Origin of the sequence: Pantoea sp. Ap-870 (assembly GCF_011752515.1) — a bacterium.
Lineage (GTDB): Bacteria > Pseudomonadota > Gammaproteobacteria > Enterobacterales > Enterobacteriaceae > Pantoea > Pantoea dispersa.
Genome location: NZ_VWXG01000002.1, coordinates 455305 through 510200, shown reverse-complemented (window position 1 = coordinate 510200; position 54896 = coordinate 455305). Strand labels below are relative to the sequence as shown.

The 54896-nt window shown below is 55.2% G+C and carries 60 protein-coding genes (2 of these 60 only partly in view); 24 read left to right on the top strand and 36 right to left on the bottom strand.

Annotation, left to right across the window (positions count from 1 at the left end; genetic code table 11):
- Positions 1-1629 carry the 5' portion of a methyl-accepting chemotaxis protein gene (locus F3J41_RS08535; RefSeq protein WP_166710672.1) on the bottom strand. It extends 207 nt beyond the left edge of the window, so the window shows 1629 of its 1836 coding nt (coding positions 1-1629); the start codon lies at positions 1627-1629; the stop codon falls past the left edge of the window.
- 224 nt (positions 1630-1853) lie between these two features.
- On the opposite strand from F3J41_RS08535, the gene F3J41_RS08530 reads away from it, so the two are divergent.
- Both F3J41_RS08530 and F3J41_RS08525 read left to right on the top strand, forming a co-directional pair.
- Positions 1854-2108, top strand: a complete 255-nt coding sequence (locus tag F3J41_RS08530; RefSeq protein WP_058758675.1) for a type II toxin-antitoxin system Phd/YefM family antitoxin — start codon at positions 1854-1856, stop codon at positions 2106-2108.
- Positions 2098-2388: a type II toxin-antitoxin system RelE/ParE family toxin gene (locus F3J41_RS08525; protein WP_058758676.1), complete on the top strand. Its 291-nt coding sequence runs from the start codon at positions 2098-2100 to the stop codon at positions 2386-2388. Before F3J41_RS08530 ends, F3J41_RS08525 begins: the two co-directional genes overlap by 11 nt.
- Positions 2389-2445: 57 nt before the next feature.
- Here F3J41_RS08525 and F3J41_RS08520 read toward each other — a convergent pair whose 3' ends face one another.
- A complete protein-coding gene (locus tag F3J41_RS08520; protein ID WP_058781355.1) occupies positions 2446-3495 on the bottom strand; it encodes an NAD(P)-dependent alcohol dehydrogenase in 1050 nt (349 codons plus the stop codon).
- A 108-nt stretch (positions 3496-3603) separates the two neighbouring features.
- Between F3J41_RS08520 and F3J41_RS08515 the strand changes: the two genes are divergently transcribed.
- Positions 3604-4032: a helix-turn-helix domain-containing protein gene (locus F3J41_RS08515; RefSeq protein WP_166710670.1), complete on the top strand. Its 429-nt coding sequence runs from the start codon at positions 3604-3606 to the stop codon at positions 4030-4032.
- A gap of 86 nt (positions 4033-4118) precedes the next feature.
- Here F3J41_RS08515 and F3J41_RS08510 read toward each other — a convergent pair whose 3' ends face one another.
- Both F3J41_RS08510 and F3J41_RS08505 read right to left on the bottom strand, forming a co-directional pair.
- A complete protein-coding gene (locus F3J41_RS08510) occupies positions 4119-4940 on the bottom strand; it encodes a Cof-type HAD-IIB family hydrolase (protein WP_021508741.1) in 822 nt (273 codons plus the stop codon).
- Positions 4941-5075: 135 nt separating this feature from the next.
- Positions 5076-5714: a TetR family transcriptional regulator gene (locus tag F3J41_RS08505; RefSeq protein WP_058775568.1), complete on the bottom strand. Its 639-nt coding sequence runs from the start codon at positions 5712-5714 to the stop codon at positions 5076-5078.
- A 93-nt stretch (positions 5715-5807) separates the two neighbouring features.
- On the opposite strand from F3J41_RS08505, the gene F3J41_RS08500 reads away from it, so the two are divergent.
- A complete protein-coding gene (locus tag F3J41_RS08500) occupies positions 5808-6488 on the top strand; it encodes an O-methyltransferase (protein WP_031279936.1) in 681 nt (226 codons plus the stop codon).
- A 57-nt stretch (positions 6489-6545) separates the two neighbouring features.
- A complete protein-coding gene (locus F3J41_RS08495) occupies positions 6546-6779 on the top strand; it encodes a hypothetical protein (protein WP_166710668.1) in 234 nt (77 codons plus the stop codon).
- Between the two features lie 41 nt (positions 6780-6820).
- Here the strand turns inward: F3J41_RS08495 and zigA are convergent, their stop codons facing one another.
- The 3 genes from zigA to F3J41_RS08480 all read right to left on the bottom strand — a co-directional run bounded on the left by zigA (position 6821) and on the right by F3J41_RS08480 (position 10205).
- Positions 6821-8038: a zinc metallochaperone GTPase ZigA gene (gene zigA / locus F3J41_RS08490; RefSeq protein WP_166710667.1), complete on the bottom strand. Its 1218-nt coding sequence runs from the start codon at positions 8036-8038 to the stop codon at positions 6821-6823.
- A gap of 157 nt (positions 8039-8195) precedes the next feature.
- Positions 8196-9302, bottom strand: coding sequence for an ABC transporter substrate-binding protein (locus F3J41_RS08485; protein ID WP_166710665.1), 1107 nt, complete (start codon positions 9300-9302; stop codon positions 8196-8198).
- A gap of 150 nt (positions 9303-9452) precedes the next feature.
- On the bottom strand, positions 9453-10205 hold the full coding sequence (locus F3J41_RS08480; protein WP_010615761.1) for an IclR family transcriptional regulator: 753 nt from the start codon (positions 10203-10205) through the stop codon (positions 9453-9455).
- A gap of 381 nt (positions 10206-10586) precedes the next feature.
- Between F3J41_RS08480 and F3J41_RS08475 the strand changes: the two genes are divergently transcribed.
- From F3J41_RS08475 to F3J41_RS08450, 6 genes are all read left to right on the top strand, one after another.
- Positions 10587-10979 (top strand): RidA family protein, encoded by a 393-nt coding sequence (locus F3J41_RS08475; protein WP_021508748.1) that lies wholly within the window; start codon positions 10587-10589, stop codon positions 10977-10979.
- Positions 10980-11172: 193 nt separating this feature from the next.
- The gene (locus F3J41_RS08470) at positions 11173-12009 is read left to right on the top strand and encodes a transporter substrate-binding domain-containing protein (RefSeq protein WP_021508749.1); all 837 of its coding nucleotides are present in this window, start codon (positions 11173-11175) and stop codon (positions 12007-12009) included.
- Positions 12010-12062: 53 nt separating this feature from the next.
- On the top strand, positions 12063-12800 hold the full coding sequence (locus tag F3J41_RS08465; protein WP_021508750.1) for an amino acid ABC transporter permease: 738 nt from the start codon (positions 12063-12065) through the stop codon (positions 12798-12800).
- Entirely contained in the window at positions 12797-13441 is a 645-nt protein-coding gene (locus F3J41_RS08460) for an amino acid ABC transporter permease (protein WP_021508751.1), read from the top strand. The genes F3J41_RS08465 and F3J41_RS08460 overlap by 4 nt, the downstream gene beginning before the upstream one ends.
- A complete protein-coding gene (locus F3J41_RS08455) occupies positions 13438-14175 on the top strand; it encodes an amino acid ABC transporter ATP-binding protein (protein WP_021508752.1) in 738 nt (245 codons plus the stop codon). Before F3J41_RS08460 ends, F3J41_RS08455 begins: the two co-directional genes overlap by 4 nt.
- An 11-nt stretch (positions 14176-14186) precedes the next feature.
- Positions 14187-15458 (top strand): alanine racemase, encoded by a 1272-nt coding sequence (locus F3J41_RS08450; protein WP_166710663.1) that lies wholly within the window; start codon positions 14187-14189, stop codon positions 15456-15458.
- Positions 15459-15583: 125 nt separating this feature from the next.
- Here F3J41_RS08450 and F3J41_RS08445 read toward each other — a convergent pair whose 3' ends face one another.
- The 3 genes from F3J41_RS08445 to F3J41_RS08435 all read right to left on the bottom strand — a co-directional run bounded on the left by F3J41_RS08445 (position 15584) and on the right by F3J41_RS08435 (position 18818).
- On the bottom strand, positions 15584-16285 hold the full coding sequence (locus tag F3J41_RS08445; RefSeq protein WP_058770465.1) for an aspartate/glutamate racemase family protein: 702 nt from the start codon (positions 16283-16285) through the stop codon (positions 15584-15586).
- Positions 16286-16435: 150 nt separating this feature from the next.
- On the bottom strand, positions 16436-16657 hold the full coding sequence (locus F3J41_RS08440) for a YdgH/BhsA/McbA-like domain containing protein (RefSeq protein ID WP_010615756.1): 222 nt from the start codon (positions 16655-16657) through the stop codon (positions 16436-16438).
- A 106-nt stretch (positions 16658-16763) separates the two neighbouring features.
- On the bottom strand, positions 16764-18818 hold the full coding sequence (locus F3J41_RS08435; protein ID WP_166710661.1) for an FUSC family protein: 2055 nt from the start codon (positions 18816-18818) through the stop codon (positions 16764-16766).
- Positions 18819-19060: 242 nt separating this feature from the next.
- Between F3J41_RS08435 and F3J41_RS08430 the strand changes: the two genes are divergently transcribed.
- Complete coding sequence (locus tag F3J41_RS08430; RefSeq protein WP_058770463.1) at positions 19061-20008, top strand: sulfonate ABC transporter substrate-binding protein; 948 nt, start codon at positions 19061-19063, stop codon at positions 20006-20008.
- Between the two features lie 173 nt (positions 20009-20181).
- On the opposite strand, the gene F3J41_RS08425 is transcribed toward F3J41_RS08430, so the two are convergent.
- From F3J41_RS08425 to F3J41_RS08415, 3 genes are read right to left on the bottom strand one after another with little or no spacing between them, the layout of a single operon-like run.
- Complete coding sequence (locus F3J41_RS08425) at positions 20182-20892, bottom strand: helix-turn-helix transcriptional regulator (RefSeq protein WP_166710659.1); 711 nt, start codon at positions 20890-20892, stop codon at positions 20182-20184.
- On the bottom strand, positions 20889-21281 hold the full coding sequence (locus F3J41_RS08420) for an amino acid-binding protein (protein WP_166710657.1): 393 nt from the start codon (positions 21279-21281) through the stop codon (positions 20889-20891). Before F3J41_RS08420 ends, F3J41_RS08425 begins: the two co-directional genes overlap by 4 nt.
- Positions 21274-21597: an antibiotic biosynthesis monooxygenase gene (locus F3J41_RS08415; protein ID WP_058758689.1), complete on the bottom strand. Its 324-nt coding sequence runs from the start codon at positions 21595-21597 to the stop codon at positions 21274-21276. Before F3J41_RS08415 ends, F3J41_RS08420 begins: the two co-directional genes overlap by 8 nt.
- Before the next feature lie 315 nt (positions 21598-21912).
- Here F3J41_RS08415 and F3J41_RS08410 point away from each other — a divergent pair, with 315 nt between their 5' ends.
- On the top strand, positions 21913-22347 hold the full coding sequence (locus tag F3J41_RS08410; protein ID WP_031279940.1) for a GNAT family N-acetyltransferase: 435 nt from the start codon (positions 21913-21915) through the stop codon (positions 22345-22347).
- Between the two features lie 62 nt (positions 22348-22409).
- On the opposite strand, the gene F3J41_RS08405 is transcribed toward F3J41_RS08410, so the two are convergent.
- The 10 genes from F3J41_RS08405 to F3J41_RS08360 form a co-directional block, all read right to left on the bottom strand.
- On the bottom strand, positions 22410-23159 hold the full coding sequence (locus tag F3J41_RS08405) for a 2-phosphosulfolactate phosphatase (protein ID WP_166710656.1): 750 nt from the start codon (positions 23157-23159) through the stop codon (positions 22410-22412).
- Positions 23160-23172: 13 nt separating this feature from the next.
- Positions 23173-23559: a VOC family protein gene (locus F3J41_RS08400; protein WP_150360149.1), complete on the bottom strand. Its 387-nt coding sequence runs from the start codon at positions 23557-23559 to the stop codon at positions 23173-23175.
- Between the two features lie 165 nt (positions 23560-23724).
- Complete coding sequence (locus tag F3J41_RS08395) at positions 23725-24975, bottom strand: MFS transporter (RefSeq protein WP_166710654.1); 1251 nt, start codon at positions 24973-24975, stop codon at positions 23725-23727.
- A gap of 11 nt (positions 24976-24986) precedes the next feature.
- A complete protein-coding gene (locus tag F3J41_RS08390) occupies positions 24987-25748 on the bottom strand; it encodes an ABC transporter ATP-binding protein (protein WP_166710652.1) in 762 nt (253 codons plus the stop codon).
- Entirely contained in the window at positions 25748-26785 is a 1038-nt protein-coding gene (locus F3J41_RS08385) for an iron ABC transporter permease (RefSeq protein ID WP_166710650.1), read from the bottom strand. Before F3J41_RS08385 ends, F3J41_RS08390 begins: the two co-directional genes overlap by 1 nt.
- Positions 26785-27783 carry an ABC transporter substrate-binding protein gene (locus F3J41_RS08380; RefSeq protein WP_059010044.1) on the bottom strand — a complete coding sequence of 333 codons (999 nt, stop codon included), beginning with the start codon at positions 27781-27783 and terminating at the stop codon, positions 26785-26787. The genes F3J41_RS08385 and F3J41_RS08380 overlap by 1 nt, the downstream gene beginning before the upstream one ends.
- A gap of 289 nt (positions 27784-28072) precedes the next feature.
- Positions 28073-29275, bottom strand: a complete 1203-nt coding sequence (locus F3J41_RS08375; protein WP_166710648.1) for an MFS transporter — start codon at positions 29273-29275, stop codon at positions 28073-28075.
- Positions 29276-29320: 45 nt separating this feature from the next.
- Positions 29321-30082, bottom strand: a complete 762-nt coding sequence (locus F3J41_RS08370; protein WP_021508768.1) for an SDR family oxidoreductase — start codon at positions 30080-30082, stop codon at positions 29321-29323.
- A gap of 56 nt (positions 30083-30138) precedes the next feature.
- Complete coding sequence (locus tag F3J41_RS08365; RefSeq protein WP_150058823.1) at positions 30139-30954, bottom strand: SDR family oxidoreductase; 816 nt, start codon at positions 30952-30954, stop codon at positions 30139-30141.
- Positions 30955-31105: 151 nt separating this feature from the next.
- Positions 31106-32044, bottom strand: coding sequence for a GlxA family transcriptional regulator (locus F3J41_RS08360; protein ID WP_166710646.1), 939 nt, complete (start codon positions 32042-32044; stop codon positions 31106-31108).
- Positions 32045-32295: 251 nt separating this feature from the next.
- Between F3J41_RS08360 and F3J41_RS08355 the strand changes: the two genes are divergently transcribed.
- The gene (locus tag F3J41_RS08355) at positions 32296-32703 is read left to right on the top strand and encodes a Rid family hydrolase (protein WP_104093494.1); all 408 of its coding nucleotides are present in this window, start codon (positions 32296-32298) and stop codon (positions 32701-32703) included.
- A 55-nt stretch (positions 32704-32758) separates the two neighbouring features.
- Here the strand turns inward: F3J41_RS08355 and F3J41_RS08350 are convergent, their stop codons facing one another.
- The 6 genes from F3J41_RS08350 to F3J41_RS08325 form a co-directional block, all read right to left on the bottom strand.
- Positions 32759-34399 (bottom strand): FGGY-family carbohydrate kinase, encoded by a 1641-nt coding sequence (locus tag F3J41_RS08350; protein ID WP_058776185.1) that lies wholly within the window; start codon positions 34397-34399, stop codon positions 32759-32761.
- A gap of 28 nt (positions 34400-34427) precedes the next feature.
- Positions 34428-35381, bottom strand: coding sequence for an ABC transporter permease (locus F3J41_RS08345; RefSeq protein WP_166710644.1), 954 nt, complete (start codon positions 35379-35381; stop codon positions 34428-34430).
- A 1-nt stretch (position 35382) separates the two neighbouring features.
- Positions 35383-36372: an ABC transporter permease gene (locus tag F3J41_RS08340; protein WP_136546598.1), complete on the bottom strand. Its 990-nt coding sequence runs from the start codon at positions 36370-36372 to the stop codon at positions 35383-35385.
- A complete protein-coding gene (locus F3J41_RS08335) occupies positions 36365-37885 on the bottom strand; it encodes a sugar ABC transporter ATP-binding protein (protein WP_166710834.1) in 1521 nt (506 codons plus the stop codon). Before F3J41_RS08335 ends, F3J41_RS08340 begins: the two co-directional genes overlap by 8 nt.
- Before the next feature lie 253 nt (positions 37886-38138).
- Positions 38139-39125: an autoinducer 2 ABC transporter substrate-binding protein gene (locus F3J41_RS08330; protein WP_132463481.1), complete on the bottom strand. Its 987-nt coding sequence runs from the start codon at positions 39123-39125 to the stop codon at positions 38139-38141.
- Positions 39126-39598: 473 nt separating this feature from the next.
- Positions 39599-40933: a PLP-dependent aminotransferase family protein gene (locus F3J41_RS08325; protein ID WP_166710642.1), complete on the bottom strand. Its 1335-nt coding sequence runs from the start codon at positions 40931-40933 to the stop codon at positions 39599-39601.
- A 106-nt stretch (positions 40934-41039) separates the two neighbouring features.
- Between F3J41_RS08325 and F3J41_RS08320 the strand changes: the two genes are divergently transcribed.
- From F3J41_RS08320 to F3J41_RS08310, 3 genes are all read left to right on the top strand, one after another.
- A complete protein-coding gene (locus F3J41_RS08320) occupies positions 41040-41930 on the top strand; it encodes a DMT family transporter (RefSeq protein WP_233209809.1) in 891 nt (296 codons plus the stop codon).
- A 153-nt stretch (positions 41931-42083) separates the two neighbouring features.
- Positions 42084-42494, top strand: a complete 411-nt coding sequence (locus F3J41_RS08315) for an ASCH domain-containing protein (RefSeq protein WP_021508779.1) — start codon at positions 42084-42086, stop codon at positions 42492-42494.
- Between the two features lie 511 nt (positions 42495-43005).
- Positions 43006-43443: a VOC family protein gene (locus F3J41_RS08310; RefSeq protein ID WP_071813625.1), complete on the top strand. Its 438-nt coding sequence runs from the start codon at positions 43006-43008 to the stop codon at positions 43441-43443.
- Positions 43444-43592: 149 nt separating this feature from the next.
- Here the strand turns inward: F3J41_RS08310 and F3J41_RS08305 are convergent, their stop codons facing one another.
- The gene (locus F3J41_RS08305) at positions 43593-44342 is read right to left on the bottom strand and encodes a DeoR/GlpR family DNA-binding transcription regulator (protein ID WP_166710640.1); all 750 of its coding nucleotides are present in this window, start codon (positions 44340-44342) and stop codon (positions 43593-43595) included.
- A gap of 80 nt (positions 44343-44422) precedes the next feature.
- Between F3J41_RS08305 and F3J41_RS08300 the strand changes: the two genes are divergently transcribed.
- From F3J41_RS08300 to F3J41_RS08275, 6 genes are all read left to right on the top strand, one after another.
- On the top strand, positions 44423-45016 hold the full coding sequence (locus F3J41_RS08300; protein ID WP_166710638.1) for an NUDIX domain-containing protein: 594 nt from the start codon (positions 44423-44425) through the stop codon (positions 45014-45016).
- A complete protein-coding gene (locus tag F3J41_RS08295; protein ID WP_021508783.1) occupies positions 45010-45363 on the top strand; it encodes a hypothetical protein in 354 nt (117 codons plus the stop codon). Before F3J41_RS08300 ends, F3J41_RS08295 begins: the two co-directional genes overlap by 7 nt.
- A gap of 24 nt (positions 45364-45387) precedes the next feature.
- Positions 45388-45600: a hypothetical protein gene (locus F3J41_RS08290; protein WP_166710636.1), complete on the top strand. Its 213-nt coding sequence runs from the start codon at positions 45388-45390 to the stop codon at positions 45598-45600.
- Positions 45593-46288, top strand: a complete 696-nt coding sequence (locus F3J41_RS08285; protein ID WP_166710634.1) for a DJ-1/PfpI family protein — start codon at positions 45593-45595, stop codon at positions 46286-46288. The genes F3J41_RS08290 and F3J41_RS08285 overlap by 8 nt, the downstream gene beginning before the upstream one ends.
- Positions 46289-46481: 193 nt before the next feature.
- Positions 46482-46793 (top strand): hypothetical protein, encoded by a 312-nt coding sequence (locus F3J41_RS08280; RefSeq protein ID WP_166710632.1) that lies wholly within the window; start codon positions 46482-46484, stop codon positions 46791-46793.
- 285 nt (positions 46794-47078) lie between these two features.
- Positions 47079-47603 (top strand): anti-virulence regulator CigR family protein, encoded by a 525-nt coding sequence (locus tag F3J41_RS08275; RefSeq protein WP_166710832.1) that lies wholly within the window; start codon positions 47079-47081, stop codon positions 47601-47603.
- Positions 47604-47801: 198 nt separating this feature from the next.
- Here F3J41_RS08275 and F3J41_RS08270 read toward each other — a convergent pair whose 3' ends face one another.
- Both F3J41_RS08270 and F3J41_RS08265 read right to left on the bottom strand, forming a co-directional pair.
- Entirely contained in the window at positions 47802-48935 is a 1134-nt protein-coding gene (locus tag F3J41_RS08270; RefSeq protein ID WP_104093481.1) for a glutathione-independent formaldehyde dehydrogenase, read from the bottom strand.
- A gap of 372 nt (positions 48936-49307) precedes the next feature.
- The gene (locus tag F3J41_RS08265; protein ID WP_166710630.1) at positions 49308-49841 is read right to left on the bottom strand and encodes a hypothetical protein; all 534 of its coding nucleotides are present in this window, start codon (positions 49839-49841) and stop codon (positions 49308-49310) included.
- 375 nt (positions 49842-50216) lie between these two features.
- Between F3J41_RS08265 and F3J41_RS08260 the strand changes: the two genes are divergently transcribed.
- On the top strand, positions 50217-50726 hold the full coding sequence (locus F3J41_RS08260) for an ATP-binding protein (protein WP_166710628.1): 510 nt from the start codon (positions 50217-50219) through the stop codon (positions 50724-50726).
- A gap of 102 nt (positions 50727-50828) precedes the next feature.
- Here the strand turns inward: F3J41_RS08260 and F3J41_RS08255 are convergent, their stop codons facing one another.
- From F3J41_RS08255 to F3J41_RS08240, 4 genes are all read right to left on the bottom strand, one after another.
- On the bottom strand, positions 50829-52043 hold the full coding sequence (locus F3J41_RS08255; protein ID WP_166710626.1) for an acyl-CoA dehydrogenase family protein: 1215 nt from the start codon (positions 52041-52043) through the stop codon (positions 50829-50831).
- A gap of 3 nt (positions 52044-52046) precedes the next feature.
- Positions 52047-53480, bottom strand: coding sequence for an MFS transporter (locus F3J41_RS08250; protein ID WP_152390888.1), 1434 nt, complete (start codon positions 53478-53480; stop codon positions 52047-52049).
- 174 nt (positions 53481-53654) lie between these two features.
- Positions 53655-54530 (bottom strand): MetQ/NlpA family ABC transporter substrate-binding protein, encoded by an 876-nt coding sequence (locus F3J41_RS08245; RefSeq protein WP_152390887.1) that lies wholly within the window; start codon positions 54528-54530, stop codon positions 53655-53657.
- Positions 54527-54896, bottom strand: partial view of a methionine ABC transporter permease gene (locus F3J41_RS08240; protein WP_166710624.1) — the 3' portion only. Its footprint extends 329 nt past the window's final position; only the last 370 of its 699 coding nucleotides appear in the window; its start codon lies off the right edge, out of view — the gene reads right to left on this strand; it ends in the stop codon at positions 54527-54529. Before F3J41_RS08240 ends, F3J41_RS08245 begins: the two co-directional genes overlap by 4 nt.

The window sequence follows — 54896 nt, the reverse complement described above, 5'->3', positions numbered from 1 at the left end:
TTCATTTACGCGTGCGATGCTACTGACAATCTGCTCCATCGTTTCACCCGCGCGCGCTACCTGCTGATGGCCGTTACTGATACGCCCTACCGATTCGCCAATCAGTCGTTCAATATCTTTCGCCGCTCCGGCACTGCGCTGGGCCAGATTACGCACTTCGCTGGCGACCACGGCAAAGCCTCGACCCTGCTCGCCGGCGCGGGCGGCTTCAACCGCCGCGTTGAGCGCCAGGATGTTGGTCTGGAAGGCGATGCTGTTGATCACCGCAGTAATCTCGGCAATTTTCTTAGAACTATCAGAAATCTCGCCCATGGTGCTGACGACGTTGTGCACCGCGATACCGCCCTGACTGGCGTTATGCGTCGCTTCCGCCGCGATCTGGCTGGCGAGACGTGCATTGCTGGCATTATTTTTCACCGTGGCGGTCAGCTGCTCCATGCTGGCGGCGGTTTCCACCACCGCAGCCGATTGCTGGGCGGTACGCGACGACAACTCGAGGTTGCCCTGATGTATGGTGCTGGCAGCCTGCGACACATTGCTGACGCTGTGCAGCACCTCGCCAATCATGCCGCGCAATCGCGCATTCATGCGTCCCATGGCAGAGGTGAGCTGGCCGAGCTCGTCCTGGCGATTAGTGACAAACTGCGAGCTGAGGTCGCCGCTGGCAATGCGTTCCGCCAGCGCGAGGTTGTGGAACACCGGGCGCGTAATCTGCCGGATAATGGTCCAGGCCACCAGCACGCCCAGCACTATCGCCAGGCTGCCAATCAGCAGCGATAGCGCCGCTGACCCGTTAGCCAGTTCGTCGTTACGCGCCTTAACCAGGGCGATGATCTGTTTGATCGCCGCGCTGCTGTTATCGCCCGCCACTTTGACCGTGTTTTCCGCGCCGCGCAGCTGGCCGTAAACCGCTGCCGCCTGCAGGCTCAGATCTTTAAAACGTTCGGTATCCTGCCATAGCGCGTTAAATCCGCCCTGCTGCTCCGCCGGTAGCTGAGTCAGTAGCGTGTTCATGTCCTGCCCGGCGCGCTGAAAATCATGTTCCAGTTTATTGCGCAGTGCCTCGCTGACGTTGAAGCGCAGCGCCCAGGCCTCTTCGCGCACATTACTGATAGCAAACAGCAGCTGATAAATCTGGTTGGTGACTTCGGATGAGCTGACGGGGGTCCGGATTAGCCCGGTATAGCGCGACGTCATGTCCTGCTGGCTCAGCGCATCCAGCTGGCTGCGCAGCTCGTTGAGCTGTTGGGTTGCCTGGGTCATGGCGGTGATGCTGTGCTGGAAACGGGCAAGATGGCTGGCGACATCGTTGAGCAACCCTCTGGCGTCCGCCGTCCACGGCAACTGCTGGGCCTGCTGCGTCAGTTGCTGAGCGTGCGTGACGTAATCCGTCATGGTGTCGCCCGCTTTGTCCTCGCCATACAGATATTTAAGACGATTGATTTTGGCCTGAAAGACTTCAATGTTGATGTCATAAATCAGATTGGTTTTCTGATAGATGTCGTGGATCTGGTTGAATCGTTGCACGCTGAGCGCTGTGGCCAGCGCCACCAGCAGCAGGACGATGCCGAAGCCCGCCGCCAACTTGCGCGTGATGCGCACATTCCGTAATCGGGAGACCAGTCCCATGTCTCGCTCCTGTCATTGTTGTTTTTGTTGAGTTTGCAGAAGGGGTTATCGGACCGTACCGGGAATTGTTTACTGTTGCGGGACGAAAATGTGCTGTGTCATTAAAGCGGTATAGTATTTAGCCAAAATACTCTTTTAAAGCACTTCTTAAAGCGCTAATATCAGCACCATAAAGTGTTAATATACTTCACCTGTTTTCATTATCTAAGTCCGGATATCTCACCATGCCATTTCAGATCCTGTCAAACACCGCTGCCAGCATCACCGATTTAAAGCGTGATCCCATGGGAACAGTGCGTTCAGCGGAAGGGGAAACCATTGCTATCTTAAACCGCAACGAGCCCGCTTTTTACTGCGTTCCACCGGCTGTTTACCAATATCTGATGGAATTAGCAGAAGATGCAGAACTGGGTCGTATCGCTGATGAACGCATTTCTGAATTAGCGGATGCGAAAGAGATTTCGCTGGATGACTTATAAATTAAAGTTCGTTCCTTCCGCTGAAAAGGAGTGGAAGAAACTGGGTCATCCGGTGCGTGAGCAGTTTAAGAAAAAGCTGGTACAACGGCTGGAAAATCCCCGTGTCCCCTCAGCACAACTTCACGGACGAAAAGATCAGTACAAAATAAAACTACGTGCTTCAGGCTATCGCCTGGTGTACCTGGTGCAGGATGAAACCATCACTGTCATGGTATTAGGTGTGGGTAAACGCGAAGGCAGTCAGGTCTATGCGGATACGGAATACAGATTGCCTGAGTAATCTGTTGATAGCAAAGCCGGCGATTTCAGCCTGAAATCGCCGGCCATGGCTGGGCAATTACCAGCGAGTCGCCAGCATATCAATGACGAAACGGTACTTCACCTCGCCCTTCAGCATACGCGCGAAGGCCGTTTCGATCTCTTCACCGGCGATCAGCTCAATATCTGCCGTGATGTTATGCTCGCCGCAGAAATCCAGCATCTCCTGAGTCTCTTCAATGCTACCGATGGATGAACCGCTGATGCTCAGACGGCGAAACACCAGCGGCGTGACGTTCGGCGACTGATGCGGTTGGTCAGGAATGCCGACCAGCACCAGACGGCCATTGGTCTTCAGCGTCGCGAGGTAAGGATCGAGATCGTGCGGTGCCGCCACGCAGTCAATGATGAAATCAAGCGAGGTCTGGCATGCCGCCATCTGCGCGGCATCACGCGATACCACCACGCGCGTCGCACCAAGACGACGTGCGTCAGCGCCTTTTTCCGGTGAGGTAGTAAACAGGGTTACCTCGGCGCCCAATGCGCTGGCCAGTTTTACCGCCATGTGGCCCAAACCACCCAGCCCCACCACCCCGACGTTATCGCCGGCTTTGACGCCGAAATGGCGCAGCGGTGACCACACCGTTACGCCCGCACACAGCAGCGGTGCCACGCCCGCCAGCGCCAGATTTTGCGGGATCGACATGACAAAATGCTGATCGACCACCACATGCTGCGCGTAGCCGCCCCAGGTGCTGTCGCCGGTGTATTTATCGATGCCGTTGTAAGTGGCGGTGAAGCCCGCTTCGCAGTACTGCTCTTCCTGCTGCTGGCAGAAGTGGCAGGCACGGCAGGAATCCACCATCACGCCCACACCGACCACATCACCGGCTTTGAAACGCGTAACCTGAGTTCCGGTCTCCAGCACGCGTCCAACGATCTCGTGGCCCGGCACCAGCGGATAACGACTGACCGCCCACTCATTGCGCGCCATGTGCAAATCAGAATGGCATACGCCGCAGTAAAGAATTTCAATTTTTACGTCCTGCTGCTGCAGCGGACGCAAGGTAATCTGGCCGGCAGCCAGAGGTTGTGCTGCATCCTGTGCCACCAGTGCGTTAATTTTCATGATGCCTTCCTCAAATTCTGATGTGGGCTGAATGAAGGCGGCAGACTATAATCAACGCGGTGCAGAATTGATAGTAGTCACCATTTGGTGACCATAAAGGAGAGTGCGATGCCAGCCTGGGTTGATAGCAAACTGTTTTTCTATGCGGATTCGCCACCGCGCCGTCTGATGGATCTGTTTTCGGTGAAATGGAGCACGATGGTGCTGCACGCGTTGTATCACTGGCCGGGACAGCGCGCCCGTACCGGTGAACTGCAGCGTAGCCTGCAGGGGATTTCGAAAAAAATGCTGTTTCAGACACTGAAAGAGCTGGAGCAGCGCGGCTTAATTGCACGTCAGGTCTACGAAGTGATTCCACCGAAAGTGGATTACCGGCTGACCGCGCTGGGGATGACCTTCGCCCGGCCAATTGAGCAGATGTATCAGTGGGGATTAGAAAACCAGGCGGCACTGGATGAGATGGAAGCTAACCTTCGCGCAGCAGGCGGCACGCCGGCGGAAAACGCCCGCCCTGCAGCGTCATCCGCCAGTGAATAACCACGCGCGGGTCGCATACTGTTCGTCGCGGCGCGATTTATCACACATTAAATAGCGCCGCGGTTCGTGGATCGATCCGGTGACCGTTAACCAAACGGCGTTTCGCGTGCCAGCAGACGGGCGATGACGTTGAGAGCGCCCTCGTCGTTATTACTTTCCGTCCGATAACGCGCGACGGCTGCCACCGGTGCAGCGGCGTTGGCCATGGCAAAGCTGTAACAGGCCTGGCGCAGCATTTCGATATCGTTGGCGCTGTCGCCAATCGCCAGCACTTCACAATCATCAATGCCCCACTTCTCCTGCAGCAGCGCGATGCCGTGCGCCTTATGGCAGCCGGGAATGATTAAATCGACAAAGCCAAATCCGCTGGAAACCGGATGCATGATGTTTTCAATCGCGTTCAGTTCGCTGTGCAGACGCGCCAGCAGCGCCTCGACACCTTCGTGTGCCAGATTCAGCGAAAACTTGAAAATGGTATCGTCGATATCGTACAGGCTGTCGCGCTTCTCCAGTCGGCGATAGTGATTGGCCAGCATGGCGACCACCTCATCCGGCATTGACTTGTGCACATAGGCTCCGTTGCGACCGCACACCACGGTGCTGATCTCCGGTTCTTTGGCGAGAATATCCAGCACCTGATGAACACGTTCCGGCGCCAGTTCACCGCAGAAAATTTCTTCGTTGCTGTCGGATACCCAGGCACCGTTTTCAGCCACGAAGGCGATCTCATCTTTGATAGCGGGAAAATAGTGCTGCAACTGATAATACTGATTGCCGCTGGCGACCACGAAACGGATGCCTTTCTCCTTCAGCAGCGCGTACTGGCGCGCAAAACGCTGCGCGTTGTACTGCTTATTGTCATCGAGAAATGTCCCATCCATATCCACCGCAATCATTTTTACTGCCATCATGCTCTCCCGTCTCTGTGTGCCGTCAATCCATCCGGCTTTACCAAGGTTTTATCAAGCTTACTCGCGGTGTGGATTAATGAGAATGTGAATAATGAGTTTGTTAACCGCTTTCAGAGATTTCCAGCCCATTTTTTACTGCAATTCGGCCCCTTTTTCTCTGATCCAGGCACAGAACATGTCTGCCATATCGCGCGCATAAGCCTGAATTTCTGCTGCGCTGCGCGGCGATTCGGAAAAATGCTTGCCGACGTCACCCAGCGTACTGTTGATTAAATCCGCCGCCCGCGCCACCTCAGCCGCGTCCCGCTGCGGCAGCAGCTGTTGCAGAAATTCGCACATCACATTCTCGCCATTGGCGCGCGCGGCCTGCACTTCCGGCGCATCCCGGTAAAGCGGCGCGGCATCATTCAGTGCGGTGCGCATCGCCGCCTCTTCACACTCCGAGTGCAGGAACGCCCAGGTCAGCTGATGCAAGCGCTGACGCGGCGTAGATGCGCTGTCGCGCAGAATCGAACCCAGCAGATCGCCGGTTCGCTGCCACTCTTCGCTCTGCAGACGGAAAAGGATAGCGGCCTTGTTGGGAAAATACTGGTACAGCGATCCAATACTGACGCCCGCCCGTTCGGCCACGCGGGCAGTGGTAAAGCGCGTGGCACCTTCCTGCTCCAGAACCTGAGTCGCCGCCTGCAAAATGGCTGCTACCAGCTCACTGGATCGCGCCTGCTGCGGCTTTTTTCTTTCAGAAATCTTAGCGTTACGTTGTGCGGCCATCGTCTGCTCCTGAACGCGAATAGTGAAATGCGAGTAATTCATCGTATTCTGTTCCTGACGCAAAATCCATCTTCTGATGCAGGAACCCCGATGATGAACACCCTGACTTCCGCGCCGCTGGCGCCGCTGCTTAACTATCTGTTTGAGCTGGCGGATAACATGGCGCATCCCACCAATGAAGCGTTTCGCGTGATGTCCGATGAGGAGCAAACACGTCTGCTGCAGAGCAAAACCGATTACCGCGAACTTTACGGTCATTTAAAAGATGTGCCGCTGGCGGTCTCGCGGGAAACCGGCAAACTGCTGTACATGCTGGCGCGCAGCAGCCGGGCGCAGCATATCGTTGAGTTTGGTACTTCGTTTGGTCTCTCCACCCTGCACCTGGCGGCGGCGGTGCGCGATAACGGCGGCGGTCGCATCATCACCAGCGAGTTTGAACCGGGCAAAGTGGCGCTGGCGCGCAATCATTTTGCCGATGCTGGCGTCAGTGACCTGATTGAAATTCGCGTGGGCGATGCGCTGGACACGCTCAGTCAGGACCTGCCAGCCAGCGTTGATATGCTGGTGCTGGATGGCGCGAAGGCGATCTATCCGGAGATCTTGCAGCTGGTGCAGCCCTGGTTGCGTCCGGGGGCCCTGATTGTGGCCGATGATGCCGATTTCAGCCCGGAGTATCTGGAAATGGTCCATGGCAGCCGCCTCTATACCTCGCTGCCGTTTGCTGATGGCGTCGAAGTTTCAATGTGGCTGGGATCGCCACATAAAGGCGCTTAACAGCGTCACGTTTATGTTATATCGTTACAATCCCGTGCTCTGATTGAGGTTGCTGCGATGAAGGTTACCGTTCCACTGTTAGTGATTGCTTTTGCTTCGGCGAAAGCGGGGGCATTTCAGGCGAAAATTAATCCGTTAAAGCTGGCGCTGAAACCGGCCAATGCACTTGCCAGCACCGATCAGGCGCAGCCGCTGGCGATTGCCGAAGCGCATGCGCGCCTGGCGACGGCGGTGAGCGGCTGTCAGTGTCCGTTCTGCACCCAGATGCGGCTGATGAATACCGGATTATGATGATAGGTTCGTCGCCGCACAGCCCGCTGCGCGGCGACGCATCAGTCAAACCATGGCTGAAACGGATCCGGCAACTGTGCCCAGCCGTCTGGCCCCAGCGCCATTTCCTCATCGGTCAGTAACGCATGGTGCAGCTGCTGACGCAGCACGGTTTCATCCATATCGATACCGATGATCACCATCTCCTGCCGCGCATCCCCCGTGCCTTCATGCCAGTTTTCGCGGATGTAATGCAGCGTGTCTGCGTCCTGCGGCCAGCGATCTTCAGGCACGCAGGCCCACCACATCCCGGCCAGCCCCTGCCGCGTGACGCCGCCGGCCTGCGACCAGGATCCGGCGTGACGCGGGCGGGTTGCCAGCCAGAAATATCCTTTCGACCGCACCACGCCCTGCATGTGCTGCGTAATCACCTGGTAAAAACGCTGCGGATGGAAGGGACGACGCGCGCGGAAAACAAAGCTGCGGATGCCGTACTCTTCAGTTTCAGGCGTGTGCTCGCCGCGCAACTCTTTCAGCCAGCCGGGGGCCTGTGCCGCAGCATCGAAGTCAAACAGGCCGGTATTCAGCACCTGATCAAGCGCCACCTGACCAAACTGCGCGCGAATAATCCGCGCACGGGGATTGAGCGAGTGCAGAATCGCGGTCAACCGTGCCTGCTCCGCCGCATCAATCAGGTCGGTTTTGTTGAGAATCAGCACATCGCAAAATTCAATCTGATCGATCAGCAAATCGACCACCGTGCGCTCATCCTCCTCGCCAAGCGATTCGCCGCGCGAGCGGACGCTTTCACTGGAATCATAGTCACGCAGGAAATTGTAGCCATCCACCACGGTCACCATGGTATCCAGCGCCGCGACGGCGGACAGGCTTTGCCCCTCTTCATCGGCAAACGTAAAGGTTTCCGCCACCGGCAGCGGCTCAGAGATGCCGGTCGATTCAATCACCAGATGATCAAAACGCCCCTCTTTCGCCAGCCGGTTGACCTCCAGCAGTAAATCTTCGCGCAGCGTGCAGCAGATGCAGCCGTTGCTCATTTCCACCAGCTTCTCGTCGGTACGTGACAACGCCGCCCCGCCCTCGCGCACCAGCGCGGCATCAATATTCACTTCCGACATATCGTTGACGATCACCGCCACGCGGCGGCCTTCGCGGTTGTTGAGAATATGGTTAAGCAAAGTGGTTTTTCCGGCACCGAGAAAGCCAGAGAGTACGGTGACCGGCAGCCGCCTGAAGCCGCCGTTTGTGGATAAAGCTGACATAATCACTCCTGAATAATGACATCACGCGCACCTGAAGGGTGCTGATATTGATATGTTATAACATAACAATATGCAGTGTCATGATCGTCGTGCACTTTTTGTGGGGTTTTGCTTTGGGCAGGATGGGAACAGCGGGCCGGGCGCTCGCTGCGGGCAATTACTGGTTGTCCGGATAGCTCAGTTCGATGGCATCGTCCGGCAGTTGAGTGAAGGTTTTCACGAGAGTATGGAAATCAGCCACCGGTTTGAGATCGACAAACTGCTGCGGATAGAGATCCTTCGCGAGGATTTCCATGCCGATAATGTTGTACGGGTGATTGTAGAAGTGATGATACACCCCGTACACGCGCCCCTGCTTCACCGGCGCGATTTGCGCCAGGCCGGTACGCTGCAATAACGTCTGAAACGTGGCACGTACTTCCTGCGGCTGCACGCCGTAACCAAACGGCAGCACATTGCTGTTTGGCCGCTTTGAACCGGTCATGATGTAAACGTCCGGTTTCATGGCGATGATTTTTTCCAGCGCGACAAAGCCGGCATTGCCTGGCAGCAGTGCCGAACCAATATTTTTGCCGCCGACCGCTTCTACCAGGCCACCCCAGCCATTATGGCTGTGGGTAAAGCAGCAGTTATCGCTGTTACCGGCAATGGGTTCGATAAATACCGTGGGTTTGTTTTTGACCTTCGCAACGGCTTGCGTGATGCGGTCGAAGCGCTGCTGGTAAAAATCGGTGTAGGCTTTGGCTTCGCTTTCGCGGTTCAGCACTTTGCCCAGTAGCGTGACGCTCGGGGCGGTGTTTTGTGCCGGATGCAGTTCATAATCGACGAACAGCACCGGGATGTGCAGGTTGTTCAGCGTGCTCAGCACGCCGGATTGTTCCAGCGCCGGCTTAGCGCGCAGCTGCGCAATCATCAGATCCGGTTTCTGCGCCAGCACGCTTTCCAGATTAACCTGGCCCTGATCGCTGAAGCCCATATCGACAATTTTTGTCGCTTCAGGCCAGCGGCGCTTTAGCATATCCCAGGTTTGCGTATCCTGCTTTTTCGGCAGATTGTTCCAGGCCACAACGCGTTTAAACGGATTGTCGCGATCGAGCAGCGCCAGCGTCAACACATCGCGCCCATCCTGCAGAATGATGTGCTGCGGTTCTTTGCTGATGGTTTGCGTGTGACCATCCATGTCGGTGACGGTGAGCGGATAGTCAGTCGCGCAGGCTGCGGTTGAGACCAGAATCCCCATTGCCAGTAACAGGCGCGTTTTCATGCCAAAACTCCGTGGTAAAAGAAATAGTTATTATTATCAATTACCTTAACACAACCTTAATCACGGCAAAATAAACCCGACGGCACGCGGTTGTAAGCGAATAATACGGCGCCGGGAGTCCGCCGCATTACGCTGTGGCGAAGCAACGGCTCAGGTGAAATCAGACAATTTCTGCCCGGACGCGATCAGTTCCTGCAACAGCATCTGTCGGCGTTCCGCCGGGGTATCACGGCTGACCATAAAGCAGATCGCCGCGACCGCCTGGCCGCTGCGAGAGCGAATCGGTGCAGCCATACAGCAGGTAAAGCTTTCGGACAGACCTTCGGTCATGCAGTAGCCCAGCTGGCCGGCACGGTGAATCTCTTCGAGGAAGGTCTGCTTGTCGAGAATCTGACCGCTGGCCAGCCGATAATCCTCCTCCGGAATCAGGTCGAGAATGGCGCTGTCCGACCAGTTACTCAGCAGCAAACGACCGGTCGCTGTCCAGGTGATCGGCACGCGCACACCGATATCAGAGGTGATCTTGAACGGATGGGCGTTGCTCTCCGACAGCACCACGGTGTATTTGTTACCTTCCAGCATACACAGCTGGACGGTTTCGCCATGACGCGCCACGATCTCAACCATAAGCTGATGTGCACGACGGATCAGATCGTTGTGGGCCATGTAATCCGCACCGTAATAGTGCATTTCACGACCAAAAAACACGGCACCTTCCGCATCAAGCTCAACCAAACCCGCTTCACTCAGCAAACTGACCAGCTCATAAATACTGGAGCGCGGTGCACCGGTCGCTTCGATTAAATCCCGCATCGCCATAGGCTGACGCGCGATATGCAGCTGGCGAAAAATATCAATAACCCGGTCAACACCGCGTGCCCGGGACGTTTTTTCATCCGGCATACGCTCACTCCCCTGTCGTTATGGTGCTACTCATCTGCGTTTAAAAAGAGCTGCATGATACACCCGGCAAACGAAATTACCCATCCCCGCAATAATAAAAATCTTTCCGGCGACTTTATTTATCATGCGCTATTTTCGGGCCCCATTGTGGCGCATAAAAAAGATGGGACTCGCTGTTAAATTCGATAGCGGTCACATTTCTATTCAAAAAACTTAAGCACTGGATTTTATTTTGCGATCGCACCAGCACGGCAAGAAATTAATTGCCGATTGCCATATTGCAAAAAAACAACAGCTGTGCAAATCTCGTCCTATCCGGTATTGCAGATAGCAGTCTGGTATATCAGACAGAAACGGTAGTGTGCAAAGGAGCAGAAAGACATGACGATCAAACGTTATGGCATTGAGGGCGGTACCGGTACCGGCGGGCAAAAATTGCCGTTCGCCCGCGCCGTGGAGGCCGATGGCTGGCTGTATATCTCAGGCCAGACGCCGATGCGCGACGGCGAAGTAGTAGAGGGCGGCATCATCGAACAGACACAGTTAGCGTTCGACAACTGCCTCACTATCATGCGCGAAGCGGGTTACCGCGTGGAGGATGTGGTCCATGTGACGGCGGTGTTGACCGACGCGCGTTATTTCAGTTCTTTCAATAAAGTATTCAGTGAGATATTCAGTGGTCATCCACCGGCGCGTATTTGTAGCGTGCAGGATTTAGTGGTCGACTGCAAAGTCGAAGTGGACATGAAATGTTTCCGCGCCGACCGTAAATAAGTAATACCGTTCAACCAGGCTGCGATGTTCATTTTCTTCGCCAACACCAGGCCAGCCTGATATTAATTAATGCATTTGCTTTTTCAATAAAATAACCCGAAATACGCGGTGCGGCCGCTGCGCTGGCGATCGTCTATTAAACGGGTGATGCGGAATAACGCCGTCTCGTCAAACATTTAAAGAGAGCATAAAGATGAATGCAACATCGCTGAAATTAAGTGCCAAAACCGTGGCCGGTGCGCTGGTCTTGCTGGCGATAGCAGGCTGTACGCCGACCGAAGAGAAAAAAGAGGCTGGCGCCGCGCCACAGTCGGCGCTGCAAACCGTGCTGCAGCGCGGCACATTGCGCGTCGGTGACTGCCTGAGCTTCGCACCGTTCGGTTTTTATGACAAAGACGGCAACCCGGATGGTTACGACGTTGACCTGGCGAAAGCGCTGGCCAAAGAGATGGGCGTGAAGCTGGAAATGGTCAACACCACCAGCGCCAACCGCATCCCTAATCTGCAAACCAACAAAGTCGATGTGGTGTTTTGTAACTTCACCCGCAATCTGGAACGCGCCAAAGAGATTGGCTTCACCCATCCGTACGTAGTGGCCAGTGAGGCAATGCTGGTGCGCAAAAACAGCGGCATTCAGTCTGCGCATGACATGGCCGGCAAAACCATTGCCACGGTGAAAGGCTCGACCAATGGCGACGAAGTGCGCAACCTCGGCATCGACGTGAAAATTCAGGAGTACGACTCATCCCAGGCGGCGATTCTGGCCGTCAAACAGGGTCAGGCCGATGCGATGATCGAGGATAACAACTTCCTCGCTTACCAGGCGAAGCTCGATCCGTCACTGGCCGTGACCAACGAAGCGCTGGTACCACTGGAGTACAACGCCTTTGGGGTGAAACAGGGCGACCAGGTATGGACCAATTACCTCAACGAATTCCTGTTTGAAATCAACGCATCTGGTGAGAACGCCCAGCTGTATGAGAAATGGTTCGGCAGCAAACCGCGTTATCCGCTGAATCCGCAATACTGATTGTCCGCCCACGGCGCAGTCGCACAGGCTGCGCCGCCTGAAGGAGTCATACCATGAGTTATCAATGGCTAACCCTGTGGCGTTACGCCGACACCTTTCTGGAGGCCGCGTGGCTCACGCTGCAGGTTACCCTGCTGGCGTTCGCGCTGGCGGTGGCGCTCGGTCTGCTGGCCGCACTGGCGAAATCTTCACCGCTGGCGCCGCTGCGCTGGATCAGCCACTGTTATGTTGAATTCATCCGCAATACGCCGGTGCTGCTGCAAATTTTTATCATCTTTTTTGGCCTGCCGTCGCTCGGTATCACCATGAGCGCTTTTACCGCCGGGGTGCTGGCACTGGGGATTAACGTTGGTGCCTATTTGTCGGAAACCTTCCGCGCCGGTATTCAGTCCGTGGCGAAGGGGCAGCTGGAAGCGGCATATATCCTCGGCATTCCGCGTCACCAGATTTTTCTCAGCGTGGTGCTGCCGCAGGCGGCTCGCGCCGTCTGGCCGGCGATCATCAATAACCTGATTCAGCTGCTGCTCGGTACGTCGCTACTCTCGGCAATCGCCCTTCCGGAGCTGACCGGTACCGCCACGGTAATTAACGCGCGCACCCTGCTTTATATCCAGACTTTCAGCGTCGTTGCCCTGGTGTATCTGGTGCTAAGCAACCTGTTTTCATGGCTTGGCACCGTGGCCGGACGCCGGCTGTTCCACCCGCCGCTGGTGACGCCGGTAAAAAAGTCCGGCTGGCGGTGGGCAAAAAAATGGCTGATTAATCCAGTGAAACGGGAGAATGCGTTATGAGCGAACTTATCATTAGCTCGCTGCCAATCCTGCTGAAAGGGCTGGTCATCACCTTACTGCTGTCCATCGCCGCTATCGCCGGCAGCACCCTGCTCGGTTTACTGGCCGCGGTGCTTCGCACCAGCCGTCTGCCGATCGCCAGAGAGATTGCCGTGCTGTACACCGAGCTGTTTCGCGGCACGCCGGTGCTGATCACCCTGATGTTCATTTACTTCGGTGTGGCCTATTTTGGTTATGAAATCAATCTGTTCGCCGCCGGCATTCTGGGCCTGAGCATTTATCAGGGCGCTTACATTGCTGAAGTGTTCCGGGCCGGCATTGAAGCCGTGCCGAAAGGGCAGTGGGAAGTGTCGTGGATCCTCGGATTATCAAAACGCCAGACGTTTCTCAGCGTAGTGCTGCCACAAACGCGCGGCATCGTACTGCCGCCGCTGGTGGGCCAGTATCTTTCGCTAATCAAAGATACGTCGATCGTCAGCATGATCGGCATGTCGGAGCTGATGCACCAGGGGCAGGCGATTGTTGATCGCATTGGCCAGCCGGTGGTGGTTTACGGCCTGGTCGCCCTGCTCTACTTCGCTGTCTGCTTTCCGCTTTCCCGTTGGGTTCAACATCATCAAACCAGGAGCCAGTTATCATGAGCAAATCCGCCATTACGCTGAGCCGTATTACCAAATCCTTTGGCGCAACCCAGGTACTGAAAGAGATCAGCCTGGACGTGTCGCCGGGCGAAGTGCTGGTGCTGATTGGCGCCTCCGGCTCGGGAAAAAGTACCGTGCTGCGCATTATGAGTGGTCTGGAAACCGCCGACGGTGGCGAAATCTGGGTCAATGAAGTACCGCTGCACGACCGTAAGCGCAGCAGTGAAATTTGCGGCCACGTCGGTATGGTGTTTCAGCAGTTCAACCTGTTCCCGCATAAAACCGCACTCGGCAACGTGACGCTGGCGCTGATCAAAGCGCAGAAGCTGTCCGAAGCGGAAGCGAACAAACGCGGCATGGCGGCGCTGACGCGCGTTGGCCTGGCGGAGCGCGCGCATCACTATCCGGCTCAGCTGTCCGGCGGGCAGCAACAGCGTGTGGCGATTGCCCGCGCGCTGGCGGTCGAGCCGAAGATCATGTTCTTCGATGAAGCCACCTCCGCGCTCGATCCCGAACTGGTTGGTGAAGTGATGGAAGTGATGCGCAGTCTGGCACGGGAAGGCATGACCATGGTGGTGGTGACGCATGAGATGGGCTTTGCGCGTAAAACCGCCGATCGCGTGGTGTTTATGGACCAGGGGGTGATCGCCGAACAGGGTTCGCCGGAGCAGATTTTTGTTAATCCGCAGAATCCGCGTACCCAGCAGTTTTTGTCGCGCGTGCTTGAACACTAACAGGAGGCAGAATGTCGATTCACTTCCCTTTGCAGGCCGATGGCGCGCTGGATGCGCTGCAGCCTGCGCCGAGGTTTAAATCGGTGGCCGGAACGGGCAATCAGCCGCTGGCTAACGGTACGCCGGTGTTTAACAGCCCTGAAGTTTTTTCACCGCTGATGCTGATGAAACAATCGGCGCTGGAGAATAACCTGCGGCAACTGGCAGCGTTCTGCCGGGAGCACGGTGTGATGCTGGCCGCGCACGGCAAAACCTCGATGTCGCCGGCGATTCTGCGCCGTGCCGTCAGTGAAGGCGGCGCCTGGGGCCTGAGCGCAGCGACGCCGGCCCAGGTACGCGCACTGCGCCAGTTTGGCATCCGCAACGTGTTTCTCGCCAATGAACTGGTGGATCCCGCCGGGATCCGCTGGATTGGCCAGTGGCAACAGCAGCATCCCGACCACGGCTTTCTCTGTTATGTGGATTCGCTGCAGGGCGTAAAACTGCTTGAGCAGCATCTCGGCGGCGCGCAGATCGCCGTACTGCTGGAGATGTCGGTCAGCGGCGGCCGTACCGGCTGTCGCTCGCCGCAGGCTGCGCTGGAAATCGCCCAGGCAATCCATGATAGCCGCTCACTGCAGCTGGTGGGTGTGGCCGGTTATGAAGGTGCGCTGGGTGCCGGACGCGATGCCGCAGGCGTGCAGCGGGTGAAAGATTACTGCGAGATGATGATCGCGACCGCCGCGCTGCTGGCTGAACACCAGCTGTTTGCCAGCGGAGAAATTATTCTCAGCGCCGGCGGTGGCGCGTGGTTCGATGTGGTCGCGGCCTGCTTCAGCGCGGCACAGTTGCCGCTGCCGGTCACGCCGCTGATTCGATCCGGTGCGTACATGGCACACGACAGCGGCTTATATGCACGCATTGCCCCCTTTGCGCAGCCGGGAGCAACGCACCATTTCAGCGCCGCACTGGAGATCTGGGGCCGCGTGTTATCGCGTCCGGAGCCGGGGCTGGCCTTTGTCGATTTCGGCCGGCGCGATGTGCCGTTCGATCAGGATCTGCCCAATCCGCTGTGGATTCGTCAGGCGGACGGCAGCGCACCGCGCGCGGCTACGCATTTGCGCATCACCGACGTCAACGATCAGCACGCTTATTTGCAGTTACCGGCGGACGATCCGCTGCAACCGGGCGACTGGATTGGCTGCGGCATTTCCCATCCCTGTACCGCATTTGACAAGTGGCGTTATTTACCGTTGGTGGATGATGACTATTACGTCACCGATTCACTGGAAACCGCGTTCTGACGCTTTTTCAGCCACAAAAAAGGCTGCCAGTGCTGGCAGCCAGTTCTGGCACATCCCTGTGCGACCATGCGGGTCGGCGTTGTGCCTTCAATGAACACATAATAACACAGATTATAATTAGCAGGCTAGTTATTTATTGCCAGCGCCAGCTTCACCGCGTCCTGCGCATGGATTAATGTGGTATCGAACAGCGGCACCGCCGCATCCTCCGCTTTAACCAGCAGCGTGATTTCGGTACAGCCAAGGATAATGGCTTCAGCCCCTTGTGCCACCAGCTGAGCGATGATGTCACGGTACTGCGCGCGTGATTCTTCACGGATCACGCCGAGGCACAGCTCCTGATAAATAATGTCGTGCACCGTTTTACGTCCGGTAGCGTCCGGTACCAGCACCTCGATGTCATATTGCTGCTCAAGGCGCCCTTTATAGAATTCCTGCTCCATGGTGAACGCGGTCGCCAGCAGACCGACGCGTTTCACGCCGGCCTGACGAATGCGTTGTGCCGTGGCGTCAGCGATATGCAGCAGCGGAATGCGGGTGGCCGTGGTGATCTGATCGGCGACTTTGTGCATGGTGTTGGTGCACAGCACAATGAAATCCGCCCCGCCCTTCTCCAGGCTACGGGCGGCTTCGGCCAGGATTTCACCGGCCTGCTGCCATTCACCGGCGACCTGCAATTTCTCAATTTGCTGAAAATCGACGCTGTACATTAGGCTGCGCGCCGAGTGCAGTCCGCCCAGCTGTTGCTTTACCTGTTCATTGATGATGCGGTAATAGAGCGCGGTGGATTCCCAGCTCATGCCGCCAATCAGGCCAATCATTTTCATCAGTTACCGTTCCCCACGGAAATTAGCTCGTCTGGCACTGTACGGTATTCAATGAAGGCTTGAAAGCATCGCGGCGCTGAACCGCATCGCAGGCACAAAAAAGCCCGGGATAACCCGGGCTAAGCACGTTAACGGAGAAAAGGATTGTTATTATTTGTACAGCTCAGCAGTCATGTCCACGCCGTTGTCTGCGCGGGCGCTGGTGATTTTGTAGCTGTCCGCACCACTCGCTTTAGCCTGAGCGGCAACCTGGGCTTCAGCGCTATCCAGCGTGCTGCCGTGAACGGAGATGCTTTCAGCGGCGAAGCTACCGAAAGAGATCATAGAAAGAGCAGCAACAGCAGCGATGGTCAGAGTTTTTACGTTTTTCATGGTCATATTCCTTCAATGTTTGGGTCAGAGCTGAATGCTCTGCATGGGAGTTATAGTAACCATTGTTATTATTACCGACCTAACAAAAAGTGCGATCTTAATCACACTATGTGCGGTTTTGCTCTGCCAGCGGCTGCGGCCAGCGCGCGCCAGGAAAGAGCGACAGACGGATATTGAACAGATGAAACAGCGGCGCAAACAGCGCATTTTCCTGCTGCGCCGCCGCCTCCAGCCGCAGCAGTAACACATCAAGCTCATGCAGCAGCGCAGGCGATGGCGTGCTGTCCAGCGTTTTCAGCCGCTGCTTAAGAAACTGGCTCAGCTCGTGAAACATGGCTGCGCTTTCTATCTGGTTCGCCAGCAGCAGGTGCCGATGACGGGTGTAATAGTCATAGCAGTTAGCCCCGAGCCAGGCCTCCGCAATCAGGTTACCGCCCGCCACCAGCTCCGGTGCCGGATCGACGCGTTTACGCGGCAGAATCACGTTTACTCTGTCCAGCGTGCGTGCGACAAATTGCTGCCGCGCCGTCAGCGTGGCGGTGTTCATGCGCAGCGCGGTGATAAACTGCAGCAGATCGCGAATGCCTTTACGCAGCGCACGCGTGGCCGTCCATGCCGGGCGTTTGTTGCGAATCAGCAGCGTCAGCACCAGCGCAACGGCAATGCCCACCAGCGTGGAGATCATGGCATTCACTATAAGCTGCAAGTCGGGTTTGAAATGGTGGCTCATGCCGATCAAACCGGGGATCTGCGTGGCAACGATGAGACCGATCAGGTTGGTGGACGGATTGGCAATCACCAGCCCTAAAGCAAATAATCCCGGCGCGAGGCAAATCACCAGCGCTTCAAACGTCACCGCCTGTGGGATCAGCAGCGTGACGTAAATCAGGCTGATCGCCATGGAGATTAGCACGCCCTTCAGAAACAGCTTCATTGGCGCGATGGGGCTATCCAGCCCGGCGAAGAACGAACACAGCACCGCCGCCATCATCGGCGCGGTTGAACCATCACGCCAGCCGCTGCCAATCCAGAACAGGCAGCTGGCAAAGGTGGCGATAAAGGCAGTAAAGCACGACAGGAACAGCAGACCTTTATCGACATGTTTGTGCGCGCGTGAGGCCTTGCCCGGTTTCACCGCTGGCGTCCAGTCACTGACGCGCTCGCTGACGCTGTGGTAAGCATCAGCAATACGGACAAAGTTGAGTAACCGTTCCAGCAGACCGATGAGCAAAATGCTCTCTTCACTGTTAAGCCGCCCTGCGCGCCAGGCCTGCTGCAGCTGTTCCTGAGCGTCGGTGAGGCGATCGCGCACCGGCTGCTGCACATCACCGTTCAGCCATTGTAAAAATTGCTGAAAGGCCGTCGCGACATAATCGGGAAAGCGGATCTGCTGCTGTGCCAGCAGATTCAGACGCGATTCAATGGCGGTGAGCGTCGGGATAAGGTACGACAGATGCTGATACTGCACGCTGACCAGCCGCACCAGCCGCCGCGCGGCATCCCCTTCATAAACGCAGTGGGTGATCAGCGTTTCGACGTTAAGCGGATAGTTGGCCATCTGCACCAGAATATCCTCGCGCTCCAGCGATTTTGCCGCAGGCATCGCCGTCATCAGCTCGCTACACAATTTACGCGCGTTCTGATACCACAGCCCGACGCTCTGTTCGAGCAGATGGCGCATCGAAACCGGGAAGATCAGCCGATGCACCAGGCTGCTGCAGACAATCGCCACGGTGATTTCCTCAATGCGGGAAATTACCGTATAGGTAATGGCGCCGGGCGAGGTCACATCGGGAAAGCCCATAATGGCGGCGCTGTAGCCGGCCAGCATAAAGACGTAACTTTTTGGCGTGCGGTCGTGCAGCGAGAGATACAGGCAGACGGCAACCCAGAGTGAAATACACAGGCTGAACAGCATCGGCGACTGGACCGTAGCCGGATAGATCAACAGAGTAAACAGCCCGCCCAGCACGGTGCCAAAAAAGCGAAACACCGATTTGGACACCGTCGAAGCGGAATAAAGCTGCGAGGCAACATACACGGTGGTCAGTGACCAGGCGGGTTTGTCCAGGTTGAGTTCCAGCGCAAGATAAAAAGCCAGAAAGGTGGCCAGACAGGTTTTGGCAGAGAACAGTACGGCGCTTCGGGAAAACCACTTCATAGAACGGGAGCAACCTATAGCAGGCAACGTTATCGCTTATCCTGACAGAAGCCTGCGGCGTTGACATTTTGATTTGTTATACAAATTATTACCGTGCTAATTATCCGGTTCTCTATGCAACTTGCCCATTACAGTGAATGCTGATGCAGGCCGGAATTAGAGTTATAAGCGATATTAAAAAGTTATTTATTGGTTATATAACAACTTTGCCAGGATGGAGGAAAAACCACGAGAGACGTCCCATGAAAGCACAACGTTTTGCCCTGAGCGCACTGGCACTCAGCTTCGGCCTGCTCGCAACGCACGCCTTCGCCGCCAACCCGGAAACCGTCACCATCGGCTATCAGAAAGCCAACATTTTTGCGCTGCTGAAATATCGCGGCACGCTGGATGAGACCTTCAAAAAAGAGGGTATTGCGGTGCGCTGGGTGGAATTCCCCGCCGGTCCGCAAATGCTGGAGGGGCTCAACGTGGGCAGTATCGATCTGGCCGCCACCGGCGATGCGCCACCCGCCTTCGCGCAGGCGGCAAAAGCCGATCTGATTTATCTCGGACATTCACCCGCCAACCCTAAAACCGAAGCCATTGTGGTGCCGAAAGACTCACCCATCAAAAGCGTGGCCGATCTCAAAGGCAAACGCGTTGGCCTGAACAAGGGTTCAGACGTCAATTATCTGCTGGTGAAAGCGCTGGAAGATGCCGGGCTGAACTATAAAGATGTCACGCCGGTTTACCTGCCGCCGGCCGATGCGCGCGCCGCCTTCCAGAAGGGCGCAATCGATGCCTGGGTGATCTGGGATCCCTACCTGGCTGAGGTCGAAGCCAACGCCGGCGCGCGTGAAGTGCGCAACGCCGAAGGTCTGGTGCCGCACTACACCTTCTATCTTGCCAGCCGCCCGTTTGCTGAAAACCACCCGCAAACGGCTAAGCAGGTGGTTGACGAGTTGAGCAAGCTGAGCGACTGGGCCAATCAGCATCAGGATGAAGCCGCCGCGATTCTGGCGAAATCTACCGGTCTGGATAAATCCATCTGGCAGACCACGCTGCAACGCCTGCCTTATGGCGCGTCACGCATGTCACCGCAGGTGTTTGCGGAACAGCAGGCGCTGGCGGACACCTTCACCCGCGTCGGCCTGCTGCCGGTGAAAGTCGATGTGCGCAGCGCGACCTGGTCGCTGGATAAGAAATAAACCCTTTAAGCTCTGGCGATTAAGCGCCTGACCTGAAGCGGAGTAAACCTGTTTTCCACGGCCGGACGGTAAGTTACTGCATCCTGCGGGAAAACGTATCGCCCTCCGCTTAACCTTTCACAAGGAGGGCATGCCGGGTCATCTGATCACATCGACCGGTACCTGATGTTTATTCAGCTGATTTTCAGCTTAAACAGCCGATTCATTGCCACCCGGCCTGAATCGGTTACGTTGACTTCACGGTATCCCTGTATACGCTTTACCCATTCTTTTTGCAGGAAAAGCGTAAACAGGGCTGAGCCCGCGTCACCGCCGAGGTGGAAACGCCTTTCACTCCAGTCCAGACAGGGGCAACAGGGCTTGCGCCGTGTGCGGGAGTTAAGTAAAACGCCCATGTTCTCAAAATGGATTTTGCCGGCTGATGTCAGTCCCGAACCCTCTGCTTCCAGCCAGTTTTCCCTAAGCATAAAGTCATAAATTTCGATAGCAAGCTCGCCGGCCAGATGGTCATAGCAGGTGCGTGCATAAAGCAGATGAAGCGGCGTACTGGAAACGGGGGCCTTAATGGTCCCCATGGAAACCCCCATCAGGTTTTCCAGCAATCCGGCGATAGGATGGCCAGCCAGACTGTAATAGCGATGACGACCCTGCATCATGCAAATGACCAGACCGTTGCTGAGGAGTCGGTTCAGATGCCCGCTGGTTGTCGAGGCTGCTATGCCAGCCACTACGCTAAGTTCGGTCGCTGTCCATGCGCGCCCGTCCATCAGCGCGCACAGAATAGCCACCCTTGACGGGTCTGCCAGCGCAGATGCCACCATTGCCATTGATGTTTCAAGGACATTATCCGGCTCACTTTCGCGCGTTTGGTTAACAAGGTTCATTCAGAAGCTACTGCCCATTTTCGGGTTACTTCGGCTGCCCGGACATCATCATCCGTAATGAGAATGAGCCGGTTATGGTGGTCGCTGTACTGTACCAGAATATTGATGCCGTTCCGGGCAAGCGTGTCAGCGATTTCGCCCAGCTCTCCGGGACGTTCCTGCGCTAATTTTCTGACCAGAGGACGACATAGGTTGCCGACTTCAAAACCGGCTTCAGTTAATACCGTGCGCGCTTTATTACCGTCTTCAACCAGAAAGTGTGCATGTCCGCCTTCCGGTGTTGTAAATACGCCACCCCCTTCAAGACCCACACCGTTTTTCCCCAACACACTCCCCAGTAAACCCAGCGAGCCCGGGCTATTTTTGAGAATAACGTGAATGTCATGCATGCGGATTGGTTCCCTTATCAGAAGAGTAATCACGGAATACGCTGGCTACCCGTATTCTGTAAAATAAAAAAATCGATTGCCTGCCTTCTTGCTGCGCGGCCTGATGCATCACATTGCGTTTCCATCCGGCGACAGCATCCTCATCTTCCCACCAGGACAAAGAGAGGATCTTGCCGGGCGTGGTCAGGCTCTGGAAGCGTTCTATGGAAATAAATCCGGGCGTGTCGGATAAAAGAGGCGTCAGCTCAGAAGCAAGTTGAAGATATCGCTCCTGAGCTGCTGGCAGGGCTTCTGCCTCAAAAAGTACTGCAATCATGGTCCGCTCCTTCGTTAATTTTCAGACAGCTTAATGAAGACAAAGCCATGTTGCTTCGGCCGGTACCGAAGTGTCTGTGTCAGCGAAGCCATCGGCATGAAAAAGCGATAAACAGCAAACGCAGAAGTTAAAAGGCGGGAATATGGAACCACTGGCTATGACCGCTTCTGATACAAAGCGAATTCATATACACTTCGATGTCTGGTATAAGCGAAAAACAGACATTACAAGCAGTTTTGGACTGAAACCCTAATGGCTTCACAATAATGACATCAATACAAAAATTTATGCTTATCCTGGAATGGAGTTATACCCCTGAACATAAATATAAGAACCGCCCAGGCAGCTGATATCGATGGCATGTTTCATGTCAGAATCTCAGTTATCGAGAATCATTTAAGTCGTGAGGAAATGCAGCGAATCGGGATTACCGAAAACGTAGTAGCTGATTTGATTGAAAAGAGTTGCTGTGCATGGGTTGCGACTGATAACGAAAAAATTATTGGTTTTTCTATGATTTTACCTGATGAAGGCTGCCTTTTTGCTGCCTTTGTTCTCCCGGAGTACGAAGGCAGGGGTATAGGCCGCAGGCTTGTTGAAATCGCGGAAAAGGAATTATTCAGGCATCATGAGATTGCCTGGCTTGAAACTGACAAACAAAGTCGTGCAGCAAAATTTTACATACAGCTCGGCTGGGGCAATAAAATTGACATCAATGACACAGATATCAGATTAGAGAAACATCGCTGAGTGAAATCTACAGCAATATTCATTGATGTCGGCTCCTGGCACAAAGCGCGCCGTCTGGTCGGTCAGAAACTATTTTGCCCGGTCAATGCTGACATATAGGCATCACCCCAAAGCCGACATCCCAGGCTGGACTTGTCTACTTCAAGGCAGAGATCGACATCCGCGGCGAATCCACGTTGCATCAGCTCTATTGCAGACGAACACTCCCGTAGAAGCACCAGGTTTTGCTTCTGGTAATGCTGCCAGACAGCCACCGCAGCCTCTGCTTCTGGTGAGCAATTTTGACGCCCCATTGCAGCGATAATTCCGCCAGCAGCCACATAATCCTCAATACTGGGGCGAAAGCTCCCATCGGGCCAGCGTTCTCCGCAGGGAATTACCAGCACACGGCCGAAGGAACGGCAGGCATTCGCGGTCGCAGATATGTTTCTGAAACAGCCGCTCAACACTGCTACTCCTGCATCCCTTGCTTTGAATGAAACGGCTGAACCGTTAGGCGATGGGAGGACCAGTTTTTCACCCTCGCTTATGTTTCTTAGCGAAGCCGGCGATAGGCTGTAACCTTCACCGCTGAATCGTCTGTCCGGACTCGCTGTGCTGGCTCCCATTTTCAAACCATATTCAATAGCAGAAGCATCTTTCCAGGGGTACGGATAGACACAGGCACCATTATTGACAGCCATACTGACGCAAGTTGAGAACGACATAACGTCAACAATGACAACGCAGTCGACCTCCCCGGCAAGATGCTCTACCGCAGGCAGGCCCCACTCAAGACGAACCGCAAATTTTTCCTGACTGAACCATTGCACGAGGCTTTCTCCGTTATTCCCACGCCCTGTTTTGCATCACCACCCGGTACCCGTCGGGATCAACGAAGGTTTGCCCATTCACATCCCAGTAAGGATTAAAAGAATTCGTCCGTTTAAAACCCGCTTCGATCATGGTTTCGCATGCCAGCTTCCATGCATTTTCATCCGGATAATAGAGGACGAGGAGATCGTCTTCGGTTGGCGAGGGTTGAACGGGATGTCCCGGGCAGCAGGTAAATTCGAGGTGCCAGTCGAGGTCTTTTCGGCCCAGCATCACGCCATTGAAACCGTCGTGATCGTGGAATTCAGCAATTTTTTGCAGACCCAGTCCCTGACTAAACATCAGCACCGATCGTTCAAGCTGGGAGACGGGTCTGGCAATGCGCATGTGCGTAAACATCTGGCTTGACTCCTGAAAACGTTTTTCTGGGTGTTGTTAACCCGGTAGAGTTTACACATGATCGGGCTGGTCATTTGTCGATGAGAGCCTGCGCAACCTGCCCTGCCCGCGTTGCGCACGTCAGGCTACAGCACCGCGGCGGTATAACCCGAATGGCAGCAACGGTTATTCAGGTTTCCCGATCGGCGCGCTGCGCAGCGGGCGACAAATCACGGTCATGGCAACGGCGCTGCACAGGGGAAACAGCGCCAGCAGCAGCCAGGGATAAATAGCCTGCGTTGAAGGGACAAGCGCGTTGTCCAGCAGTGGACCAAACATTAAATTTCCGGCCAGCACCGCGAAGCCGCCGGCGGTGGCAAGGGCGCCGTAATGTGCACCCAGCGTCGCGGGGTCGGCAAACCGGGGAATCAAATCCTTGGCCGACGGCACCAGCAGCATCTGGCCGAATGTCAAAAACGTCACCAGACACACCGCAGGGATCAATCGCAGCCAGCCGTCAGGCGGCGTGGTTGACGCGAACAGGGCCACGCTGGCAAACGCGGCGGAGAGCAGCAAAAAACCCACCGGTAAAACTTTTACCGTCCCCACACGTCGTGCAAAGCGCGCCAGCGGCAGCTGAAAAGCGATGATCAACACCGAGGCCAGCATAAAGAGCGGGCCGAGATCTTTCTCGCTGCCGCCTGCTCGCCGAATCTCCACTGGCAACGCCAGATACAGCTGGTTGTAGCTCAAAAGCCACGAGCTGTAAGCCACGATGAAAGCGACAAAACGCGGCTGGCGGAAGGTCATCCACCAGGGGACAATTTTCAGCGCCTGTTTGCTGTTACCTGTAGCAGGGAGAAAAAAGTACAACACAATCAGCGCGATGACAAAGACCGCGGCCCCTGCCAGCGCCACCTGGCGGAAACCGAATCCGGTCAGCAGTGCACCAGCCACCGGACCCAGTACGGCACCGAGTTCGCCGCACACCGCAAACAGCGCAAACCACTCCGCGCGGCCGCGCTTGCCCTGCGCCTCGCTTTGCGTTCCCGCTTTGGCCAGTAGCGCTTCAATTGACGGGGAAAACAGCGCACCGCCGATGCCTGTCAGACAGGCACCCAGAATAATCGGCCACAGCGATTGCCCCAGCGCCAGCAACAGATAACCCGCAATCCGGACCAGACAGCCACACAGGATAATTATCTTTGCGCCGTAACGGTCAGAGAGCGCACCGCCCAGCAGAAACATCCCCTGCTGGGAGAACGTGCGTAATCCCAGAATCAGCCCGATAACGCCGCCGGAGAGCAACATATCATCGCGTAAGAATATCGCCAGAAAGGGAACGACCGCGTAAAAGCCAATGTTGAAAACAAACTGGCTGCCCAGCAAAACGCCCGGGCGCAGGGTAGAGACAGGACGCAGCGAGAACGGAAGCATGCTACCTGACCCTAAAGAATGAAATGAATGTGCTTCTTGCCATGAAAGCGGGAGATCTCAATTTTGGTTTTCACCCGGAATACCTGCCAAAGCAGCGCCTCGGTCAGGATATCCTGCGGCGTGCCGGTTGCGATGATTTGACCGTTCTGCATCACGATCAGCGAATCACAGAACATCGATGCGTGGTTGAGATCGTGAATGGCGACAATGCTGGTAACCGGTAACTCGCTGATCAGCTGCATCAGTTGCATCTGATGATGGATATCCAGATGGTTGGTCGGTTCGTCCAGCAGAATTTCGCTCGGCGTTTGCGCCAGTGCGCGGGCAATGTGCACACGCTGACGTTCGCCACCGGAGAGACTCAGCCATCCCTGCTCACTTTTCTCCAGCATGTCCACGCGCTGCAGAGCGGCCGTCACGGTTTCGTCATCGTGCGCGCTCCAGTTGGAAAACGGCGAATGATGCGGAATGCGCCCCAGTTTCACCACATCGCGCACACGCATATTGGCGTCGGTCATGCCGTGCTGCTCGACGAATGCCACCCGACGACCAAGCTGTTTGCGGGCGATGCGGGCGATATTTTGCCCGTCCAGCGTCACACAGCCGGCATCCGGGCGCCGCAGACCGGCGAGGATGCGCAGGAGGGAAGATTTGCCGCAGCCATTTGGACCAATCAGCCCTACCGTTTCACCACGGGAAATGTGCAGCGATACGTTATCGACGATGACCTTTTTTCCGACCTTCCAGCTAATGTTGTCAGCGGAGATACTCATTATTTATTCCCCGAACGCCAGATAATCACCGCAAAGAACGGTACGCCAACCAGCGCGGTCACCACGCCTACCGGCAGGTTTTGCGGGGCAATCAGCAGGCGTGAAGCAATATCTGCCAGCACCATCAGAATGGCACCGGCCAGTGCGCTGGCAATCAGTAACGTGCGATGCAGCGGACCAAAGAAGAAACGCATGACATGCGGCACCACCAGGCCAATAAAACCAATCGAACCGGCCATGCTGACGATGGTGGCGGTGATAAGCGCGGTGGTGATAAAGAGTGCAAGGCGCACCTGAGGCACTGCAATACCCAGCGAGGCAGCCGCATCGTCACCAAAGGTGAACGCATCCAGCGCCCGGGAATAGTAGAGGCAAATGGCCAGTCCGATGGTCACCACCACCAGCACCAGCTGGAGTTCCGGCCAGCGCACGCCACTGAAGCTGCCCAGCAACCAGAACATCACATCGCGCGCCTGCTGCGCACTGGCAGAGGTGCTGATAGTGTAAGCGGTGATGGCATTAAACAGCTGGGAAGCCGCAACGCCGGCCAGGATGGTGCGTTCATTACCGCCGCGTGCCCCTTTCGTCAGAAAAGCGACAAAGGCAAAGGCGGTGAAGGCGCCGGCAAAGGCACCCGCCGACAGCGAGACGGCCCCGCTGCCGATGCCCAACACCACGACAGAAACCGCCCCGGTGGAGGCACCGGCAGAGACACCGAGCACATAAGGCTCAGCCAGCGCATTCTTCAGCAGGCTTTGCAAAACGGCACCGCAAATCGCCAATCCGGCGCCACAGCATGCCGCCACCAGCGCCCGGCTCAGGCGAAAGTCCCAAATCACACTTTCATAGATGCGGCTCAGGGGAACGTGCGTGAGCCCCATTTTATTGCTAATGGCATAAAAGACGCTTTTCAGCGGGATCGACAGCTCCCCGACGCTGACACCGGTCGCAATCACCAGCAATAATAACGCCACGGCAGCCACCAGCGAGGCGGTCAGGAACAGCCCCTGTCGCGCCTGAACAACAGCGATGGTCATCAGTTCAGTTCCAGTTTTCTCAGCTGCTCACCCACCTGTTCGGCTCCGTAGATAGTGCGGATGGTCGGGTTCATAGCCTGGCCATCCATCACCACGATGTGGCCTTTTTTCACCGCATCCAGCTGGCTGACGGCGGGATCGCTTTTCAGGAATTTGATTTTCTCTTCGGCTTTATCCAGCGCCCAGCGATTGCGATCGAGACTGGAGACCACGATCACATCCGGATTGGCAGCAATGATGCTCTCCCAGCTGACCGTCGGCCATTCGGTCTCTGAAGTGATGGCGTTATGCCCGCCCAGCACGCTGGCGATGAATCCGGATGGACTGTTTTTACCGCCCACATAGGCATCCGCAGACGGTGACGAGCTTGAGAACCAAAACACAAACGAGAGATCTTTCTTGCTGCTACCAAACTCCTGACGCAGTGCCGCTTCACGTTTTTTGAAATCGGCAATCACCGCCTGGCCACGATCTTCCACGTTGAAAATTTTGGCGAAGTCCTGAATCTCCTGATACAGGTACGTCATATCCCACAGCTGCTGGCGACTGCCATACATATCCCCTGCGGCTTTTTTGGTGGCGCACATCCCTGGCGACACATAACTGTTCACGCCAAGGGTGATCAAATCTTCGCGTTTTGCCACCTTGCTCTCGGGTCCCAGCAGCAGCGGCGTCTGGGCAGGAACGAAGTCCGGATTTTGCGCCAGCACGGATTCGAGGGTGGGGATTTCTACCGTCAGCGTTTTGATTTTTGCATTCTGTTGAGCCAGCTGTGGCAACACTTTAGTTGGCCAGAACGCGCTGGCGATGACCTTATCCTGCAGGCCGAGCAGCAGCAAAATTTCTGCGGTATTTTGCCCCAGCGCCACCACGCGCTCAGGCGGTTTGGTGAAGGTCTCTTTATAGCCGCAGTTTTCAATCGTGAGAGGATAGGTGGTGGCCAGCGCAGAACTAACCGATGCAAACACCAAACATAACGTGCAGATGACCTTTTTCATTAACCCCTATCCCCATTGATATTGTTTTGAGAAGCCCGCGCCGCTTTAATGCAAATGAAACTCATTAACGAAGCGGGCTTTTATACAATGGGCATTTTAAGGTGTCAACGGGAGATTGTTTCCCAGAGTTATCATCGTCATGGACCTGCCAGGATCGCATACCGGACGTTCGGTAAAAGCCTGTCCGCAGCCAGCCGGTCCCCTTCCCCGCTGACGTCACACGTTTAATGCGCAGAGCGTGCCAGGCCAGCATTCGCTTCGCGGCACCGGGTAAGCGGCGTCCACCGATTCAGGCCTGACGCTGACCGCACTCAGCGATGTTTACCGGTTGCCTGCGCTTTTCTGACAGCTGCAGACTGAGCATCGCCAGCAGAATAAAGACCACCGACATGCCGATCAGCCCGTAAAAGCCGGCCAGTGGATATATCCATGATGCGACCGCCGAGCCAAAGCCGATACCGCCAAACATGAAGGCACTGGTCAGCGCCAGCGCAATGCCGCGATGGCGGACTGATGCCAGCTCGACGATCCGGCGCTGCTGGCTGGGCCAGAGCAGATCGGTGGCAAACGCCCAGACCACCAGTGCCGCCAGCAGCACGCCCAGCGCTTTCGGCAGCACGGCGATAAGCGCCGTATCGACGATGAGCAACGTCATGCCGCTCAGCAGCAGCTTCTCAGCGGTAAAGCGTGTCGCCGCGCGGGTGACCCAGAGATTGCCCAGCACGCCGGCAACGCCCAGCACGGCCAGCGCTGCGGAGACCGCATGCGTGCCGCCAGTGTAGGTGTCGCGAATGAGCGGCGCGATAAAAGCGTAAAAGCTGTAAACGCCGGAAGTAATAAAAAACACCACCAGGAAAGCCGTCAGGTATTTGCCATCGGCCAGCACGCCGGCCATCTCACGCAGGCGGATGCGCGTCCCGGCACTGTCATCCGGCACCGTCAGCAAAATATTCAGCCCGCTCAGCAGACTTAGCAATCCGACCAGCACAAACAGGGCTTTCGCACCCCACAGGCTGGCTACCCAGGCGGCGAGCGGAATACCGGCAAGGCTTGCCATCGATACCCCGAGCAGCACCATGCCGATGGCCCGGCCGCGCTGCTGTTCATGGACCAGTTCGGAGCCCAGCGCAACCAGCACCGGACCGATGAACCCGGCGCCTGCCCCCATCAGGATACGTGAGGCGAGCAGTGCGTTGTAGCCCGGCGACAGCACAAACGCGAAGGCGCCCAGGCTAAACAGTGCAATGCCGGTGAGCACCAGCCGGCGAAGGTGCAGGTGACCAAACAGCACCTGCACCAGCGGAGCCGCCAGCGCGAAGGTGAGTCCGAAAACACTCAGTAAGCGCGCGCTCTGCGCATCAGTCAGCTGCCAGGCTGCAGAGATGGCCGGCAGACTGCCAGCGACAGACAGCGCGCCGGTAGCCTGTACGAAGTAGGCAATGCTCAGCGCACGCAGCGCGCGGCGCTGGGAAGAGGTGATGACAGCGTTCATTATGTCTCTCCGGCATAAACTTCAGGGGCGGTGCCCCTGAAATGTTTACTGAACAGGAATCGGGTTATCCGCTACAGACTGGTTGAACTGATTCACCAGCGTATGCTCGTTCGCGCCCGGGTTATCGCGCACCGGCAGCACGCGGTCGACAATCGCTTCGATGGTGTCGGTACCCAGCTTTTCAAATGTCTCGCTGATGAAGGCGTCCAGCGGCATGGCGCGCGGGTCGCCACTTTTGTAAATCAGATCGGTATCCACCCACGGCGGTGAAATTTCGATGACCTGCACGCCGGTATCACGTAGCAGGAAACGCTGCGACAGGGTATAGGAGTGAATCGCGGCCTTGGTGGCCGAGTAAAGCGCGTTGGTCGCCAGCGGCAGGAAGGCCAGCACCGAGCTGTTATTAATCAGCACCGCGTCCGGCTGCTGCTTCAGGTGTTCGATAAAGGCCGCACTGACGCGCACCGGTCCCAGAATGTTGGTGTTCAGTAGCGTCACCGCCTGCGCGTCATCCAGTTCGCCCGCCGCATTATCAAACGGCATGATGCCAGCATTATTGATGACCACGTTCAGGGCCGGATAGCGTTCCAGCACGCTCTGTGCGGCGGCCTGAATGCTGTCGGCGCGCGTGACGTCCAGCACCACATAGTCCATGCCCGGACTGGCGGCGGTGACTTCCTGCAGCAGCGCCTCGCGGCGTCCGGAGATGATCACCTGGTTGCCCAGCTGATGAAATTTTTCTGCCATTGCGCGGCCGATGCCAGAAGTGCCGCCCGTGATGAAGATGGTGTTATCGGTCAGTTTCATGATCTGATTCCTTAATGGGACAGTTATTAGGATTGCGATTCTGAATAAGGGGGCGTTCAGTGCACAGAGACGGGCCGATAGCGTTCAGCCGGCGCGTCGCTGCCGAGGTGCGGCATCATGGCCTGACGCGCCTGCTCATAGCGGGTCCAGAGCGCTTCGTCCTGCAGGGACGGAATGGTAACGAGCTCGCCGCGGGCGAAGCCGGTGAGCGCCGCATCAACCATCTCCTGCGCGCTCATGACGATGTTCGGGTCAAGCTGGTCAACCGGCAGACCGCCGTTATCCCAGAACGGCGTCGCGGTAGCGCCAGGCAGTACGGCCTGCACCTGAATCCCCTTACCGGCCAGTTCATGGTGCAGCGACTGACTGAACGCCAGCACGTAAGCCTTGCTGCCGCCGTAAACACCGTTCAGCAGCTCAGGCGCAATGCTGACGATCGAGGCGATGTTGATGATGGCGCCGCGTCCGCGCGCCACCATGCCTGGCACCAGCGCATAGGTCAGGCGGGTCAGCGCGATAACGTTGAGATTTATCATGGCGTTCATCTGCGCCACGTCGCTGTCCAGCAATGGGGTATGGGTGCCGATGCCGGCGTTATTCACCAGCAGCGTAATGCTCGCGTCCTGACGCAGCTTCTCTTCCAGCGCGTTCAGCTGTGCGGCATCGGCCAGGTCCGCGGTGATGACTTCCACGCTGCGGCCGCTGTCGGTGGTGATGTGTTCAGCCAGCTGGTTCAGCCGGTTGTGATTGCGGGCCACGATGATCAGGTCATAGCCCATGCGTGCCAGGCGGCCGGCGTACAGTGCGCCCATACCGGTAGAGGCACCGGTGACAACGGCAGTGCCGCGGTTGGTGTGTGTCTGCTGCGTCATGATATTCACCTTGTCAGTTATCGGGTTGGTGAATTCATAGTACGCAGTCGCGCACCGGCGCGGCTGACGAGAAAGGTCGTGATTTCGGACAACATGATGACCGGGATGCCGGCCATCATGATCAGAAGGCGTTCAGGCGTGACAGCGCGCGTCAGGCTTTACCGGTGCGCAGCGACTGCGGCGGGATGCCGTAACCGCGAATGAACACTTCCCGCATATGGCGGCGATCGCGGAAGCCGGATTCACGAGCTATCACCTCCATTGGCAGCCTGCTCTGCTCGATCAGCAAGCGGGCGTTTTCCAGTCGTAATCCCTCAATGGCTTTGGCTGGCGACTTGCCCGTCTCAGAACGGAACAGGCGGCTGAGCTGCCGCGCGCTGAGGTGAACCGCATCCGCAAGGTCTTCGATGGTCAGCGCTTTGCTGAGATTGTTGCGCGCATATTCCAGCGCCGACTGCAGCCGGTCGCTGCGCGGAGAGAGCATCAGCATCTCAGAGTGCTGCGTCTGTCCGCCGGAGCGGCGGTGATGCATGACCAGCAGGTGCGCCACGCTGCGCGCCACTTCGGCACCGAGATCTTTCTCCACCATTCCCAGCGCCATATCCAGCCCCGCGGTAAGTCCTGCCGAGGTCCAGATGTGATCGTCAATAATAAAGATGCGGTCTTCTTCTATCCGCGTCGTCGGGTGCAGCAGTTGCAGACTCTGGGCATGTACCCAGTGCGTAGTGGCACGGCGCTCCGATAACAGACCGGCCTGCCCCAGCACGAATGCGCCGGTACAGATCCCGGCCACCCGTCGGGCCCGGGGTGCGTGCAACTGCAGAAAATCAACGATGCCCGCTGTGGCCGGCAGCTCCAGCGGCGTCATTACGCCTGCGACCAGCCAGGTATCCATTTCCATCTCTGCATGAATCGGCTGGCTGTCCACGCCGAAGCCGGAAGAGGACTGCACCGTGCCACCGCGCTCTGAATAAACCGTGCAGTGGTAAAACGGTTCGCCGTTTACCTGATTGGCAAACTCAAAAATACTCAGCGTGGATAATCCCAGAACCTGGAAATAATCGGAAATCAGTAAACCTACCCGGTGCATCGTCGTCTCCTTCAGTCGTCCGGCACCGTCTGCCACACTGTGTCCGGCCTGATGTTAAGCAGGGTGAGCCATGACAATAACCCGATTTCGCTCAGCGGTATCACCTGCGGAAAAATAAAAAAGGCGATGACACCGACCTGCTGCGGATCTTCTGCGCCGTTTTATGTTAAGAGTACCCGATCGGGCAGTTCGCCAGGCATAGGGTTTTAAACAGGCGGCCATTGCCCAGGTCATCAACCAGAGAAAAAACCATGAAAAAATCGATCGTTCCTGAAGAATTTCAGCACTATTACCATGACTGGCACTTCTCTCCCGTTATCGAAGCCGATGGCACCCTGTATCTTTCCGGTGTGACGGCAGCGCGGAAAGACAAACCGATAAGTACCCATCCTGAAGAACAATTCCATGATGCGTTTTATAAGCTGGGTGTGTATTTAAACGCTGCCGGACTGGGCTATGAACATATACTGGAGATGACCACCTTTCATATCGATCTTAAAAAACATATCGGGATATTTTCTAAGGTCAAAGATGTGTATATCAAAGCCCCCTACCCGGCATGGTCTGCCATCGGCGTATCAGATTTCATTCCTGAAAACGCCCTGGTGGAAATGCGGATTGTGGCGAAAAGGGTGCTTCAGGCGGATGGGCAAAAATAACCGCAACCGCCGCTTACGTCACAGGGCTGTGATTACAGCCCTGCTTCTTCCGGATTTATTCAGTTTTTCCCTGCATCAGCTGCCGGTATTTCATGCTGTCGTGGTACATCTCATGGAATACGCGGTATTTACGGTCGTAATACTCTTTGATTTTGTTGGTCTGCGGCGTGATGGTCTTACCGATGCGGCTCATGGCGGCCATTGCTTCGGGCAAAGAGTCGTACGCACCCGCCGCCACGGTGCCCATCATCGCGCTGCCGAGCAACATGGCTTCACTCTCTTCCGGCAACAGCATCGCGCAGCCCGTCGCGTTGGAGTGCTCCTGTACAAAGATGGGATTTTTGGTGCCGCCCCCGCTGGCCATAATGGTATCAATGCAGTAACCACTCTGGTTCATGGTCTCAATAATATGGCGAGTGCCAAGCGCCAGCGCCTGAATGGTGGCGAGATAATGCAGCGCCATGTCTTCCGGCGTGCGTGACAGTTTCAGGCCAGTCAGCGTGCCGGTCAGGGTCGGATTGGCACGCGGTGAGCGGTTGCCATGGAAATACGGCAGCATATGAATGTCTTTGGTCAGGAAGGCAATATTCTCGGGTTCACCCGCCATCTTGCGCAGTATGCCGTTGAGCACTTCATAAATGGTTTTGCCGCTGTCTTTGCCCTGCTTGAGCAGGTCCTGATAACACGGATGCGACTGAATCACGTGGTCAATCAGCGCGCCGGTGGTAGATTGCCCGCCTTCGTTCAGCCAGTAATCCGGCAAAATCGCCGAATAGTACGGCCCCCAGATGCCGCCGATATAACGTGCGCTGCGCGACATCGCCATATGGGCCGTGGACGTGCCGCCAATCAGCGCAATGCGGTTGTCAAAATCCGCTGATTCGCCGGATGCGCCGCTGGCACCAAGAATACCGAGGCTGCCGGCGTGCGCATCAATAATCGAAACGCTGACCGCCGTGCCCGCCATTAACCCCATCTCTGCGGCGGCGCGCTGCGTCAGGCCATGCCCCAGCGGCTCACCCATGGTTTTCACTTCGCTGCCGATCTTTGCCGCGTTGTTTTCCAGTAAATCCTCCAGGCCAATCTGGCGGAAATAGCTCGGATCCCAGCGGTCTTCATGGCCGATATAGGTCCATTTGCAGACGGTTGAGCACAGCGATCGCGTAGTATCCTGGGTGGCACGCCAGGTGAGAAAATCCGGCAGGTCGAAAAGATGCCCGACGTTGCTCCAGGTGGTCGGCATGTGCTGTTTCAGCCACAGCAGTTTGGGGGTCTGCATTTCCGGCGAGATAATCCCGCCGACAAACTCCAGCACGCGATGGCCGGTGGCATTGATGCGTTCTGCCTGCGTGATAGCGCGGTGATCCATCCAGACAATAATGTTCTGCTCGCTGCGCCCGGTCGGGCTGACGGTCAGCGGTTTGCCTTCTTTATCCAGCACCACCAGCGAACAGGTGGCGTCAAAACCGATGCCTTTCACCTGAATCGGGTTGATATCCGCCTGACTGACCACGTCTTTAATCGCGTTACACACGGACTGCCAGATCTCATCAGAGGATTGCTCAACAAAATCAGCTTTCGGGCGGTAGAGCGTGATCTCCCGGCTGGCCTGGCCGAGCATACGGCCAGTCATATCGAAGACGCCCGCGCGGGCGCTGCCGGTTCCTACGTCGACGCCAATAAAATAACTCGCCATGTTCTTTCCTTTCTTGAAAAGCTTTCGCTTATGATTTTCTGTTTTGCAGAGCGATAAACAGGATCAGGACACAACCCCACAGCGCCATGGTCAGGTAACTACTGACGCCCATCAGGTTCAGGCCGCTTTCCAGCATTTGCAGCACGATGAGCGCCAGCACCAGCCCAATCACCCGGCCAAAACCGCCGTCAGGGTTAATGCCGCCAAGCACCGAGGCCAGAATGGTCACCAGCAAATAGGAGTCGCCGTAGCCAGCCTGTGCCGAGTTAAATTTGGACATCATTAGCAGTGCCGCGCCCCACCCCAGCAGAGCTGAAAGGACGTACACCGCGATGGTGACTTTATGCGTGTTGACCCCGCTGAACCGCGTCGCCTGCTCGCTGGAACCCATCAGATACAGGCTGCGGCCGAGCGTAGTGTGTTCCAGAAACACCCACAGCAGCATTGCCACCAGCAGGAATAGCACCAGGGCGACCGGAATACCCAGCAGGCTGCCGTTGCTGAGGTACTGAATCACCGGCGGGAAGCCGGAAATTACCGCGCCGTTGGTCAGCAGAATATTCAGTCCGGCGATCAGCGTCATGGTGCCGAGGGTCGCCAGAATCGGTGAAACCCCGATAAAGGCGATCAGCGCGCCATTGAGCACCCCAATCACCAGCGCCACCGCCAGACCCGCAAGCAGCGCCAGCGCGACATATTCCGGCTGGTTCGGATGCGCCACCAGAATCGCCGCCATCACCAGCGAACACGCGTTGGCACCGGCAATGATCGAAAGGTTGATCCCGCCGGTCAGCATGGTAATGCCCATCCCCAGCGCCAGCATGCCCAGAATCGGTAACTGCGAGGAGATCGACTGGAAATTGCCGACGCTGTAAAAGCTGCCACCCAGCGTAAAGGAGAACAGCACGGCAACGGCCACAATGATCAGCAACTGCAAACGGATGATGCGGTCGCCGGGGAAGAATCGGTTTAAGGTGGTCATGTCACATCCCCTTCGCCAGTTTGCGTTTTTCGTTCCACGCGGTGCTGCTAATGCTGACCAGAATGATCGCGCCGCTGAACACCTGATGCCAGTAAGATGAAATGCTCAGCAGGGTCATGCCATTTTGCAGGAAGGCCAGCAGCATCACGCCCAGAATGGTGCCGGTTAGCGAGCCGCGCCCGCCGCTCATGCTGGTGCCGCCTAATACCACAGCCGCCAGCACCGTCAGTTCATAACCGAGCAGGGAATTAGGTGCCACCGACTGGGTAATTTGCGCCTGTACCACGGCAGCAATACCCGCCAGCAATCCCATAAAACCGTAAACGTAAAAATGCAGTCGCAGGATGTTCAGACCAAGACGCGATGCGGCGTCACGGTTGCTGCCCATGGCGTAAATCTGGCGGCCCACGCGGGTGCGATTCATCAGGACGCCGGTAACGATGATCACCCCCAGCAGGCAAAGCAGCGGCAGGGTCAGGCCATAGTCGTAACCGTCGGCGGCGGTGAACGAGAACCAGCTGATCCCGTTCATAAACCAGTCGGGGAAACCGTACAACCAGGTGCCGTTAGTCAGATACACCAGCAAACCGTAAAACAGGTTGAGTGTCGCGATGGTGATAATGATGGCCGGCACGCGTAGCCAGTACACCAGAAAACCATTGACCAGGCCGAGCAGCAACCCGATCCCCATCGACATGGCAAACGCCAGCGGAAAGCTGCCGCCGTGATGAATGATATAGCTCGCCATCACGTACTGACCGATGGAGGTGACAGCGGGAAAGGAGATGTCGATGCCGCCGGCAATCAGCACCACAAACAGTCCACAGGCCAGAATGCCCAGAATGGCATAGCTGGTGGCGACGTCTGTCAGGTTACCCAGCGTCATAAATTCACTGCTGCTGGCGCTCAGACCCACCACCAGCAGCAGCACCAGTAATCCCAGCCAGAATTCGTGCTGGGTAAACAGTTTCGATAGCGATTTGTTACCCATTAATCACCTCCGCAATCTGCGCTTCGCTGCTCTGGTGCGGCGCGAACTCCGCTACCAGTTCGCCTTTGCGCATCACCAGCACGCGATGGCTGTTGTAATACGCTTCCGGGATTTCATCGCAAATCATCAGCACCGCCATGCCGGATTCCGCCAGGTCGCGGGCAATGCGGTAAATGCCTTCTTTATTGGCAATATCCACCCCTACCGTTGGTGAATCGAGGATCAGGATATGGGGCCGCGTCGCCACCCATTTGGCGATGGCGATACGTTGCGCATTGCCGCCGGAGAGCGTTTTAACCGGTAAACTGCTGTCCGGGACTTTTATATTCAGGTCACGGATCAGGTCCTTAACTACCGCCGCGGCTTTGCGGTGATCCATCAATCCGGCGCCGGTATGCAGCTTGTCGAAAATCGATACCAGCGTGTTGTCATAAATGGATTGATCCATGATGAGCCCCTGTGTCAGTCGGTCTTCCGACACATAAGCGATGCCGTGACGAATGGCGTCGCGGTTAGAGTGGAATTTCACCACCTTGCCGTTAATGCGGATCTCTCCGCTGTCCGGCTGGCTCATGCCAAACAGGCTCAGACAGAGTTCCGTGCGGCCCGCACCGAGCAGGCCGATAATCGACGTGATTTCTCCCTGGCGCAGCGACAGCGAAATATTGTGATACTGCCCTTTGCGGCTCAGCTGGCTGATTTCCAGCAGTGGCGTCACATCGGCGGGCGCCCGGTGCGGCAGATGGCTGTAGGTGAAACGCTGCCCGGTCATCAGGAACGCCAGCTCATGGCTGTCGAGTTCACTGGCCGGATAGGTGCCGACCAGTTTGCCGTCGCGCATGACGCTGATACGATCGGCGACTTCCATCACTTCATCGAGACGGTGACTAACGAACACCACGCAGATACCGGCGGCTTTGAGTTCATTCACCACCCGCAGCAAACCATTCACCTCGCTGCGGGTCAGTGACGCCGTCGGTTCATCCATGATCACCAGACTGGCGTCAGCAGCGATGGCACGGCATATTGCCACTAACTGGCGGTCGGCGATCGACAGCTTTTCAACTTTACGATCCGGATCCAGAGCAACGCCGACCCGTTGCATCGCCGCCAGCGCTTTTTTGCGCATTGACTCGCGATGTACCCAGAAATCACCGCCCGGTAAATAGCGGTGAATAACGATATTTTCGGCGACTGACAGATTGGGAAATAACGACAAATCCTGATAAATAACCTGAATGCCGTAATAAGAAGACAGCTGCGGCGTCAGGGTATGAAAGAGTTTTCCGTCCAGCGTGATGGCCGCGCCTTTTTCCGGTTGATAAACCCCGGAAATGACTTTAATTATGGTGCTTTTGCCGCAGCCATTTTGCCCGGCCAGACAATGCACCTCACCTTTATTCAGCGTCAGGCTGACATTATCCAGAGCTAATACGCCGGGGAACTTTTTACTGATTTTTTCGAGGCTGATAAAGGCCTCAGCATTGGCGGGGGACGTGCTGAGCGTATTCATCATAGATCCTTAAGCCTGCCCATCCTATTTCCAGCCGGGTGTTGGCGATGCTCGCTTATCCGAATCATTTATATCTCATCGAATTTCACTGACTTTCGCCGCGCCTGACGCGAATTATTCAGGGTATATGTTTTCAATTTCTGAGTAGAAGTTCAGATACAGCACAACATACAACGCCGTATCTGTTTCTATTTGCCTGGTGTGGCGCTGGAGATAATCTATCTCCGTTAAATTAAGGTGTTAAACATTCTGATCAGAAGCCAAGTGATTTCGCATTCTCTGGCGTTACTTCAAGAATTTTATTAAAGCGAATCACTTTCTTATCCATATCGACGTCGGCTTTGCCCAGACCTTCAATGCTCAGGTCTTGAGTGACTTCTTTACCCTGCAGCAGCTGATCGGCGACCGAAACCAGGGCGTAACCGGCATCTTTTGGATCCCACAGCAGGACTTTTTTGATGTCACCGCGCATCAGATATGGCGCAGCCTGAGCCGGCATTGCGATACCGACAACCGCGATCTTATTTTTCGCGCGCTTCTGCTGAACCGCTTGGCCGGCACCGATCGGACCGAGCGAGCCGAAACCGATGATCCCTTTCAGATCAGGATAGGTTTTCATTAAATCCAGCGTGGTGGAGTATGATTTATCAATATTTTCTGCCACCGGCAGGCGTGACGTGACTTCATGCATGTCCGGGTATTTTTCTTTCTGATATTTGATTGCCGCATTGGCCCACGCATTATGTAATGGCACGGTCAAAGAGCCGACATAAATGGCATAACCGCCTTTGCCACCCATATCTTTTGCAAGCTCGTCCATATTGGCTTCCGCATATTTCTGGCTGTCGATGGTTTCGACATCCCACTGACCAATTTGCTGGTCCGGCGATTCATGGGTTAATACCACGATGCCCTGGTCGCGCGCTTTTTTCAGTACCGGCTCCAGTACTTTGGCATCGTTTGGCACCACAATGATGGCGTCAACTTTTTTTGCAATCAGATCTTCAATCACCTTGACCTGCTGCGCCGGATCGGGCGTCGAGGCGCCAACCTGATAGGCGTTGACATCCAGTTTCTGTGCGGCTTCTTTTACGCCGACTTCCATGCGTGTGAACCACGGAATACCGGTAACTTTGGCCACCACGGCGATATCGTAAGGTTTGGCAGCGAATGAGGGTGTTGTGAATAACATGCACGCTGAAACCACACATGCACTGACTAATGCGAGGTTAAATTTCATTTTGGTACCTTTCTGATGAGGTTCTGATATAGGGAACAGGCGGTTGCTATTTAATTCACGCTCAGAGATTAACTTACCCGTACATAGGTTTTCGCGCAGATGTGATGGAAATGTGAGCAAAGCCCATAAATGTTAAATTATATAATTTTAAATGTTAAATAAATGTTAATAGATAGAGGATTCTGGCACGATTTAGAGCTTTATGATAGCTTTCACTGCTATTTTGCAACATTAAAACATCTAATTATTAACAATAAAGTTACATATAAAACACCACGCTAAGAGTTTTACGACTGAAAAGTCACCGCGGTGTCTTTTAAATTGCACGGATTGTGAACAGCGTCACGGGAGCAGGCGCAGAGGTTTTGCACTGCCTGTGCAGATGCCCGGGCACGATGAAACCACATCCGCACCAGAGGCAGGTCGGACATGCACGCAGCTATAATTCCTTATGAGCGAGGAGCGGACAGCGCTCAAAGATCAATCTCATACTCAATAGCCTCTTTAATTTTCGCCAGGGCCTCGCTCAGCTGATTCATCGTGACTGAGCCAAGAGCCAGACGAATAGCATGCGGCACACAGTTTGAGGTGCTGAAGGGTTCTGCTGTGGAAACAGAGATATGTTGCTGCATCAATCGGTGAACAAGCCTGTCAGCCCTTACTTCCTGAGGCAGTGATAGCCAGATAAAGTAAGAGTTGTCATGGCTTACCCATTCACAGTTCACAAGTATTTTGCGCGCCAGCGCCTGCCGGTGACGCGCGTCCCGTCTTTTCAGCGCCTCAAAGCGTTTAAGTGTGCCATCTTTAATCCAGTCGCAGACAATCGAAACCATGAGGGAGGGAGTATTCCAGGTCGTTGCCCTGATGGCTCGCTCCAGGGCAATTCGCATTTCAGCGGGACACACCACGGCACCGACGCGCAGGCCAGTGGCGACACTTTTAGCAAAACCGGTAACATAAACGGTTCTTTCGGGCGCATAAGTGGCAAGCGGCGGCGGTGGACGACGGACAAGAAATGCATAGGCCGCGTCTTCGATGATAAGAAGATCGAACGTTCTGGCAATCCGGGCCAGCTCCCTGCGCTGGGCATCATTCATAACCCAGCCAAGCGGGTTATGCAGTGTTGGCATGGTATACAACGCGCGCAGGCGCCGGCGTTGGCAGATTTGCCTGAATGCCGTCAGGTCCGGTCCACTGGCATCAGCGGGTATCGCCACCAGCTCCAGATGATAGAGGCTGGCCAGGGCTTTGAAGCCAGGATAGGTCAGAGCATCTACAGCCACCACATCCCCGGGTTTCAGCAGCCCCATAACAGCAACGCTAAGACCGTGCTGCGCGCCATTTACAATCAAAACCTCATCAGCAGACGTGGTCATGCCGGAGGCATTGAGCCATAACGCGATTGTCTCCCTGTCGCTTTGCCTGCCAGCGTGCGGCTGGTAACGCAACAGTGAAGCCAGATCGCCAGATGTGGCCAGCTGTCGCATTGCCTGGCGTAACCGTTCCGCCTGGTCCGGTAGCGTAGGATAGTTGAAGTTCAGATCGAGCACGTCAGACGCCACTGCGTACTGATCCAAACCCAGCCCGGCGGGCAGCGAAATTTCCCTGACAAATGTTCCTCTTCCGGTTTCTCCGCTCACCAGCCCCATGGCTTCCAGCTCAGCGTAAACGCGGGTAGCCGTTGCCAGTGACACGTGCTTTTCAGCCGACAGCGCTCTGTGGGTAGGCAGGCGGGCGCCCGGCAGGAGCGCGCCTGTTCGTATCGCGGAAGCGAATTCATCCACGATGACTTTGTATCGAGCTTTCATGAATTGTATCTATGACAATTATTTGATTGTCCTGAATGCTGGTACTTAGCATGGGGGCTGTCAACGTTATCTGTTAAATCATTTATCGAACTTAATGAGGTCTGTTGTGACAGTTACCAGGGTAAAAAATACACATTCTGGCCTGAAATCAGGTTGGCTGAACGGGCTGACCGGCGTGATCATCTTCAGTGGCTCTTTGCCCGCAACACGCATAGCAGTGCGGGAAATGGATCCCTTTTTTCTGACTTTTTCACGCGCTTCAATTGCCGGTGTACTGGCCATTATGCTGATTCTCTTTTTAAGTCAGGCTCGTCCTCAGCGGCATCAGCTGATTTCTCTGGTTGTCGTTGCTGCAGGTGTAGTGGTTGGTTTTCCTCTTCTGACAGCCATGGCGCTGCAGCACGTTACCTCGGCCCACTCGATTGTCTTCCTCGGTCTGCTACCCATGGCGACGGCTATTTTCGGCGTTGTCAGAGGAGGCGAAAGGCCCAGGCTGGCTTTCTGGATTTTTTCAGTCGCCGGCAGCCTGCTGGTGATGGGATTTGCCCTACTCCAGAAAGGTTCTGTATCAGTAACCGGCGATCTTCTGATGCTGGCTTCCGTGATTGTGTGTGGCCTCGGCTATGCCGAAGGTGCAAAGCTTTCGCGTGAATTGGGAGGATGGCAGGTTATCTGCTGGGCACTGATTATGTCCCTGCCGCTGATGCTTGTTGCCACCCTGGAGACCTTGCCGGAGAACATGGGCGAAATAAGCCTGCAGGCGTGGCTTTCACTGGGATATGTATCGCTGTTCAGTATGCTGATTGGTTTCATTTTCTGGTACAGGGGACTGGCTGCAGGCGGCATCGCCGCTGTGGGACAATTACAGTTGCTGCAGCCATTCTTTGGTCTCGGACTCTCAGCAACATTACTGTCTGAAACGGTAAGGCCGATGATGATTCTCATAACACTGGGCGTGATCCTGTGTGTCGTTGGCTCGCGCAGGTTTGCAGATTAGTCCTTAGCCTCCTGTCGTCTGGATTTACGTAAGTGTCCGCGTTGGGCAAAAAGTGAACCACGATATGCGACGATCAGCCTGATTCTCAATACCGGAACAGTTCATGCTATAAACGATTTAACTTTTCATTCACCGACGATTGAGGGAATTTTCATGTTTGCGGTTGAGGAAATAAAAGTGAAGTATCCTGGCGCAGATGCCTGGCAAATGGGTGACAGCGCGGAACTGGCCAGCAAGCTGGCAGAACTGGTAAAAAAAGGCATCAAAACAGCTTCCTGCGGATCGTTTACCGCTTACCAGCAGGAGGAGTCTGCTCCGAAGATTGGGAGCTATAACATTATTCTTGATGGTCAGAATACCCCGGTCTGTGTGATCAGATTGATTTCACTGCGGCTGGTGCGTTTTTGTGATGTTACAGAAGCGTTTGCCCGCAAAGAAGGTGAAGGCGATTTAAGTCTTGAATTCTGGCAGAAAGAACACCAGCGCTTTTTTAGCCGTGAAGGTCATTTTTCAGAAGATATGGAGTTGATTGCTGAAGAATTTGAAGTGGTAGAAGTGCTGTAAGATCAGGCAAAAGGTCAGCATTTTATCGGCGGCCATCAATAATAATGTCCGCTTTTAGCCTACAGAGGACTTAGCACAAGTCCATTTCTGCTATGAGCGCGAAGCGGTCATCAGCTATTTATCGACAAAAAATGCAGGCTTATAGCATAATGCTTATCAATTGAGAGTAAACAGCAGGCACTTTTTTGTAGCGGCGCAATTTATTGCGCGAAGCATTGATGGGCACGGTGCTGCTATTAGTAGGCGCGATTAATCGCGCCGCTACGAAATGTGCGGTAAGTGAATTTGGGACTTAACTGAACGGCATTAAGGCTTATAGCATGGTTGCTTATTTATTAACGGGAGCTGGTTTCTGTACATCTGTTGCTGTGTATGAATCGTAAATACATAGTTTAAACCGAATTGCATAGTGCTTGTTCCTGTACAAATCCCATCGCATTTATTGTGTAGCAATAAAGCTTTCTTTTCATATAGTTGGATGGTCAACTTTCGAAACTCAGCAGGTAATCGAATGATCTTAAGTGTTAATCACGTTGGTTTTTCAGTTAAAAACATTGAAGACTCCGTATTCTTCTGGACTCATATCCTTGGAGGTGAATTATTACGCGAAGGAAAAATGTCTGGACCCATAATCGATGAAGTCACAGGTGCAAGGGGAGCTGATGTACGGATGGCTTTGCTTGAACTGGCTGGTATCAAAATTGAATTACTACAATATAATAATATTGAGCAGCCAGCAGAACCTTCAGCACCTTATATCCCAGGCTACGCTCACCTTGCTTTTACAGTTGAAGATCTTGATACACTGTTGAGCAAAGTATCAGACTATGGCTGGAAGACGCCGGGTAAACCTCAGACAGTGTTGTCAGGACCGATGAAGGGAACCAGAGTAATATATTTACAAAGCCCTGATGGTCAGACGCTTGAATTAATGGAGCTTAGTCATTGAAGCCCATAAACTACGATCTGTTATCCACTAATTAAAACAGTGACGTTTTCGACGTCCGCTTCTGACACACAGCCGACATTGATCGCTTTACCCGGCAGGCCATAGAAGATCATGAACCGATCTGTTTTGCAAAAACACGCTGATTAGCACTACAACAGCGAGACATGCTTCTGCTTTAAAACCATGCGCAGCTCTTTATCAGGCTCGCCATCGACAATCAGCGTACTGGCCAGCTCCAGATCCCCAATCGCGAAGGCAGAGGCGGAATTGAGTTTCTCTTTTGACACCATGACAACGGTCTCGGCGGCTCTCCCCGCCAGCGCGCGTTTTATGCCGGCCTCTTCATAGTTGCCGGTCGTAAGACCGGCGGTTTTATGCACGCCGGTAACGCCCATGAAAAACAGATCAGCATTAATACGCGCAGCCGCCTCATGGACAGCCGATCCCACCGCGACCACCGAGTGGCGATAGAGCAGCCCGCCCAGGGTTATCACTTCTACCCGCGGAAAATCCACCAGCGCAACTGCAATACCGGGGCTGTGGGTGATCGCCGTGAAAGCCAGGTCTGCTGGCAGTAACTGCACCAGTTCTGCTGTGGTGGTTCCGCCGTCAATAATCACCACCTGACCGGGTTGAATCAGCTTCACCGCCTTTTGCGCCACACACTGCTTGGAACTCATTTGCACGTTTTTGCGTTTTTCGAAGGATGCCAGCGCGGCTGAAACCGGCAGCGCGCCGCCGTGCACGCGCTGTAACAGTCCTTCAGCGGCCAGCTCCCGCAAATCGCGGCGTATTGAGTCCTCGGATATGCCGAAACGCTGACTGAGTTCACCTGACATCACCTGATTTTCAGCCGCCAGAATCTTCAGAATCTGTTGTTTACGCTGGCTCGATAGCATAATTACCCGCTCACGTTTTTTCTTGAATTTGCACGATTATGCATGATAGCGTCTGTTTTGTCATCTTCAGGAGGCAAGCTATGCAGCAGAAAATACGCAATATCCGTGAGCAGCTGTTGTCCGACAACTGGTACACCCTGAAAAAATACACCTTTGAATTGCAGCGCCGTGACGGCTCGTGGCAGAAGCAGCAACGTGAAGCGTATGACCGCGGTAATGGTGCCGTCGTGCTTCTCTATAATCGCCAAAAGCGCAGCGTGGTGCTGACCCGCCAGTTTCGTTTGCCGGTTTTCATTAATGGTCACCACGGTTTTTTGATTGAAGCGGCTGCCGGGCTGCTCGATAACGCTTCGCCGGAAACCCGCATTGTCGCGGAGGCAGAAGAAGAAACCGGTTACCGGGTGCAGCATATTGAAAAAGTCATGGAAGCCTTTATGAGTCCGGGTTCGGTTACCGAGAAACTCTATTTCTTTATCGCCGAATATGCTGATGACGATCGCCAGAGCAAAGGCGGTGGCCTTGCCGATGAGGGCGAGGATATTGAAGTACTGGAATGGCCTTTGACTCAGGCCCTGAGCGCAATTCGCAGCGGGGAGATTATGGATGCGAAAACCATAATGTTACTGCAATACGTTGCCATGAATGTCCATTTTGAGGAGCCAATACCATGCTGATCCTGATTGCCGGCCCTGTGCGCAGCGGCACCGAAGGAGACCCGGTCTTAATTCACGCCAATATACAAAAATTAGATGAAGCCGCTCTGCAGGTTTATCACAGAGGGCATACGCCGGTGATTGGAGAATGGCTGGCATTACCTCTTGCCGCCGCCGCAGGTTCAAAGGCAATCGGTGATGAAATCCGTGAGGCTTATCTTTATCCGGTTGCACATCGGCTTATTCAACATTGCGACGCGATCTTACGTATGCCGGGCGCGTCGCACGGCGCCGATAACGATATACGGATTGGCAGAGAACGCGGGTCAAAAATTTATACTGACATAGATGAGATTCCGATCGGGTGATTATGCTTTCACTGGATGGCGACGATGCCAGCGCGGCCATTCAGGCTTATGGACATTTGGCTTGTCGCCGTCATCCAAACACGAGTATTTTTCGCGAATAAAACAAACTCATTGATGCTGGGGAAATATGCCACTATTGCTGATGGCGGTTTCTCTGCATCGTCTGTTGCAGTGATTCATAACTTACCGCAGCGATGTCGGCTGCTGGCACACAATGAAGGCATTATTTATGAATGATTCTGCATCTACATCCATCGGTCTGCTGCTGTTCCCTGCGCTTACGCAGCTTGACCTGACCGGTCCGTTTGAAGTCTTTGCGCGGGCACCAGACACGAAGGTGCATCTCATCTGGAAAAATCTGGAGCTTGTGGTGTCAGACCGGGGGATGGCGATTCAGCCAACCACCACGTTCGACGCGTGTCCCGCGCTGGATATCATCTGTATTCCCGGCGGGCCGGGGCAGATAAACCTGATGGAGGATGAAGAAGTCCTTTCGTTTATCCGGGCTCAAAGTAAGCAGGCGAAGCTGGTAACGTCGGTATGCACCGGATCGCTCGTGCTGGGCGCGGCCGGGCTTCTGCAGGGATATAAAGCGACGACGCATTGGGCCTCGCTGGATCAGCTGGCGCTATTGGGCGCAGAGCCGGTAAATGAGCGCGTTGTACGCGACCGCAATCGCATAACGGGCGCTGGTGTGACTTCAGGTATCGATTTTGCCCTCAGCGTCGTATCAGAGATGTTCGGACCGGATATCGCGCAAAACATTCAGCTGCATATGGAATATGACCCTGCCCCGCCCTTTGACTGTGGCTCGCCCCGCTCCGCATCTGAAGAACAGCTGAAAAAAGCTCAACAACAGGTTGCGCCATTTATTGAAAAGCGGCGGCAGGCGACGCTGAAAGCCGCAGCCAGACTGCAGAAATAACGGGTCGGCACGGAGCGGACTTCTCCACCGACGAATGCCTCGATGAGCGAATAACGGACCTACAGGTAAGAGTGAATAGGTTTCGGTCGTCATTAATTTAGTTTGCATTAACGAACGCGCCCTTCAGAAATTACACCGTTACGTGGCTTGCGATGATAGGGTGACATTCTTGCCACATTAAGAGGAAAGGCGAATGATTGTAAGGACCTGGCACGGTTGTGTTCCGCTCAAACACGCTGAAGATTTTGCGAAACACCTTGAGAATACAGGTGTGGAACATTCAGAAGGCATTGCAGGGAATATAGGCGCTTATGTGCGCAGAGAAACACAGGGCGACTGGGAGCATTTCTTTCTGGCAACTTACTGGAAGGATCTGCAGTCAGTAAAGACTTTCGCGGGAGAAAACTATCACGTGGCAGTGACGTATCCGGATGACGAACAATTTGAGTTACTTTCCGATCCATACGTTTTTCAGCACACCGTGGAAACCGTTTTACCGCTTTAGCCCCCTTTTCAGGGCGACTTAACGGTTGTCCTGATTCGTCTCTAAGTTGATTCGAAGCGTCAATGTCCGCTTTGCGCGACGAGCGGACGTTTCTCTCAATAGTCACGAGCCGGCAGGTACCCCCCTGGATTCAGAGGCTAAGCAGTGAAATGCCCGCGTTCAGAGTGAGTCCCAGACATGTCCGGCTTATTACATTACTGATATTTCAGAAATGAGGTGATGGTTAAGATTGCCGCCTCGTTCTATATTTCAATAAGTCAATACAAACTATTAAGGACATTTGTCATGCTCACGCAACGCACGCTCAAAACAACCTTTGCTCTGATGATTGGTTTCGCCGTTTTTGTTGCACCGGCTTATGCAAACCCTGGCAATGGCAATGGCAATGGCAATGGCAATGGCAATGGCAATGGCAATGGCAATGGCAATGGCAATGGCAATCACGGTAATAATGGCGCGCACGGAAATAAAGAGCAGGGTTACGCATCGTCGAAAAACGAACATGGACATCGCAAGAACGCCCGGCACCCCGATCATGTTCAATCTGATATCAGCTTCTCTCAGGCACGAGCGCTCGCCGTCAACTATGGTTTGGTAGGCTATCAATCTCTGCCGCCGGGAATCGCTAAGAAAGTGGCGCGTGGTAAAGCATTGCCACCGGGTATTGCTAAGAAAAATTTGCCAGCATCCATGATAAATGCGCTGCCTCATTACCCCGGCTACGAGTGGCGCGCGGTTGGAGATGATTTAGTGCTTATTGCGTTGAGCACAGCAGTTGTGACCGCCGTGATTAACGGTGTGTTCAACTAACCCAGTATGCAGATATCTGGCGTCTTGCAGCTCAGTTCATGGCGCTTAACAGCGGGACTGCTTAAGCGCTTTATCGGGTTTGCGCTGATGTTTCATAAGCGTGGTGATGCCAGATATAGTCAGCCACAGACAGGCAGTTTTCGTTCTCCCTCTTCCCACCGCCTGAATGTGTCTTAGCTCTTCTGAGTTACCTGGCTTTCAGGGTTTCAGAATGACTTTTGTCCAGCCATTATCACGATCATCAAAATGCTTATAGCCTTCGGCAGCGTCTGCCAGAGCGAGTCGATGGGAGATGATCTGCGCCGGATTGGCTCTGCCCTGATGGATAAGCCTTGCGAGCTGGCGGTTGTATGCTTTGACATTACACTGACCGGTCTTGATTGACTGACCTTTGAACCAGAAATTCCCAAAATCGAAAGGCACTTTACCCTCTTTGGCCAGGTCGGTCGCGCCTCCGGGATCCTGCGGAACAAAAACGCCGACCGCACCGATGCCGCCCGTGGCCTTAGTTGACGCGACAAGGCTGTTGAGCGTGGCAGAGTTATCCTCGTGGCCATGTTTATTGCAACATTGATACCCCACACACTCGCAACCGCAATCCGTGCCGCGCCCGTCGGTTAACTCGAGAATTTTATTTACTGCCTCATCGCCCACCCCATTGATCGCTACTGCGCCCAGTTGTTCGGCCAGCGCCAGCCTGTCCGGATGGGTATCAACCACAAACACCTGCGATGCGCCTTTAATCATGGCCGAGTGAGCCGCCATCAAGCCGACCGGGCCTGCACCGTAAATCGCCACACTTTCTCCGGGGCGCAATCCTGCCAGTTCAGTGGCATGCCAGCCGGTAGGGAAGATGTCGGAAAGTAAAACGTAGTCCTCCTCTTTTTCAACCGCATCCGGCGGCAGCACCAGACAGTTAAAGTCAGCATAGGGAACACGCAGTAACTCCGCCTGTCCGCCATCCCATTCGCCCATTTCAGCAAAGCCATAGGCGGCCCCGGCCGTACCCGGATTTGCCGTCAGGCAGTAGCCGGTTAACCCTTTCTCGCAATTTTCACAGAATCCGCAGCCGACATTAAAGGGCAGGCAGACATAATCGCCAACTTTGACCCGCTCAACCGCGCTGCCGATTTCAATGACCTGCCCCAGATTTTCATGGCCAAAGATGCGACCCTGTTCGAAGCTGGTTCGTCCTTCATACATATGCAGATCCGAACCGCAGATATTGGTGGTGGTAATACGGACAAGCACATCGGTAGGGCGAACGATTTTGGGATCCGGAACCTCTTTGACTGAAACGTCAAAAGGTCCGTTATAGACAACTGCTTTCATGATGTTCTCCTCACGTGCATGATCAGTTATGAAGGCTGCGGCTGCGTGACGCTTTGCGGTCGCCTCCCTCTCAGTGATGCTGCTTTTTCAATCAAAAGGCTTGATTGAATGTGTAAGTGTAGAACAGCGCATGAAGTCACCCGGGAGTATTAATATTATGTAACTCTATGAATTGTAAGCACCGTTTCGCTAAACGTCTTTTGTCTCCGCCTTCTTCCAGACCCCTGGCGCACCACACCGCTACGCTGACTTAGCCTTGTGCTGAATCCCGTAACAGCTATTGTCCTCAACCTCTGCCTGGTTTGAGTACCACATAAAAAAGCCCACTCCAGGGTGGGCTTAAACGTACACACGGTGACCAGCGTCATGCAATTAATCAAATATACCGGAGGGGCAGAAATTGCCTTCCCATCCAACTATCTTAGCGCCTGGATCCAGATCTCTCACCGATACGCTATCCCCGCCAAATTCTGAGCCAGTGACGACGATATCGTAATCATGATTTGGCTGAGGAATGAATCTGGTGGAGACAGATCGTTCTGTATTTTGGTAGTAGCCCGGCTGAGTCCAGTAATGAATTATACTTATCAGTTGCCCCGGCTTGATAGTAAATTCATTTATGAAAGCCCCCTTATTGTTACTTGATTCTGGCATTCCGATTTTTTTATTTCCTGACACAGGAATACCGAGAATAGCCAGACCAGCCGTAACCCGGCGCTCTAAAACTTTTTTATAACAGCCACTCGGCTGTTTTTCGTAAAATTGCAGGGCTGTATTGCCCTCAGATGCAGCACGAACCCTGGCTGCATCTGAACCTTTATAGTCTTCCAGAGAAGGCCTAAACCCAGCCGAACATCCACTTAACAACGTTACTATTATTCCCGTAATGACCAGTTTTCCATACATGCGCATCTCCTTACGTTTCTGTCGCTCCTGTTTTTATCGGCCTGTGGGTGTGAAATCTTTAACAGATATTAAGCCAGCCATCCGGGGATAATCTGTTCCTGAGATACCTGCCTGACCCCTGAACAATGTCCGATCCTGGCACAAAGCGGCCCTCCCCTCTGCGAACTCCGCTATCAACAACACGCTGCCATCATAGCTAAAGCAAAGCATCAGGTGATTATGGAGACTTAACCTGTTAGTTTAAAACGATGAAAACTTGCTCAGCTCTGTCTTCCGCAATCATTATTATCACCTTGCACGTTCAGGTGGGATAACGTTTGCCATTTTCCCGCCGGTAAGGCGGGCCTTACCGGTAATCAACCAGTGAGGTCAGCCATGAACACCACCGATGTCGCATCACCTGAAAATGCCACGCTTCACCTGTTATGTGGAAAAATTGCGTCGGGTAAATCTACGTTATCCGCAAAATTAGGCGCTGCACCGCGCACTCTCATTATCAGTGAGGATCGCTGGCTTGCAGCGCTCTATGCCGATGAAATGCACACGGTCGCGGATTACGTGCAGTATTCCTCTAAGCTCAGAAATGCCATGAAACCGCATCTGGTGTCATTACTTAACGCGGGGATGTCGGTAGTCCTGGATTTTCCGGCTAATACACCCGCCAGTCGTGAATGGATGATGAGTATCATTAAAGCATCAGGTGCTGCTAACCACCTGCATTTCCTTAACGTCCCTGATGAGGTGTGTAAGAGCCGATTACGTGCCCGTAACGCAGCTGGCACCCACGATTTTGCCGCTTCAGATAAACAGTTTGAAATCATAAGCCGTTATTTCTCAGCGCCAGCGGCTGATGAAGGTTTCAATATTATTGAATACCGCTCTTAAGCCGCCGGGTTGCGGCTTATGACGTGCTAATTCCATGACGCAGCCGGATTATGCGCCATTAAACGGCGCCCGATAACGGCGCCGTTTGTTCATCAAGGCTGGTTACCCCTCTCCCTTGCCGATTTGCCAGATGCCGGTTGGCGGCGTGCCGTTGACTTTCCAGTCACCGATGTCGCGCGCTTTGTAGATTACCGGGTTATGCGACGAGACGGTGCGCGCATTGCGCCAGTGACGATCCAGCGCTTTGCTGACGCGCGTATCCGACGCGCCAAGCGCATTAAACAATTCGGTGGCAGCACGCGGCACCAGCTCGCTGGCGATCACCTGCGCCTGTCCGGCCTCGGCTTCCGCCAGGTTGTTGATGGCGGCGATGGCCGCTTCATCGGCACTGACGTGCGCTTCATACGCTGATTGCAGTGAATGGGTAGCGCGAATCACTGTGGCTTCGACGGCAAATGCCAGACTGGTGATCTCGCCCACCACCTGCAGCACCTGCGCATCCTGCCGCGAGGCAGCTCCGTTGCCGTGACTGTAAACGCGGTTTCGTGCGGCAACGGCTGCCGCGCCGTCCCGCGCCACCGCGCGCGCAATGCCCGCCAGCGTCGCCAGCAACACATGCTGGTAATACGCGGTCTGATAACGGAAGCGCGTGGCAAAATCATACACGTGCTGCGTCTCCACATGCGCGTGCTCGAAGCGCGTCGTGCCGCTGCCAGTCAGGCGCTGGCCAAATCCGTCCCAGTCATCTTCACGCGTGACGCCCGGCTGATGCGTATTCACCAGCGCGATCACGTCACCCTGATTGTCATCGCGACGCGCGTAAACATCTATCCAGTCGGCGAACAGCGCACCGGTGCTGTAAAACTTCTCGCCATTCAGCGTCCAGCCATTGGCGGCAGGCGTGACGCGGGTGATCACGTCGCCCAGCCTGACGTTGCCAATCTCCGTCCAGCCGCTGCCCACCAACTCGCCATCAACAAAGCGGCGAAACCACGCATCGCGCTCCACATTGTCCGGCTGGTTGAGCCGGTCCTCGACAAACGCAAAGTGCGCGCGTAGCGCCTGCGGCAGGTTGGAATCCGCTTCCGCCAGCTCAATCAACAGCTGAAACAGCTGCGGCAGCGAGGCGCCCCAGCCACCTTTTTGCTGTGGAATACGCACCGTGCCAAAGCCGGCCTCCTTCAGCCACTGCAGTGGTTCATAAGGCAAGGTACGCGTACGCTCGCGTTCCGCCGCGCCCGCCGCGATGCGGGCAAACAGCGGTCGGAAGTGCGCCGCCAGCGTGTCATAGTCAGTACCGGTAGAGGGAATGCTCATGTTTTACTCCTGAGGGGAAAGGTCGTCGATGTCGTGGCGGGTCGGTTCGTGACGCACCGCCAGCAGGAAAAAGATCGGAATGATGGCGGCCAGCGATACCACCCAGAACATGTTGGTGCCGAGCGCCGCCTGCAGAATCGGCAGAATGAACAGCGCCAGCGCACTGCCGATGCCCGACAGCGCACGGCTAAAGCCGACGCCAGTCGCGCGAATCGAGGTGGGATACGAGAGCGCCGGATAGACCATCAGCTGTGCGCCCGGCCCGAATCCTTCGGCAAACAGCCATAGTCCGAGCATCAGCACCGCAAACACGATGCCCACTAGCGCCTGCGGGTGGCCAATCAACGCCAGCGCCACCAGAGCCAAAAACTGCAGCGCAAAGCCAGCGATCGCCACGTGGCGTGACGGATATTTCCACGCCAGACGCATCCCCAGCAGCCCGCCGGTGAAGGCAAACAGCGCGTTCAGCCCCAGCGAAGCTGAGATGGTCTCGAACACGCCGGCACCAAGAAATTGCGCCAGTATCGACGGCAGGAAGAAGGCGATGGCGGTGTACTCAAACGAAATACAGATATTCATTACGCCGGCAACGATGGTGCGTTCACGCCACGGCTTCTGGAACAGTACGCGAAAACTCACCTTCGGCGCCGCCGCCGCGGGTGGCGTTTCTGGTTCTGCTTCGTGTGCATGAATACCGTACGAATCACGCAGGATACGCACCGCCGAGGTCAGATCGCCCTGATTCGCGGCCCACAACGGTGATTCATTCATGAATTTACTGCGCACCGCGATGATCAACAGCGCAGGTACCGCGCCAAACAGCAGCGAGGCGCGCCACAGCCAGTCGAGATGATCTTTAGGCAGCAGAAAATAGAGGCCAAAAATCAGCAGGAAACACACAGTGGAAGCCGCATACCACATCGGGCACCAGGCCGCGAGCCGTGCGGCTTTGTTGCCTTTGCCGGCAAATTTAGAGAATTCTGCCAGATAAGACATCGCCACCGGCAGATCGATGCCCACGCCAATGCCCATCAGGAAACGCGCGCCAATCAGCACCCAAACGTTGGGTGCTAAGCCCGCCGCTATCGCCGATACGACAAAAAACAGCATGTCGGCCATGAACACCGAATAGCGGCCGTACTTATCCGTCAGCCAGCCACCAATCAGGTTGCCGACGATGGTGCCGACCATGATGGATGAAGTGACCAGCCCGGTGGTGAACGGCGATAGCTGGAACTCGCGCACCACGTCATCGATGCCGTACGACAGTGTGGTCAGGTCGTAGGCGTCGAGGAACACGCCACCCAACGCGAGAAACACAATCATGCGCGCATAGTTGTTTTTGCTACTGCGGGTGTTGATCAGCCTTGCCACATCACTGACCGAACGTACCGGTTGCGAAGCCGGCAAGGTGTTTTCTAAAGGAAGAGTACTCATAACGCCTCACGTCTGTTTTTGTTGTGCAGGTGAGGTGGTTATAAGCGCTTTATGCAGGGAACCAAAGCAACAATATTTGCTATTAATTACAATATAATCAATAAGATAACAAAGACACCAACACTAAACCCCGGACGCGCAATGCGGGTCCGGGTAGCGTATTCAGCGGTAAAGTTATTCAGCAGAAACCGGCACCAGCACGCCTTTGACCAGCGGGTCATCGGTGGTTTTAAGCCACTGCTGCAGGCGCGGATCGGCGAAAGCCTGTCTGAGTTTGACGATGTTCTCCTGCTCCAGGTAAGGCGTACCGATCACCAGCTGCGAGGCAAAGGTGCGCGGCGCGGGCGGGAAAAGAATGCCTTTGTCACGCGGGACTTTACCGGCGTCAAACTGCGACACATAACCAATCGCCGCATCGACCGAATTTAGCGCCCGCGGCATGGTCAGCAGATCCAGCTCTTTAAACACGAAACCGTGCGGATTACCGACAATGTTTTTCAGTTTGGCGGTGCGCGGTTCTACTGTCGGATCGAGGGTGATCAATCCCTGACGCGCCAGCAGCCAGAGCGCCTGGCCCTGATTCGCCCCATCGTCGGGCACCACAATGGTTGCGCCCTGCGGTAAATCCGCCACCGAGTGGTAGCGATCGGAGTAAATACCAAAGGCCCACTGGAACAGAGGCAGGCTGGAAGTGAGCTGGAAGCCGTTAGCATCGACCACCTGCTTCAGCCACCACTGATGCTGATAGACCGTCGCAGCATACTGCCCTTCTGCTACCGCACGGTCCGCCTGCACCGGATCCTGCACACCGACCGCCTCCAGCTTCAGGCCGTAGTCCGGCGCGATATGCTCACCCACATAGTCAATCAGCTTCTGTTCCCCGGCCATTGCCGGCTCATAATGCACTTTCAGCGTGGTGCCAAACACCACCGCCTGCGGCTGCTGGCTGCGCCACAACCAGCCAGCGACGGCCAGCAAAATGACCACTATAATCAGCAGCAGCCACGGCCAGCGGCGTGTTTTACGTAACTCAAATTCTTGTGTTGTCATAACGATGTCCCCTGAGGATGGCGCAAGGCCGCAACCAGCCGGTCGCCGAAAAATTGAATGGTCTGAATCAGTGCAATCAACACCATGATGGTGGCGATCATGATGTGGTTATCGAACCGCTGATAGCCATACACCACCGCCAGGTAGCCAATGCCGCCAGCGCCAATGGTGCCGGCGATGGCCGAGTACTCAATCATGGAGATCAGGTTGAGCGTGATAGCTGCAACAATCGCCGGCAGCGCTTCACTCAGCTGGGCGGAGCGGATGATCTGCCAGCGCGAACCGCCGCACACCAGCCCCACGGCGGTAACTTCTCCGGGCAGCTCGCGTAATGCGTTGTCGACCAGACGGCCAAAGAAAGGAATC

What these genes read in the sequence shown, in the direction of transcription:
- F3J41_RS08530 (WP_058758675.1), top strand. Translation starts at nt 1,854, where the DNA reads ATGCCATTTCAGATCCTGTCAAACACCGCTGCCAGCATCACCGATTTA.
- F3J41_RS08525 (WP_058758676.1), top strand. Translation starts at nt 2,098, where the DNA reads ATGACTTATAAATTAAAGTTCGTTCCTTCCGCTGAAAAGGAGTGGAAG.
- F3J41_RS08520 (WP_058781355.1), bottom strand. Translation starts at nt 3,495, where the DNA reads ATGAAAATTAACGCACTGGTGGCACAGGATGCAGCACAACCTCTGGCT.
- F3J41_RS08515 (WP_166710670.1), top strand. Translation starts at nt 3,604, where the DNA reads ATGCCAGCCTGGGTTGATAGCAAACTGTTTTTCTATGCGGATTCGCCA.
- F3J41_RS08510 (WP_021508741.1), bottom strand. Translation starts at nt 4,940, where the DNA reads ATGGCAGTAAAAATGATTGCGGTGGATATGGATGGGACATTTCTCGAT.
- F3J41_RS08505 (WP_058775568.1), bottom strand. Translation starts at nt 5,714, where the DNA reads ATGGCCGCACAACGTAACGCTAAGATTTCTGAAAGAAAAAAGCCGCAG.
- F3J41_RS08500 (WP_031279936.1), top strand. Translation starts at nt 5,808, where the DNA reads ATGAACACCCTGACTTCCGCGCCGCTGGCGCCGCTGCTTAACTATCTG.
- F3J41_RS08495 (WP_166710668.1), top strand. Translation starts at nt 6,546, where the DNA reads ATGAAGGTTACCGTTCCACTGTTAGTGATTGCTTTTGCTTCGGCGAAA.
- zigA (WP_166710667.1), bottom strand. Translation starts at nt 8,038, where the DNA reads ATGTCAGCTTTATCCACAAACGGCGGCTTCAGGCGGCTGCCGGTCACC.
- F3J41_RS08485 (WP_166710665.1), bottom strand. Translation starts at nt 9,302, where the DNA reads ATGAAAACGCGCCTGTTACTGGCAATGGGGATTCTGGTCTCAACCGCA.
- F3J41_RS08480 (WP_010615761.1), bottom strand. Translation starts at nt 10,205, where the DNA reads ATGCCGGATGAAAAAACGTCCCGGGCACGCGGTGTTGACCGGGTTATT.
- F3J41_RS08475 (WP_021508748.1), top strand. Translation starts at nt 10,587, where the DNA reads ATGACGATCAAACGTTATGGCATTGAGGGCGGTACCGGTACCGGCGGG.
- F3J41_RS08470 (WP_021508749.1), top strand. Translation starts at nt 11,173, where the DNA reads ATGAATGCAACATCGCTGAAATTAAGTGCCAAAACCGTGGCCGGTGCG.
- F3J41_RS08465 (WP_021508750.1), top strand. Translation starts at nt 12,063, where the DNA reads ATGAGTTATCAATGGCTAACCCTGTGGCGTTACGCCGACACCTTTCTG.
- F3J41_RS08460 (WP_021508751.1), top strand. Translation starts at nt 12,797, where the DNA reads ATGAGCGAACTTATCATTAGCTCGCTGCCAATCCTGCTGAAAGGGCTG.
- F3J41_RS08455 (WP_021508752.1), top strand. Translation starts at nt 13,438, where the DNA reads ATGAGCAAATCCGCCATTACGCTGAGCCGTATTACCAAATCCTTTGGC.
- F3J41_RS08450 (WP_166710663.1), top strand. Translation starts at nt 14,187, where the DNA reads ATGTCGATTCACTTCCCTTTGCAGGCCGATGGCGCGCTGGATGCGCTG.
- F3J41_RS08445 (WP_058770465.1), bottom strand. Translation starts at nt 16,285, where the DNA reads ATGAAAATGATTGGCCTGATTGGCGGCATGAGCTGGGAATCCACCGCG.
- F3J41_RS08440 (WP_010615756.1), bottom strand. Translation starts at nt 16,657, where the DNA reads ATGAAAAACGTAAAAACTCTGACCATCGCTGCTGTTGCTGCTCTTTCT.
- F3J41_RS08435 (WP_166710661.1), bottom strand. Translation starts at nt 18,818, where the DNA reads ATGAAGTGGTTTTCCCGAAGCGCCGTACTGTTCTCTGCCAAAACCTGT.
- F3J41_RS08430 (WP_058770463.1), top strand. Translation starts at nt 19,061, where the DNA reads ATGAAAGCACAACGTTTTGCCCTGAGCGCACTGGCACTCAGCTTCGGC.
- F3J41_RS08425 (WP_166710659.1), bottom strand. Translation starts at nt 20,892, where the DNA reads ATGAACCTTGTTAACCAAACGCGCGAAAGTGAGCCGGATAATGTCCTT.
- F3J41_RS08420 (WP_166710657.1), bottom strand. Translation starts at nt 21,281, where the DNA reads ATGCATGACATTCACGTTATTCTCAAAAATAGCCCGGGCTCGCTGGGT.
- F3J41_RS08415 (WP_058758689.1), bottom strand. Translation starts at nt 21,597, where the DNA reads ATGATTGCAGTACTTTTTGAGGCAGAAGCCCTGCCAGCAGCTCAGGAG.
- F3J41_RS08400 (WP_150360149.1), bottom strand. Translation starts at nt 23,559, where the DNA reads ATGTTTACGCACATGCGCATTGCCAGACCCGTCTCCCAGCTTGAACGA.
- F3J41_RS08395 (WP_166710654.1), bottom strand. Translation starts at nt 24,975, where the DNA reads ATGCTTCCGTTCTCGCTGCGTCCTGTCTCTACCCTGCGCCCGGGCGTT.
- F3J41_RS08390 (WP_166710652.1), bottom strand. Translation starts at nt 25,748, where the DNA reads ATGAGTATCTCCGCTGACAACATTAGCTGGAAGGTCGGAAAAAAGGTC.
- F3J41_RS08385 (WP_166710650.1), bottom strand. Translation starts at nt 26,785, where the DNA reads ATGACCATCGCTGTTGTTCAGGCGCGACAGGGGCTGTTCCTGACCGCC.
- F3J41_RS08380 (WP_059010044.1), bottom strand. Translation starts at nt 27,783, where the DNA reads ATGAAAAAGGTCATCTGCACGTTATGTTTGGTGTTTGCATCGGTTAGT.
- F3J41_RS08375 (WP_166710648.1), bottom strand. Translation starts at nt 29,275, where the DNA reads ATGAACGCTGTCATCACCTCTTCCCAGCGCCGCGCGCTGCGTGCGCTG.
- F3J41_RS08370 (WP_021508768.1), bottom strand. Translation starts at nt 30,082, where the DNA reads ATGAAACTGACCGATAACACCATCTTCATCACGGGCGGCACTTCTGGC.
- F3J41_RS08365 (WP_150058823.1), bottom strand. Translation starts at nt 30,954, where the DNA reads ATGACGCAGCAGACACACACCAACCGCGGCACTGCCGTTGTCACCGGT.
- F3J41_RS08360 (WP_166710646.1), bottom strand. Translation starts at nt 32,044, where the DNA reads ATGCACCGGGTAGGTTTACTGATTTCCGATTATTTCCAGGTTCTGGGA.
- F3J41_RS08355 (WP_104093494.1), top strand. Translation starts at nt 32,296, where the DNA reads ATGAAAAAATCGATCGTTCCTGAAGAATTTCAGCACTATTACCATGAC.
- F3J41_RS08350 (WP_058776185.1), bottom strand. Translation starts at nt 34,399, where the DNA reads ATGGCGAGTTATTTTATTGGCGTCGACGTAGGAACCGGCAGCGCCCGC.
- F3J41_RS08345 (WP_166710644.1), bottom strand. Translation starts at nt 35,381, where the DNA reads ATGACCACCTTAAACCGATTCTTCCCCGGCGACCGCATCATCCGTTTG.
- F3J41_RS08340 (WP_136546598.1), bottom strand. Translation starts at nt 36,372, where the DNA reads ATGGGTAACAAATCGCTATCGAAACTGTTTACCCAGCACGAATTCTGG.
- F3J41_RS08335 (WP_166710834.1), bottom strand. Translation starts at nt 37,885, where the DNA reads ATGAATACGCTCAGCACGTCCCCCGCCAATGCTGAGGCCTTTATCAGC.
- F3J41_RS08330 (WP_132463481.1), bottom strand. Translation starts at nt 39,125, where the DNA reads ATGAAATTTAACCTCGCATTAGTCAGTGCATGTGTGGTTTCAGCGTGC.
- F3J41_RS08325 (WP_166710642.1), bottom strand. Translation starts at nt 40,933, where the DNA reads ATGAAAGCTCGATACAAAGTCATCGTGGATGAATTCGCTTCCGCGATA.
- F3J41_RS08315 (WP_021508779.1), top strand. Translation starts at nt 42,084, where the DNA reads ATGTTTGCGGTTGAGGAAATAAAAGTGAAGTATCCTGGCGCAGATGCC.
- F3J41_RS08310 (WP_071813625.1), top strand. Translation starts at nt 43,006, where the DNA reads ATGATCTTAAGTGTTAATCACGTTGGTTTTTCAGTTAAAAACATTGAA.
- F3J41_RS08305 (WP_166710640.1), bottom strand. Translation starts at nt 44,342, where the DNA reads ATGCTATCGAGCCAGCGTAAACAACAGATTCTGAAGATTCTGGCGGCT.
- F3J41_RS08300 (WP_166710638.1), top strand. Translation starts at nt 44,423, where the DNA reads ATGCAGCAGAAAATACGCAATATCCGTGAGCAGCTGTTGTCCGACAAC.
- F3J41_RS08295 (WP_021508783.1), top strand. Translation starts at nt 45,010, where the DNA reads ATGCTGATCCTGATTGCCGGCCCTGTGCGCAGCGGCACCGAAGGAGAC.
- F3J41_RS08290 (WP_166710636.1), top strand. Translation starts at nt 45,388, where the DNA reads ATGCCAGCGCGGCCATTCAGGCTTATGGACATTTGGCTTGTCGCCGTC.
- F3J41_RS08285 (WP_166710634.1), top strand. Translation starts at nt 45,593, where the DNA reads ATGAATGATTCTGCATCTACATCCATCGGTCTGCTGCTGTTCCCTGCG.
- F3J41_RS08280 (WP_166710632.1), top strand. Translation starts at nt 46,482, where the DNA reads ATGATTGTAAGGACCTGGCACGGTTGTGTTCCGCTCAAACACGCTGAA.
- F3J41_RS08275 (WP_166710832.1), top strand. Translation starts at nt 47,079, where the DNA reads ATGCTCACGCAACGCACGCTCAAAACAACCTTTGCTCTGATGATTGGT.
- F3J41_RS08270 (WP_104093481.1), bottom strand. Translation starts at nt 48,935, where the DNA reads ATGAAAGCAGTTGTCTATAACGGACCTTTTGACGTTTCAGTCAAAGAG.
- F3J41_RS08265 (WP_166710630.1), bottom strand. Translation starts at nt 49,841, where the DNA reads ATGTATGGAAAACTGGTCATTACGGGAATAATAGTAACGTTGTTAAGT.
- F3J41_RS08260 (WP_166710628.1), top strand. Translation starts at nt 50,217, where the DNA reads ATGAACACCACCGATGTCGCATCACCTGAAAATGCCACGCTTCACCTG.
- F3J41_RS08255 (WP_166710626.1), bottom strand. Translation starts at nt 52,043, where the DNA reads ATGAGCATTCCCTCTACCGGTACTGACTATGACACGCTGGCGGCGCAC.
- F3J41_RS08250 (WP_152390888.1), bottom strand. Translation starts at nt 53,480, where the DNA reads ATGAGTACTCTTCCTTTAGAAAACACCTTGCCGGCTTCGCAACCGGTA.
- F3J41_RS08245 (WP_152390887.1), bottom strand. Translation starts at nt 54,530, where the DNA reads ATGACAACACAAGAATTTGAGTTACGTAAAACACGCCGCTGGCCGTGG.